The organism is Embleya sp. NPDC005575 (assembly GCF_040605455.1).
Classification (GTDB): Bacteria; Actinomycetota; Actinomycetes; order Streptomycetales; family Streptomycetaceae; genus Embleya.
Genome location: NZ_JBEXCV010000058.1, coordinates 1 through 49,277 on the forward strand (window position 1 = coordinate 1; position 49,277 = coordinate 49,277).

Consider the following 49,277-nt stretch of genomic DNA (forward strand, 5'->3'; position numbering starts at 1 on the left):
AGGGCCGCCCAGGCTGCGGCCGCCGGATTGGCGGGTGGCGCGGGCGGTGCCGGCGGGCGCGGCCCGAGCGCCTTGCGGGGCAGCGCGATCCCGGGCAACTTGCGGGGCGGCGTGGCCATTGGGTCTCCCAGGCTTGCGGTTGCGTCTTGGTCGGGGCGCATGCGCCCGCTGCTCGGGCCACCGGGCGGGTTGGGAACGGAGGTTGCCGTCGCGCGGGCAACGCCCCGGCCCACGGCGGCCGTTCGAGAAGATCGGTGCAGGCGATCCAACGGAGCGCCCACGTCGGGCCCGCCCCTCGCCCGGCTCGCCGTGTCCCCCACGGCGCGGACGGCCGCGGACCCGGTCCCTAGTCCGCGACCATCCGGACCGCGCCCGGGATGTACTCGCGTTGGCGGACCACGCGGTACCAGCCCTTGGGGAGGTCGATCGTGGCGTGTTCCTCGTGCACGATGCGGGTGGCCTCGTCCAGGTGCAGGTGGCCGATCAGCATCGGTTCCGGCGCCAGGTAGAGCGTGCCCTCGCCGACGACCGCGTGGGCGTGCCCGGTGGCCTCACCGAGGGCCAGCACCAGCCGGCCGCGCGCGTCCCGGGGCTTGGTCGGCAGCGTCTTGACGCCGGTCGGCACGGTCCGCTCACCGATCGGCTGCAACAGGATGTCGCCCTGACGAAACACGGCGAACCTCCATCGAATAGTCGAATGACGGTGGCTCAACCCCACCGCCGCATACGCTAGCCACCCCGACCGACAACCGGCTCCGACCCACGACACCCTCCGGATACCCGCCGTCCGCACCGCTCACCGGCTTCTCGACGCGCGAGCACCGCGAGAAGGCCGAGGTGGAACGAACGGCCGAGTCCGCCGAGTCCGCCGGTGCGGTGTGGGCGTCGAACGCCAGGCGGCAGCGCCCGATTCGCGCACCGAACCGTCGGCTCGACCCGAGCCCGAACCGAGTGCGCGACCGCGCCGCCGGAGCAACGCACCCGGCGACGCCCGGCAGGCACCCGGTGTCGAGGACCGGGCGACCCCGGCCCCCACTCCCATCGGAGTCCGACTCCCGGCACGCCACGCCCAAGAGCGCCGCGGCCCCATGCCGAAGCTCCCTCAGTAGCCCGCCGGTCGCACCAGTCCGGTCTCGTAGGCGTACACCGCGGCCTGGGTTCGGTCGCGCAGGCCCAGTTTGAGCAGGATGCGGCCGACGTGGGTCTTCACCGTCTGCTCGGCCACCACCAGGCGGGCGGCGATCTCCGCGTTGGACAGGCCCTGGGCGATCAGGGACAGCACCTCGGTCTCGCGTTCGGTGAGGTCGCCGACGCGCTCCTTGAGCGGGGCCCGCGGGGCGCCGGCCAGGCGGGAGAACTCGCCGATCAGGCGTTTGGTCAGGTTCGGCGCGAGCAACGCGTCGCCGGCCGCCACCACTCGTACCGCGTGCGCGAGTTCCTCGGCCGAGGCGTCCTTGAGCAGGAAGCCGGACGCGCCCGCGCGAAGCGCCTCGTACACGTATTCGTCCAGGTCGAACGTGGTCAGCACGAGCACCTTGGTCACCGCGTCGGCGGGGCCGGTGATCCGCCCGGTGGCCTCGATGCCGCCGAGCCGAGGCATCCGGATGTCCATCAGCACCACGTCGGGCGCGAGTTCGGCCACCTGCTCGACCGCGTCGAGGCCGTCCACGGCCTGCCCGACCACCTCGATGTCGGGCTCGGCGTTCAGCAGTACGGTGAAGCCCTGCCGGACCATCACCTGGTCGTCGGCGATCAACACCCGGATGGTCACGAATCGTCCCCCAACGGAAGCCTGGCCACTACCTCGTAACCGCCGCCGGGAATCGGCCCGTCGGCGAAATCGCCACCCAGCATGGCGACCCGCTCGCGCATCCCGAGCACCCCGTGCCCGCCACCCGGCCGGGTGGGCGCGTCGGCCGCCTCGGCCGCGGTGTTGGCGATCCGGATGGCCAGGCCGGTCGCCTGATATCCCAGCTCCACTCGAATCACGGCTCCCGGCGCGTGCCGCAACACGTTGCTGAGCGCCTCCTGCACGATTCGGAACGCGGACAACTCGACCCCGGGCGGCAGTGCCCGCCGCTCGCCGGTGATCCGGGTGTCGACCTCCACACCCGCGCCGCGCACGTTGTCGACCAACTCGTCCAGCCGGTCCAGGGTGGGCTGCGGGGCGTGCCGCACGGCCTCGGACAGCTCGTCCTCGGAGCGCAGCACGCCCAGCACCCGGCGCAGTTCGGCGAGTGCGTCGACCGCGTTCGCTCGGATGCCGATCAGGTTCTCCTTGAGCGCGTCCGAGGGGTTGTCCACCAGGTGCGGCGCGACCTGGGCCTGGATGGAGATCACCGACATGTGGTGGGCGACCACGTCGTGCAGTTCGCGGGCGATCCGGGTGCGTTCCTCCAGAAGCGTGCGCCGGGCCCGTTCCTCGGCGGTGAGTTCGGACTGGACCACCAACTCCCTCCGGGCCTGCCGCCGGCCGCGCAGTGAGGCGCCCACCACCGCCGCGATGGTCAGCATCACCCCGGCCGAATCCAGATCGAACCTGCGCATGGGGGAGAAGAACGTGACGTGCAGCAGCAGCCCGGTCAGCAGGCTGATCGCCAGCACCTCGACCGTGACGCGCGGCCGGGCCCGCAGCGCGACCAGGAACACCGACGCGGCGTGCAGCGCGATCCCGGTAACGGTCCACGGGTACATCTGCGGGGCGTGCGGGTTCGCCATCAGCGCGATGACGACCATGGCCACGGTCACCACCCACCACGCCTGCACCGGCCGGAACATCGCGGCCACGATTGCCGCCGCCTGGATCCCGCCGAACAGTACCCCGGCCCACTGGCCCAGGCCGTACTGCCAGACGAGCTGATTGATGTTGACCACGCCGGCCGGGACCGCCAGGAACACCAACAACACCGCGGACGCGGGCTGCCAGTCCCGCCAGCCGCGCGGCAGCGGGTCGGGTGTGGCCGTCCACAGGTCCGCGCGCAGCGTACGCGCCAAGGCGCGCACCGCCGTCCCGATCCGGTTCCCACCCTCCCCTTGCACAAGATCAACTCTAGGCACGCCGCACCTCCGCCGTCCGGGCAGGCTCCGAGCGCGCCCCCCGGCACCGACGCTAGGTGCCGTCCCCACCCGCCGACGTCCCACCCGGGGGCTCATCCGCCGGGTAGCTCCGAGGTACTACGGGTATCAGGCCGCCAACCCGCCACCGCGGGTATCGGGGCGCCGACCCGCACGCTCCACCCGGGCAGCCCGACCCACCCGCGCCGCCGGCGAGGTGGCCGGACCGGGTTGGCGTGCCCCCGCCGTCAGCTGCGCTCCTTGACCCCCGCCAACATGCCCTCGATCCGATCCGGCGGCCCGGGCCGGGAGAAGTACCAGCCCTGCCCGGCGTCACAGCCGATCGCCCGCAGCCGCTCCGCCTGGACCGCCGTCTCGATGCCCTCGGCGGTCACCGTCAGGCCGATCGCGTGCGCCAGTTCGACCAGCGAGGCGACGATCCGGCCGTCCACCGGATCGGAGTCGCCGGGTTGGCGCAGGCCCTCGACGAAGGAGCCGGCGATCTTCAGCTCGCAGACCGGCAGCCGGCGCAGATAGGCCAGGTTCGAGTAGCCGGTGCCGAAGTCGTCGATCGCGATCCGGATGCCCATCGCGGCCAGTTCGCGCAGCCGCTCCAGCGGACCACCGTCGGTCGACATGATCTGACTTTCGGTCAGCTCGAATTGCAGCCGACCCGGATCCAGGCCCGTCTCGGCCAGCACCCGCTCCACTTGGCGCACCAGACCCGGCTCGCGGCACTGGCGTTCGGCCAGGTTGACGCTGATGAAGGGCGCGCCGTCCGGCTCCAGATCCTGCCAGCGGCGAGCCTCGCGGCACGCCTGCTCCAGCACGTGCATGCCCAGCGGCACGATCAGCCCGGTTTCCTCGGCCAGCCCGATGAAGCGGTCCGGGCCGACCAGGCCGTTGCGCGGATGGCGCCAGCGCACCAGCGCCTCGACGCCGAGCACGCCGCCGTCGGCGAGCGAGACGAGCGGCTGGTAGTCGACGTAGAACTCGCCGTGGTGCAGCGCGGCGGGCATCTCCGCGGACAGCGTGTAGCGGGCCACCTCGCGGTCGTTGCGGTCGGTGTCGAACACCGTCCAGCGCCCGCGCCCGTCGGACTTGGCCCAGTAGAGCGTTATGTCGGCCGCGCGCAGCGTGTCCGCCGGACTGGTGCCGGCCACCGGTCGCTCGACGATGCCGATGCTCGCGGTGACCGTCAGGTCGTGGCCGCGGATCCGGAACGGCTCGCGCAGTGCGGCGAACACGCCGTCGGCCAGCGCCACCACCTGCCCGGTGCCGGTGGAGTGCTCGACCAGGATGACGAACTCGTCGCCGCCCATCCGGGCCATCAGGTGCCCGGCCTGGCCCGCGTACCGGCTCAGCCGCCGGGCGACCGCGACCAGCAACTGGTCGCCCACGTCGTGCCCGAGGCTGTCGTTGACCACCTTGAACCCGTCCAGGTCCAGATAGCACAGCCCGACCCGGTCACCGGGGCCCGGGTGTTCGAAGGCCGCGGTCAGCCGCTCGACGAACAGCGCGCGGTTGGGCAGTCCGGTGAGCTGGTCGTGCATCGCCTGGTGGCGTAGCCGGGTGTGCAGGCGATGCCGGTCGGTGACGTCCTCCAGCATGCAGACCTGGTACTCGGGGCTGCCCTTGGAGTCGCGGACCAGGGACAACGACAGATGTGTCCACAGCGTCTCGCCGTCGGCCTTCTCGAACTGCTTCTCGAGCGCGAAGTGGTCGCGTTCGCCGGTGATCAACTCGTCGTAGAGCTTCCACATGTGGTCGGTGTCGCCGTCGTGCATGAAGTCGCGGACCTGCCGCTTGCACATCTCCTCGACGCTGGCCGCGAACATCGTGGTCATCGCCTGGTTGACGTCGATCACGTTGCCGTCGACGTCGCCGATCCCGATGCCGATCGCGGCCTGGTCGAAAACCGCCCGAAAGCGCGCTTCACTCGTGTGCAGTGCGTGCTCGGCGCTGTCCCGCGCGACCAGGACGGCGGCGTGGATGGCCTCCTGCTCGTCCAGGGTCCGCCGGCGCAGCGCCTCCGCGTAGCCTGCCGCGAGGGCGCCCATCAGCGCGGCGATCCGCTCCAGGTACGCGTCGGGGTCCCGGCCGCGGCCGACCGCCTCGCGGCACAGGATGGGCCACCACGGGCCGACCAGGCCCAGCGTGCGCTCCAGCGTGCCGCTGCCGGTGAAGTGTTCGCCGACGAGGGACGCGCCCACCTCGCGCGCGGCGGCCGGGTCGAACGGCTCGGTGCGCAGCGCCTGCGCCAGGCGCGCGGCCTGCTCGCGCAGGTATTGCTCGATCTCGGCACCGCTCAACGGGACGAAGCTGGTGCCCTCGATGGTGCGGGCCCAGTCGCGGGCGAACCGGCTCAGCGATGCCCTGGCCCCGTCGGCCCGCGCGTCGTCCGTACCGCCGTTCACCCTGCGCTCCCCACGGTGGTCCGGGCGCACATGCCGGCCCCCCGGCACGCCTGGCCCCACGCTGTGCCCGGCGCCCACGATGGTCGATCCACCGCCCCACCTTTCCTCCTCGGGGGCGATCCGTCACCGTGCAATGTCGGTGCGGTCGCCGCTCGGACGAGCCGGCCACAATCCCCAGCGGCCGTGTGAACGAGCCACATCACCCGTTATCACCCGTTCGGACGAGCCGGTTGGTACCTCCGGTGTGTCCCGATGATCGCGTGATCATCGTCGACGGTATCCGCCGCGGCGCGGAAACGTCTTGCAGTTGGACGCGGCGCGAGGAGCATCACTCCGGAGAGGGACAGGTGGTGCGCGCGGGTCCGTACCGAATTGTGGCGTACGCCCTCGCACTCCGGCGCACGCAGGGCTCCCCACGCGACGACTGACGGACCATCAGGTTGCCGCCCCCGGGCAACGGTACGCTCTACCGGCTCTCGTCGGCGAGGTGGGGCGCCGTCGCCGCGGGTGAACCGTGGGCTCCCGGAGTGGACGATATGGTCCCGACGTTGGTCGAACTTGCGGTCGCGGACGCGTACGGAGCCGGTTTCGAGTACGCGGATCGACCGTTCGTCGTGCGAGGCAACACGCTCGCCGGTTATGTGCAGCATCCTCGTCATCGTGACGTGCCGCCCGGCCGATATACCGACGACACGCAGATGAGTATCGCGGTCGCCGAATGGTTGCTCGGCGACGATCAAGGGATACCGGCGCTCGCGGACCTTTTCGTGCGGGCGTACGAGCGCGACGCGCGCGCCGGATACGCGCGGGGATTTCGGGGCGTATTGGAGGAAGTCGCCGACGGCACGGAGTTGCCGGAGGTGTTGCGACCGGAGAGCGACATGAGCGGCGCGGCGGGCATGGACAGCACCCGCGCGGCGATCACCGCGCCGGCCGCGCACACCGGCACGGCCGCGCTGTCGAAGGCGTGCGTGGCGTACACCGGCGACGTGGACAGGGTGGCCACCATCGCGTTGGCGGTGGCGAGTTGCTCGGCGGAGTACACCCAGGACCTGTCGCCCGCGCTGCCGGCGGGGCCGGCGAACGGGCCGTAAGGGCGGGACCATCTCGCGGGCCTGGACGCGCGATTGACGGCCCGGTTCGGCTGAGCCGTCCCGATCGGCGGGGTTCGGTGCCGTCACGCCGGTGAAAGGCCGGTGAAAGATCCGGGCCGGGACGCCCGAAGGGGTGGATCGACGAAACACGAGAGGCCCCCCGGCGGACCGGGGGGCCTCTCGCTTGCCTGGAGCCCCAATACGGAATCGAACCGTAGACCTTCTCCTTACCATGGAGACGCTCTACCGACTGAGCTATTGGGGCCTGCGCGGCGAAAACTTACCGGATCCGCGTTCGGTTCGCCAACTTGATCCACGAGTGGGCCCGAGGCGCCTTCGCCGACCGGCGCTCACCACTCGCCGGGGCTCATCGTGAAGTGCGCGTACGGGACCGTCCACACCACCTCGCGGCCGGCCTCCGCGCGCTCGTCGTAGGCGGTGCCGTGGTCGCCGGTGACGATCGCGAAGCAGGGCCTGCGGCAGCTCATCGCGCGAAACAGCCGGCCGATGTGCCGGTCCACGTACTCCAGCGCGGCGGCGTGGGTGTCGAGGTTGTCGCCGTCGGCGGCGGTGGCGCCCGGGGTGTGGAACCAGTTCGGCCGGCCGATGGCGGCGACATCGACGAGCAGGAAGAGCCGGCGGTCCGGGTCGAGGCCGCCGACCACCAGTTCGGCACGGGCGACCTGGGCCTCGAACGAGATCGGTGAGGTGACGCCGAGTTCGGGGTCCCAGTGGCTCTCGGCGAACATCCCCGGCAGCACCGAGTCGAGCGCGCCCTGCTTGTCGAAGCAGCCGACACCGCCGATGCAGGCGGTGTGATAGCCCGCCTTGGTCAGCGCGCTGGGCAGGTCCGGGGTGTCGAACAGCCACGTGTGCGCGTTCGTGGACTCGGTGTCGCCGAGCCGGGCGGCGAACAGGCGCGGATGCGGGCCGGGGTCCGCCGGGGTGGGCAGGTAGCCCGCCAGGAACGCGGTGTGCGCGGCGAAAGCGAGGCTGGCCGGGGTGTATCGGCGCTGCCAGCCGCCCTCGGGCAGGACCCGGGAGAGGTTGGGCAGCCGGCCGGCCGCGGCGAGCTCGACGGCCACGTCGTACCGCAGCGCGTCGAGCGTGACGAGCAGTAGGTCCTGCTCGCCCACGACGGCGTTCATGTCGGGACCGGTCATATCGGACATGCCACCTTCTCCGCATCTGCTCGGGTGTTCGGGGCCGCCGCCGGTGGCCCGCACGCGGGCGGCGAATGGATCGCCCATGCCTACCAGAGGGAGGCGACTCTTCGAGGGATAACCCCCTCGCCGGTGTTCGGGTCGCGGTGTATGTTGTTCTCAACTTAAGAACATCTCATTCGGAGAACAACCGTCGAGTCGGGGTCGGGAACGTGAACCGCCGGGGCCGCGTCGGACGTGCATCGCAGTGAGCACATCGGAGGGAAGTGCGACATGGCCGACACCGCCACCACCGAACGCGACTGGCTCGCGTCCTACGACCCCCGGGCCTGGGATCCGATCGCGGTCACCGTCGACATCGTCGCGCTGACGATTCGCCAACTCGGCGGCGCCGGCCGGGCGGACACCGACCCGGACGGCACCGGCGCGGATCCGCCCAAGGCGCTGCACGTGTTGCTCGTGCGGCGCGGCGAAATGCCCTTCGCGGGCCGGCTCGCGCTGCCCGGCGGCTTCGTGCGGCCGGTGGTCGGCGCGGACGGCACCCGGCGCGAGGAGGACCTCGGCGAGGCCGCCGAACGCGAACTGGCCGAGGAGACCGGGCTTGCCGCCGGTGCCCGGCTCGACCGGGTCCACCTCGAACAACTGGGCACCTACGGTGCGCCCGGGCGCGACCCGCGGATGCGGATCGTCTCGGTCGCGCACCTGGCCTTCGCGCCGGACCTGCCGGACCCGACCGCCGGCGGCGACGCCGCTCACGCGTCGTGGGTGCCGGTCGCCGAGGTCGATCCGCACACGCTGGCCTTCGACCACGCGCGCATCCTCGCCGACGGCCTGGAGCGCGCCCGCGCCAAGCTCGAATACTCGCCACTGGCCACCGCGTTCGCGGGTGCGGAGTTCACCGTCACCGAACTGCGCGAGGTCTATCAGGCGGTGTGGGGACAGCCCATGCACGCCGGCAACTTCCATCGCAAGGTGCTGTCGGTGCCCGGCTTCGTCGAGGACACCGGCGCCACCACCGCGCGCGGCGGGGCTCGCGGCGGTCGCCGCGCCCGGCTGTACCGCGCGGGCCCCGCACGTCTGCTGCACCCGGCGCTGCTGCGCCCGGTCCCGGAGGAGGACTCCCGATGACAAGGACGCCCGGCACCACCTCGACCACCCCCACGACCTTCGTGGCCGCGCTCGACCTGCTGAGCGAGGCACCGGACCCGCAAGGCGTCTTCGGGCCCTACGACGGCACGCCGGAGGCCTGCCTGCGGGCCGGCAACCGCACCTACCGACAACTCGCCCGCCTGCTCCACCCGGACACCGCGCCCGCCGACCGACGGACCGAGGCCGCCCGCGCCTTCACCGCCCTGGGCGAGCTGTGGAACCGCTATCAGCAGGACATCACCGGCGTGACCGGCCGCCAGGTGGTGATCACCACCAAGCGCCGGGTCTACTCGGTCGGCGAGGAGCGCGCGAGCGGCGACATCGCCACGCTCTACAAGGTCGGCTACCGCGCCGAGGACGACGGCGAGGCGCGGGCGTTGCTCAAGCTGCCGCGTTCGGTGAGCGACAACGACCTGATGGAGCGCGAGGCCACCGCGCTGGAGCGGATCGCCCGCGAGGGTGATCCCGAGTACGCGAACTATGTGCCGCGGCTGATCGAGACCTTCCGGCACCGAGACGCCAAGAGCGGCGTCGAGCGGCGCGCCAACGTCCTCGAACGAGTGCGCGGCTTCCGCTCGTTGGCCGAGGTGCGCGAGGCGTACCCGGACGGCCTGGACGCGCGCGACGTGGCCTGGATGTGGCGCCGCCTGCTGGTCGCGATCGGATACGCGCACCGGGCCGGCGTCGTGCACGGCGCGATCACCCCCGACCACGTGCTGATCCACCCGCGCGAGCACGGTCTGGTCCTGGTCGACTGGTGCTACTCGGTGCTGCTCGACGGGCCGGGCGACGCCGACCGGCCGGAGGCGATCCTGCGCGCCAAGGCGGTCGAGCACGTGCCGGCGATGATCGACCGGCACGCGGACCTGTATCCGCCGGAGATCCCCGGCAAGCAGCCGCCGGAGACCGCCGCCGACGTGTACATGGCGACCCGATGCATGACCGCCCTGCTCGCTGCGGACGCGCCCAAGCCGCTGCTGCGCTTCGCCCGAGGTTGCTCGCTGCCCGCTCCCGCTCGCCGTCCGCACGACGCGTGGAAGCTGCTCGGCGAACTGGACGAACTGCTCGGCAAGCTCTACGGCCCGCGCCGCTTCCGACCGTTCGCGATGCCCACGCGCCGCGAGAGCAAGGACCCGGCGGCCGGCGCCGCCCGCACCGGCGACAGGCCGGTCGATTCCGTATAGCGCCGGGGGTCGGCCCGCCCGGCCGACCCCGCGCACAGATTTCAACGCCTTGATCGGGGAGTGAGCACCATGGGCAGTGGCAACTGGTCCACCAACGTCTACGACGCGGCACAGAGCTACAACGCGGCCGCCGGCCGCAGCGCGTTCCACTACGACCACGTCACCAAGCGGAGCACGCCGCACAGCGCCTGGAAGGCGCACGACGACCTGGACCCGCGCCTGGCGAGCGTGCGGGAGAGCCGGGACAGCGACGAGCACCCCACGTCGCTGGCCATCTCGGTGCTGTTCGACGTGACCGGTTCGATGTTGCGCGTCCCGCAGACCCTGCAGACCAAGCTGCCCGAGCTGTTCGGCCTGCTGCTGCGCAAGGGCTACGTGCAGGACCCGCAGATCATGTTCGGCGCGATCGGTGACGCGACCTGCGACCGAGTCCCGTTGCAGGTCGGCCAGTTCGAGTCGGACAACCGGATGGACGACCAGCTCGGCAAGATCCTCCTGGAGGGTGGCGGCGGCGGGCAAAAGCGCGAATCGTACGAACTGGCCCTGTACTTCATGGCCCGGCACACCTCGATCGACTGCCACGACAAGCGCGGCAAGCGCGGCTACCTGTTCGTGATCGGCGACGAGATGCCCTACCGCAGGGTGCGCCGCGCCGAGGTGAAGGAATTCATCGGCGACGACCTCGCCGAGGACATCCCGATCGAGCGGATCCTGGCCGAATTGCAGCGCATGTACGAGGTCTACTACATCCTCCCGGCCGGCTCGTCCTACGTGGGCGACGCCGAGGTGCTCGGCGAGTGGAAGGGCCTGCTGCGGCAGAACGTGATCGAACTCGACGACCCGGACGGCGTCTGCGAGACGATCGCGCTGACCATCGGCCTCGCCGAGGACGCGATCGACCTGGACGAGGGCCTGGAGCACCTGCGCGAGGTGGGCGCCACGGCGCAGGTCGCCAACGTCTCCAAGGCGCTCGCCTCCTACGCCCGCACCGGCGGCGGGGTGGCCGTGTCCGGCTCGCTGCCCGGGCTGGACGGCGCCGGCGACGCGGGCACCACGCGTCTGTGACACCACGTCATATCGCGGTCGTCGATCTGGGGTTCGGCGACGCGGGCAAGGGCACCACGGTGGACCGGCTGTGCGCGCGAGCGCGCGAGGAGGGGCAGCCGGTGCACGCCGTGGTGCGCTTCAACGGCGGTGCCCAGGCCGCGCACAACGTGGTCACCGACGACGGGCGGCACCACACGTTCGCCCAGTTCGGCTCGGGCACCTTCACCCCGGGCACCCGCACCCATCTGTCCCGGTTCATGCTGGTGGACCCGCTCGCGCTGGCCGCCGAGGCCGAGCACCTGCGCGTGCTCGGCGTGCCCGAGCCGCTCGCGCTGCTCACCGTGGACCGGGAAGCGCTGTTGACCACGCCGTACCACGCGGCGGCCAACCGGGCCCGGGAGCTGGCGCGCGGGGCGGACCGGCACGGGTCGTGCGGGATGGGGGTGGGCGAGACGGCGGCGTTCGCGCTGGCCCACCCCCAGGACGCGCCGCGGGTGGGGGACTGCGCCTCGCCGGGGCTGCTGCGCCGCCGGTTGACGGCCGTACGGGACGCGCTGAGCGCCGAATTCGGGACACCCCTGGGTCCGGACGTATCGGCGTGCGTGGCGGCCTTCCTGGGCTTCGGGCGGGCGGTGCGGATGGTGGATCGCGCGTACGCGCGCGAGCTGCTGCGCGGTGGTCCGGTGGTCTTCGAGGGCGCGCAAGGCGTGCTGCTGGACGAGTGGCACGGGTTCCATCCGTACACGACGTGGTCGACCACGACCTTCGCGAACGCCGAGACGCTGGCCGCGGAGGCGGGCGAGGCGCTGTATCGGCTCGGCGTGCTGCGCACCTACACGACGCGGCACGGCGCGGGGCCGCTGCCCACCGAGGACGCGGCGCTGACCGCCGCGCTGCCGGACCCGCACAACGGGACCGGGCGGTGGCAGGGCGCGTTCCGGGTCGGACACTTCGACGTGCCGGCGCATCGGTACGCGGTCGCGGTGTGCGGGGGAGTGCACGGGCTGGCGCTCACCCACGCGGACGTACTCGGACGGGCGGGCGCGGCGGTGGCCGGGTCGTACGAAGGCGTCGAGCCTTCGGTCGGCTCGGTGCCCGACCTCGCCCGTGCCGAGCGGCTGACCGGGCACATGTTCGCCGCGCGGCCGGTGTTGCGGCCGGCGCCGGCGCCCGCGCGGTGGCCGGAATTCGTCGCCGCCGAGCTGGGCGCCCCGGTGACCTTGCTCTCGTTCGGTCCGCGCACCGGTGACAAGTGTGAGCAGCCCGTACTAGGCTCCTATTACTCTCCGGTAACATAGCGGTCCGAAGGGCGCTCCGAGAGGTGCTTCGCGAGGTGTCGAGGGATCGAGGCCGGGTCGGTGGTCAGCGGCTTTACCAAGACCGCGTACTCTCGAAGCAGAAGTTGACGGACCGTCAGAACTGAATGTGCCCTGTGTCACGCGTGTGCCTTCTCGCGGGCGTGGCATCGTGGCGCGGAGATTGATGGATCTTGGGGCCGGAACCGTGGGCCTGTCGCCGCCCCCGTCGACGGGCATGACACCCTCGGACCGGCACCTGGGTGACCGGACGACCACAGGAGAACTGTTGTGAAAATCGTTGTCTGCGTGAAGTACGTACCCGACGCGACCGGGGACCGGGGCTTCAACGACGATGGCACCACCGATCGCGAGTCGGTCGACTCCTTGCTGTCGGAGCTGGACGAGTACGCGATCGAGCAGGCGCTCAAGATCGTGGAGTCCGGCGTCGAGGCCGAGATCACGTACCTGACGGTCGGTCCGGACGACGCGAAGGACGCGCTGCGCAAGGCGCTGGCGATGGGCGGCGACAACGCCATCCACGTCAACGACGACGACATCGCGGGCACCGACGCGCTGGGCACCTCGCTGATCCTGGCCAAGGCCATCGAGCGTGCCGGCTTCGACCTGGTCGTCTGCGGCATGGCCTCCACCGACGCCTCGATGGGCGTCGTGCCGGCGATGCTGGCCGAGCGCCTGGGCGTCCCGCAGGTCACCTACCTGGACGAGATCACGGTCGAAGGCACCACCGTCAAGGGCCGTCGCGAGGGCGACGTGGCCACCGAGCTGATCGAGGCCGCACTGCCCGCCGTCGTGTCGGTCACCGACCGCACCGGCGAGGCCCGCTACCCGTCCTTCAAGGGCATCATGGCGGCCAAGAAGAAGAACGTGGAGTCGCTGGACCTGGACGACCTGGGCATCGAGTCGGACCAGGTCGGCCTGTCCGCGGCGTGGTCGATCGTGGACACCGCGACCAAGCGTCCGCCGCGCGCCAAGGGCGAGGTCGTCGAGGACGAGGGCGAGGGCGGCGTGCAGCTGGCCGGGTTCCTCGCCGCCAAGAAGTTCATCTGAGTCGGTCAGCAGCACCGGACTGTTTCGACACGTTTGTGGCGGTCGCTCCTCGGGGCGGCCAAGCATCGCAACCCGGCCGGAGAAATCCGGGCTGTACCGGACAAGGAGAGAACCCCACATGGCCGAGATTCTCGTTCTCGTCGACCACGCCGACGGCGCGGTCCGCAAGCCGACCCTGGAGCTGCTGACCCTGGCTCGCCGCCTCGGTGAGCCGGCCGCGGTCTTCCTGGGCAAGGGCGCCGAGGGCGCCACCGAGACGCTGGGCAAGTACGGCGCGCAGAAGGTCTACGTCGTGGACGCCCCCGAGGTCGACGACTACCTCGTCGCCCCGTCCGTCGACGCGCTGACCCAGATCGCCGGGAGCAGCGAGCCGGGCGCCATCCTGGTCGCCTCCTCCGCCGACGGCCGCGAGATCGCGGCGCGCGTCGCGGTGCGCCTGGAGTCGGGCCTGATCACCGACGCGGTGGACATCGAGGCCGGCGCCGACGGCCCCGTCACCGAGCAGTCGGTGTTCGCCGCGACCTACCAGGTCAAGGCACACGTCACCAAGGGCACCCCGATCATCACGGTCAAGCCCAACGCCGCCACCCCGGAGGAGGCCCCGGCCACCCCCGCCGTGGAGGCCGTGACGGTGGACTTCATCGCCCTGGCCACCGGCACCAGGGTCGTCTCGCGCGCCCCGCGCGAGAAGTCCGACCGCCCCGAGCTGACCGAGGCCGACATCGTGGTCTCGGGTGGCCGCGGCGTCAACGGCGCGGAGAACTTCCACGTGATCGAGTCGGTCGCGGACGCGCTCGGCGCGGCCGTGGGCGCCTCCCGCGCGGCGGTCGACGCCGGTTGGTACCCGCACAGCCACCAGGTCGGCCAGACCGGCACCCAGGTCTCGCCGCAGCTGTACATCGCGGTGGGCATCTCCGGCGCGATCCAGCACCGCGCGGGCATGCAGACCTCGAAGACCATCGTCGCGATCAACAAGGACGAGGACGCGCCGATCTTCGACCTGGTCGACTACGGCGTGGTCGGCGACCTGTTCAAGGTGATGCCGCAGCTCGAGGCGGAGATCAACAAGCGCAAGTAGCGGTGGGTCGGCGCCGCCCCTTCGGGTGGTGTCGCCGACCGACGCCGCTCGCCGCGACCCCGCACCGGGAGAACCGGTCGCGGGGTCCCGGCGTTCCCCGCTGCGCCGTCCAAAACCGTGGGGGCGGGCATGTCGAGAGGTGAGCGGAGCGCCGCCGTTGCGGTGGTCGTGCCGTTGTTTCGGCTGGTCGATCCCGCGCGGGCCGGCGAACTATTGCCCCGCCTGCGCGGGCATGTCCTGCTCGCCCTGGGCGCCGAGCGCGCGCTCCCCTCCGTCCTGACCGATGCCGTACTCGCCGTTCGCGACACTCTGCCCGAAGTCCTCGCTGCGGCCAGGGCCGCCGCCTGACGCGAAGCCGACGGCGGCCGGGGCCGAGTCCGGGAGGACGAAGGCTACTTGCGGACGCCGCTCATGTCGGCGTTGCCGGCCGCCTTGGCGACCAGATCGGGGATGACGTCGGAGAGTTCCGTGGGGGTCCAGCGGGCACCCTTGTCGACCGTGGGGCCGTTGGCCCAGCCCTCGGCGACGCTGATCGAGCTGCCGGTGACGGAGAAGACCCGGCCGGTGATGCCGGCGGAGGCGGGGCTGCCGAGCCAGACCACGAGCGGCGAGATGTGCTCGGGGGCGAGTTGTTCGGCGAGCTTCGCGGTGGCGGCCTCGTCGGCGAAGCCGGCCAGATCCTCGGTCAACCGGGTCAGGGCGGTGGGGGCGATCGCGTTGACCGTGACGCCGTAGCGGCCCAGCTCCTGCGCCGCGATGATGGTGAAGCCCGCGATGCCGGCCTTGGCCGCGCCGTAGTTGGTCTGGCCGACGTTGCCGAAGATGCCGGAGGGCGAGCTGGTGTTGATGATCCGGGCGTCCACCTGCTCGCCCGCCTTGGCCAGGCCGCGCCAGTACGCCGCCGCGTGGTGCGCGGGGGCGAACGTGCCCTTGAGGTGGACCTTGATCACCGCGTCCCACTCGGCCTCGGACATGTTCGTCAACATCCGGTCGCGCAGGATGCCCGCGTTGTTGACCAGGACGTCGAGCCGGCCGTACGTCTCGATCGCCTGCCCGATCAGCGCCTCGGCGCCGGCGAAGTCGGAGATGTCGGAGGTGTTGGCCACCGCCTCGCCGCCCGCCGCGACGATCTCCGCCACCACGGCCTGGGCCGGACCCGCCGACGCGCCGGTGCCGTCGCGCGCGCCGCCGAGGTCGTTCACCACGACCTTGGCGCCCTCGGCCGCGAACGCCAGTGCGTGTGCCCGGCCGATGCCGTTGCCCGCACCGGTCACGACGACGACGCGTCCCTCGCAGATCCCGCTCATGTGGCCCCTCCCAATGCTTGTCGATCGCTTCCGACGACCGCTACGGGGGTCACAGTATGGTGAGACCGTTGCCGCGTACATCCTTTGCCCGATCACGCTGCGGGACGACGCGCACACGGCGTGCCGGGCGCGATGGGGAATCGAGCCGACCCTCGGGACGGCGTACGCGCGTTGGCGGTCACGGCGGGCGGCCGGCTGGGGTGGCGGGCTCGGCGGTCGGCAGTTGTGGTCGGCGGCGGGCGAACGGCGACGTGGGCCGTCGAATGCGGGAATGGCCCCCGTTCTCCTGGGAGATCGGGGACCATTCGGGTCGGCTGGGCGCTACGCGCGGCTACGACCACGCGCGCGGTGGACGAACAGCAGGATCACACCGAGGCCGATGGCGAGCGCACTGCCGCCGAGCAACGTCGCGGCGTTGGCCGTCATGCCGCCGTGGGCCAGATGCGCTCCGCCGGATTCCCCGATGTCACCGCCGTGGCCACCATCGTTACCGCCGCCCGCGCCGCCACCGTGGCCGCCCGAGCCACCGGCACCGCCTCCGTGCGGCTTGTTGTGCATGTCGGAGGGTGCCGCCGATCGGCCGGCGGAGGGGGAGGTCGAGGACGAGCCGGACGGGGACGCCGAGGTCGAGGGCGACGCGGAGCGGGACGCCGAGGTCGAGGGCGACGCGGAGCGGGCTGCCGACGGCCCGGCCGAGTGCGAAGCCGACGGTGAGGCCGACCGCGACGCCGAGGGGCCGGCGCTCCGGCTCGCCGACGGCGAAGCGGACGGACTCGCCGACCGGCTTGCCGGGGGCGAGGCCGACGGGCTGGTTGAAGGCGAGGTCGACGGCGAAGCGGAAGGCGACGCGGACGGTGAGGCAGAGGGCGACGCAAACGGCGACGCAAACGGCGACGCAAACGGCGACGCCGACGTGGGCCCGCCGCAGTTCGGCAAGTCACCGTCGAACGGGTACCGGTGGAACTCGGATCCGGACGACGACTCGTGGATCAGCGAACCGGCCGTGAAGAACCGCCCGTTCATCCCCGGGACGGACACGGTCGTGGTGCTCTCCGGGTTGCCCGCCAGCACGCTGCCCTGGAACTGGGCACCGCCCTTGATGGTCACCGACGTGGCCTTTGGGAAGTTCCACAGGAGCCGCTCGCGCAGCCCGGGCGGGATGCTCGCGCTGCCCATGAAGGTGCTGATCACCCGACTCGGCCCGGTCAGGTTGACCAGGACGGTGGCGCCCGGGGGAATCCCGACGAACGAGATGCCCTGATCCCCGCCGCCGGTGGGATCGGCGATGTCGAAGGCGACGTCGAACACCTGGAGCCGGGACGTACCGTCACCGGTGAACAACGTCTCGAAGCCCACGTTCGTGGCCGTGCCGGTGGCCGCGCGCGGCCGGCCGTCCGGGAACGCGTAGCAACTCGACGAGTCGGTCAGCTGGGGACGCAGACCGGTGTACGGAGCCGCGGCGGACCCGTCCTCGACCGCGGCGGGCGTCACGGTGCCGCCGGTGAAGGTGCCCGCATGGCGCACCACGCCGCTGACGGTTCCCTCCTCGGTGCTCAGGGTCTGTCCGGTCGCGACCGTGAGGTTGCCGCCGACGGTGAGGAAGTCCGTGCCGTTGTCGGGGGGCACCCGAGTGCCGACACCCACGATGCCGACGTTGTAGATGCTGGACCCCGAGGTCTTGTTCATGTCGAAGTCGCCGAGGGCGACCGACTTGCCTTCGGCTTCCGCGGCGGATCCGCGTACCGACCAATCGCCACCGACGAACATGGTGATGCCGTTGTCGCGACCCGCGATCGGGCCGTTGCCGGGTTCTTCATTCGTGTCCGGACAACGGCCGGGAACGCAGGGGCCGAGTCCGCCGGACAGCGGCTCGGCGAAGCCCATGACGGCGAACACGCAGACGAGGATCACACCGCCGAGGGTGACGACTCCGGACAACGCGAGACCCGTCGCGCGGATCCGGGCGTTCGATTTCCTGTGCATTCCCGAAGAATCGGATATAAGTCTACAAATCGTCACAAGACGCGCGGGAGGTTCCCTCGAATGCCTCCGCCGGCGCAGTCGCGTCGCACGTCGTCAACCGAGATGCGTACGGCCCGAGTACGCCGCAGGTATGGGATGTGATTCACGGCCCCGGATCGGAAACCGGGTGCGGAACACGATCGTTGGCGTGGCGAGACAAGGCGGGGAGGGCCCCGTGGTCGGGCCCGAACCGGTCCGGCGCGGGCGGGCCGCCGTGAGGGTCGTGGGTGCGATCCGCGCGAGGCCGGCAGGGTGTCCGTAGCCGCCCTCGCGGCATATCCGAGATCTTGGTGAATGGGAGTCTTCTGTGATCGTCGGTCTGGTCACCGCTGTCGCGGCCTCCGCGTGTTACGGCGTGGGGTCGGTGCTGCAAGCGGTCGGGTCGCGGCGATCCGCGCGCGAGGAGGAGGCCAAGCGGGCCGAGTGGGGCGGCGGCAGCGCGCAGGTGACCGGGTACGGCGGCCCGAGCCTGTCCTCCACCGCCAAGGCCGCGGTCACGTGGGAGTTCATCGTCGGGACCCTGCTCGACTTCGTCGGTTTCGCGCTCGGCGCGTTGGCAGCGCGGCTGCTGCCGCTGTTCCTGTCGCAGACCATCATCAGCGCGAACCTGGTGATCACCGCCGTCCTCGGGATCAAGCTGCTCGGGATCAAGCTGTACCGGGCCGACTGGACCTCGATCGGCGTGGTCTGCGGAGCGCTCGTCCTGCTCGGCGTCGCGGCCGGCCCGGAGGGCGACGGGCACAGTCCGCGCGCCACGCACTGGTGGGTGCTGATCGTCACGTTCGTGGTGATCGTCGGCGGCACCGTGCTGGTTCGCTTCCTGGGCGCCAACGGTGCGATCGTCGCGGGTCTGCTCTCCGGGCTCGGCTTCGGCGGACTCGGCATCGGCGTACGGATCCTGGACGGCGTCGACCCGTTCGACCTGGCCAAGCTGGCCGCCGACCCCGCGCTGTACGCGGTGCTGATCGGTGGCATCGGCGGGATGTACCTGCACACCATCGCGCTTCAGATCGGCTCGGTGAACGGCGCGACGGCGGCGCTCGTGGTCGGCGAGACGGTGGTGCCGGGTGCGGTGGGCGTGTTGTGGCTCGGCGACACCTCGCGGGACGGGCTGGCCTGGATGGCCGTACTGGGCTTCGTGCTCGCGGTGTCCGGCGCGGTGGCCGTCGCGTACTTCGGCAAGCACGAACCGCAGGAACCTTCCGCCGGATCGGATTCGGATTCGGGATCGGGTTCGGACGCGGATCCGGTTGCCGGCACCGGGGCCGCCGCGCGGGGTTGACCGGCCGCCCCACCGGCGCCTGATCGTCGCGGCGGCGTTCGGGTGCGTACCGATCGCCGCGCCCGAGCCACCGACTTCCGAGCCGCGCCCGACCCACCGACCGCCGCGCCGGGCCCGAGTGCCTGAGCACCGGCTGCCGAGGCGCGGGCGCTCAGCGGCGGGTGACCCGGACCCGGGAGACGCCGAGCAGGCCGGCCGGCGGCACCTCGGCGATGCTCTGCCCGGGGTCGACGGCCAGGCCCTCGGCGCGCAGCAGGTCCAGGAGCAGTCCGGCCATCGGCATCACCATGTGCCGCCCCCAGCAGCGCTCGGAGAGGTGGCCGAACGGGACGTACCCGGGCTGGTTGTCGGGGTCGAGCCGGTCCCAGCGCTCGGGGCGGAACTCGTCGGGGCGGTCCCAGATCGCCGGGTCTCGGTGGCTGAGCAGCGGCAGCAGCAGGACGTCGTCGGCCGGCGTGATCCTGGATTCCGCTCCACGGCGCCCGTGATTACCCGAGGGCGGGCGTGCGTAAGCGTCGGATCAAGCCAATCGAAAATCTCGGCGTATCGGCCCCGGTGTATGCGTAGGTTTCGGGGCCGCAGAGACGGTCGAGATCATCGGCCGGATTACTACATACGTATAGGAAGGTTCTTTACCGGCAATCAACCAAGTGCGGTGTTGGTCGCTTATCGGCAGGGCGGGCCGCCGTCTTCTCGTTTCCCGTCGATCCCGGGCCGATCATCCAGGGCCGCGAGCTCCGCGCCGACCGCCCGCAGGGTGGTCAGCAGAGGCGAGGGGCCGTGCCCGCGGCGGACCGCCGCCAGCAGACGGCGCCGCGGCGCGGGTGTGCCGAGCGGACGCAGCACCACGCCGGGCGGCAGCGCCGGCTGGGCCAGCCGAGGAATGATCGTCACGCCCAGACCGGCCGCCACCAGGGCGAGTTGGGCGCCGAAGTCGGTCGAGGTGTGCACCAGGCGGGGCTGGAACCCGGCCTGCTGACAGGCTGTCAGGAGCAGTCCGTGGCACGCCGTCCCGGGCGCGGTGATGATCCAGTCGGCATCGACGAGGTCGGCCCCGAGCGAGACCTCGGCGCGCTCGACCAGGGGGTGACCGGTCGGCAACGCGATCTCGAACGGCTCGTCGAGCAGCGGGTGCAGCTCGATCCGGGGGTGGTCGGGCGTGGGCAGATCCGGATGCGTCATCACGATCGCCACGTCCAACTCCCGTGCGGGCAGCAGCGGCAGCGCCTCCTCGGTCTCGTACTGGACCACCTCGAACCGCCACCCCGGGTGAGTCACCTTGAGTCGGGCCAGGGCCGGCGCGACCAGACCCGAGATACCGGACGGGAAGCCGGAGATCCGGGCTCGGCCGATCCGTCCGTCGCGCTGCGCCGCGAGATCGGCGCGGGCCTGCTCCAGGCGGGTCGCGATCGCGTCCGCGTGGCCGAGCAGCACATGCGCCGAGGCGGTCAGCCGTACTCCCCGGCCGTTCTTCTCCAACAGCACCGCGTCCGCCTCGCGGGCGAGCACGGCGAGCTGCTGCGAGACGGCGGACGGGGTCAGGTGCAGCGACTGCGCCGCGGCGGCGACGGTGCCGTGCTGGTCGAGCGCCCGCAGGATGTTCAGCCGCTTGAGTTCCATGCAGCAAAACTACCGATTGAGGTTCGAAAAATGTAGCTGGACTCGATGGATGGTTCGACCACACACTGCTTGTCATGACCCGTACCGATTCCCTGTGGGCCGCGCTCGTCAGCGTGATCTGGGGGGTGAACTTCGTCGCGATCGACGCGAGCCTCGGCGACTTCCCGCCCTTCCTGCTCGCCGCGTTGCGTTTCACCCTCGTCGCGTTTCCGGGCGTGCTGTTCATCAAGCGGCCGCAGGCGAGTTGGTGGCTGATCATCGGGGTCGGGCTCACGGTCAACGCCGGTCAGTTCGCGTTCCTGTTCAGCGCGATGCACGCGGGGATGCCGGCCGGCCTGTCCTCGGTGGTGATCCAGTGCCAGGCGATGTTCACCGTGCTGTTCGCGGTGCTGATGCTGCGGGAGGTCCCCGGCCGCACCCGGCTGATCTCGCTCGGGGTGGCCGCGGTCGGGATGGGCGTGATCGCGTTCGGCCGAGGCCAGGGCGCGTCTCTGTGGCCGTTCCTGCTCGTGGTCGGCGCCGGCGCGTCCTGGGGCTTCGGCAACATGCTCACCCGTAAGGCGGGCATCCCGGGTGGCGTGGGCCTGGTGGTGTGGTCCGCGCTGGCCGCGCCCCTCCCGCTGCTGGTGCTGTCGCTGACCGTCGAGGGCCCGGGCCGGGATCTGGACGCGCTGACGTCGGCCTCGTGGAGCGGCGTCGGCGGCCTGGCCTTCACCGTCGTGCTGTCCTCCTGGCTCGGCTACGGCCTGTGGTTCGCCCTCCTCGGCCGACGCTCGGCCTCGGCGGTCGCCCCGTACGGCCTGCTCGTCCCGATCGTCGGCATCTTCGCCGCCTGGGCGGTCCTCGGCGAACGCCCCGGCTGGATCGAGGCCATCGGCGCCGCAATCGTGTTGACCGGCATCGGGTTGGCAAGCCTCCCGCGCCTCCCGTCCACGACCGCGATTCCGACCCCCACGCCAAGCATCGACACAACCCTGCCGGCCCCGTCCAAGGTGTGAAGGGGTCAGCGCCGACACCATGAGCAGACCGCGCCCCGACTCGGCGTGCAAATCCTCGACGGGCTCGGGAAGCGCCACCTCGGCCTGACGGGCCAAGACCGTCACCCGGAACACTCCTGCGGCCAGGCGCGTGGTCACCGGTAAAGCGATGCCCGCGTCAGGCCGAGTGCCTTGTGCGTTCGCAGTTGATGCGGCTTCGGCGAGCGAGCATGTTGTTGTCGGGGTCGATGGCTACCCGAACGGCGGCATGGAGAATCGTCGGCCGTACCCAGTGGGCGGGTACGGCCGACGATGGTGTGTGGTTCAGAGGATGGCCGTACTTACCGGGTGATCCCGAAGCGTTCCAGGCCGAAGGCCTTGATGGCGTTCGTGCGGAACAGCTTGTCGCACTCGGCCTGGGTCAGGCCCGCCTTCGTGGCGATGTCGAGGGCGACCTTGTGGGTGTTCGGGAAGGTCGAGTCCGCGTGCGGGTAGTCGACCTCGAAGCAGATCTGGTCGATGCCGATCACGTCGCGGTTGCGCAGGCCGATCTCGTCGTCGAAGATGCAGCCGTAGATCCGGTCCTGGATGTACGAGCTGGGCTTTTGGGTCAGCGACGAGCCGAACGCGTTGTCGTCGCGCTCCTCCCACAGCTTGTCCGCGCGCTCCATCACGTACGGCATCCAGCCGACCTGGCCCTCGGCGTAGGCGATTTTCATCTTCGGGAAGCGGTCGAAGACGCCGGAGAAGATGTAGTCGACCATCGAGCCCATGGCGTTTTGGAAAGTCAGCACCGAGGAGACGATGAACGGCGCGTCCGGCGACGTGGACGGCATCTTCGAGGACGACCCGATGTGCATGCAGACGATGGTGTTCGTCTCCTCGCACGCCCGGAAGAACGGGTCCCAGAAGCGGTCCTTGTCGTGCACCGACGGCAGGCCCAGCGGGACCGGGTTCTCCGAGAAGGCGACCGCGAACGAGCCCTTCGCCGCGCACCGGCGCACCTCCGCGGCGGCCAGGTTCGCGTCCCACAGCGGGATGATCGTCATCGGCAGCAGGCGGCCCTTGCCGTCGCCCGCGCACCACTCGTCGATCATCCAGTCGTTGTAGGCCTGGACGCACAGCAGCGCGAGTTCCTTGTCCTCACGCTCGTAGAACGCCTGCCCGCAGAATCGCGGCAGGATGTTCGGGAAGCACAGCGACGCGTCGACATGATTGGCGTCCATGTCCTTGAGCCGCTCGGACTGGATCCACGCGCCCGGCCGGATGTCGTCGAAGGTGACCGGCGTCACGTCCAGCGTGTCGAAGCCGACCGCGGCCGAGAGCTTGGGGAACGGGTAGACCAGGTCGTCGTACAGCCACCAGTCGCACCACTCGCCGTCCTCGACGCCGCGCTCGTAGGAGAACACGCCGCCGATGAAGTTGAACTTCGCCTTGTCGCGCACCACGCGCGGGCCGCGGTCCTTGTACTTGGCGGGCAGTCGCGAGGTCCACAGGTCCGGGGGCTCCACCACGTGGTCGTCCACGGAGATGATGCGCGGGATCTCGAGCGTCATGACCTGCTCCTTATTGCGACTCATTGCGACTGCGTGGGCCTGACGGCGGTGGCCCCGCTTGCGGCGCGTGGACCCTGCGCTACCCAGGAAACCCGCTGACGGGTCGTCAGCCAAGCCCCTGTTGTTGCTAACGTTATGCCGACACGGCATAGGTGGGTTTCCATGGAACTGCGTGACCTGAGATGTTTCCTGGCCGTCGCCGAGGAACGGCACTTCGGCCGCGCCGCGGCACGGCTGTACCTGTCCCAACCGATGGTCAGCAAGGCGGTGCGCCGCCTGGAGCAGCAGCTCGGGGCCCGGCTGGTGGACCGATCCTCGCTGCCGGTGGCACTCACGCCGCTCGGCGAGGTGTTCCGCAGTCGCCTCGACGAGTCGCTGCGGGTGCTCGACGACGCGTGCGCCGAGGTGCGTCGTCGAGCCACCTGGGACGCCGGACAGGTGCGCGTGGGGTATACCTCGGGCCTGGGCCCCTCGCTCGTGTCGGCCGCGATCTCCGCGCTGCACATCCGCCACCCGGCGCTGCGCGTGCAGTGGACCAGCGAGCCGACGGCCCGTCAAGTGGCCGATGTGCGCGAGGGCGTCCTGGACGCGGGGCTGGGCTGGCTGCCGGATCTGGGCCCGGGCTTCGAGTCCGCCCGGGTCGGTACGTTCGCGTTCGTCGCGCTGCTCCCCCAAGAGCACGCGCTCGCCGGGCGGCTGTCGGTGAACCTGACCGAACTGGTCGGGTGCGGCGAGCCGATCGTGGTGTGGCCGCGCCAGCCGCATCCCAGGCTGTACACGCGCGTCACGGAGGCGCTGCGGCGCTCGGGCGCGACCGAGATCGTCGAGGCGTACGGCAGCGTGGACGACGTGATCGCGCGGGTGGTGGACCGCCAGGGGGTGGGCCTGTCGCCGCGCGGGTGGGCCCGGCAGCGCCCGGTCCGCGGGGTCGTCCAGGTGCCGCTGACGGGGGCGCCGGACGTCGCGGTGACCGCGTTCTGGCGGGCCGACCAGGACCACGAGGGGGTCGGCGTGCTGGTCCAGTTGCTGCGCGAGGTGGCGGCGGACAGCGACCTGGCCGACCAACTGTGAGCGAGCGTCCCACCGCACGCGCCCGAGCGCCCCTGGCCGCCCCGCGCCCGGCCACGGCGCTCGACCGCCCCGCGCCCGGCCGGCCGCAGCACCCGACGTGCCCCGCGCACCCGTGCCCGCCCACCCGCAGCATTGGCGAGGCCCCTCACCGTCCCCAGTGAAGGGCCTCCCCAGGTCAACGGCGCGGCCCCGCCGCCCGTTCCCACCGCGCCGATCTCATTGCAGCAGTCGTCCCAACCGACCCGGGATGTTCGGCAGCCCGGGAATCCCCGGAACACCCTGCTGCCCACCGGGCGGCTGGTTGGCCGCCGCCTGGGCCGGGATCAGGTTCGGGTCGATCGAGATCTCCGAGGACTGCATCAGCACCGTGCCGGCCCCGACGAAGTCGTACTGGTGCTCCTCGCCGGACGCACCGCCGAGGCCGGTCAGCCGGCGTGCCATGCCCAGTGCGCCGCGCATGTACTTGGTGTCGAAGTGGTGGCACGGCGTCGGACAGTCCGCCCAGCCGAGCAGCGCCTCGGGGTCCACCCGGATCGGCGGCTCGACGAAGTGCACCGCGCCGTTGGAGGCGGCGACGAACTTGCCGGTGCCGATCAGCGTGACGAACCCGGGCACGATCGACTGCTTCAGGTCCAGGCCGGGCTGGAAGGCGAGCAGGTTGGCGGCCCGGATGGTCAGGTTGCCCAGTTCCAGGTCGTACGAGTTGACGTCGAAGCCGCGGTCGGCGAGCAGCAACTGCCCCTTGCCCTGCGCGACGATCCAGTCCTGGATGTACAGCGGCGAGTTGAAGTTCGCGGTGACCAGCCGGTCGAGCGCGCCCACACCCAGTGCCTCGAACTTGATCCGCCCGTAGTAGGCGATCATCTTGCCCTTCTGCACGAACCACTCGCCGTCGAGGGCCACACAGAAGGCGTACGGATTGACGTTGTCGTCCTGCGGCAGCGTTCGCGCGTCGAACACCGCAGGGCCGGAACCGGGGGCGGTCACAGCTTCTCCTCGCTCGCCTGGACGTAGACCGTGCCGGTGCCGGACAACTCCAGCTGGAACGCCTCGCCGGAACCGCGCCCGATCACGTCGCGCCAACCCACGTTGGCACCGATCCGGTTGTCGATTTGACCTCGGTGCGCCACATACGCCTGCGGGTCCACGTGGATCGAGCGACCCGGCTGGACCGGCAGCTCGATCACGCCGCCGTGCGCGAGCACCCCGCACCAGCCGTGGCCGGTGAGCGTCGTGGTGAACAGCCCCTGGCCGGTCACCTGGCCGCGGATCATCCCGCGCACGCCGCCCTGCGAGCCCATGAACATGGTGCCCTGCTGCAACGAGTCCTCGAACACGAGCAGCCGGTCCGCCTCGACGTGCAGCGTGTCGCCGGTGATCTGGATCAGGTGCACGTGTCGGCCCGCGTGACCGAACATCACCGTACCGTCGCCCTCGGCCTTCATCAGCGGCACCGACTCGCCCGCGAGCCGCCGCCCGATCATCCCGCCGACGCCCTGCGCCCCGGTGGAGGTCGGCGTGAAGGACACCTCGCCGCGGTAGGCCAACATCGCACCGCGCAGGCAGTACAGCGTTTGCCCCGGTCGTACGGTGGCCTCGATCATCTTGGAGTTGACCTGGTCGAACGTCACGTCTGCCCCCCGATGGTCTGCCGCTCGGCGGGCTGTACGTAGACCAGCCCGTCGCCTTGGAAGCGCAACTGCACGCTCTCGCCGGATCCCTCGCCGATGAAGGTGCGCCAGTTGACGTCCTTGACGAACTCCTTGCGCAGTTGCCCGGTGTGCGCGACATACGCCCCCGGGTCCACCGACAGTGGCTCACCCTGCGACACCCGCAGCACGATGGCCGGCCCGTCGGAGGTGACCGCGACCGTGCCCTGGCCCGAAACGGTCGTGGTGAACAGGCCCTGGCCGCTGGTCGCGCCGCTCAGACCGGTGAACTCGGTCCCGGTGCGCAGACTCTGGTCGACGGCGAGCAGGTTGCTCGACTCGACGTGCAGCGTCTCGCCGGTCAGCCGGACGAGATTGATCTCGGTGGCCCGGTCGGCGAACCAGCAGGTGCCCTCACCGCTCACCTCCATGAGGGTCATGCCCTCACCCGTGAGTCGGCGGGTCACCATTCCGCGCAGCCCCTCACCCCCACCGGACAGTCGTTTGAAGGACATCCGTCCGTCATAGGCGATCATCGTCCCGTTTCGGGCCTTGACCGCCTCTCCGTTCATGCCCACCGCGAGAACTCGCGTGCCATGCATCACAAAGGTCGCCACGATCGGGAAGCTAGCAGCGCCCTACCGGTCTACGGAGGGTGGAAACCCCTCATCTTGCCGGGGTTTTACCAGCGGCGGGGCGGTCGGCGCCGGCGGCACCGCCGGCGCGGGAGGAAGCGGCGGCGTGGTCGGGACGACCGGCGGCAGCGGGAGGGCGTCGGCGCCCGAGCCGACCGGCTCCGCGCCGGCCGGTTCGCGGGGTGTCCGCTCGGCGGGCCCACCCTTGCCGGCGGCGCCGGCCGGGAAATTCTCGAAGAAGCGCAACATCTCGACCGGGAACGGCATCACCAGTGTCGAGTTCTTTTCCGCGGCCACCTCGACCACCGTCTGCAGCAGGCGCAGTTGCAGCGCGGCGGGCGAGCCGGACATCTCGTCGGCCGCCGCGGCCAGCTTCTTGGACGCCTGGAACTCGCCGTCCGCGGTGATGATCCGCGACCGCCGCTCGCGTTCCGCTTCCGCCTGACGCGACATCGAGCGCTTCATCGACTCGGGAAGTTGCACGTCCTTGAGCTCGACCCGGTCGATCTCGACGCCCCAGCCCACCGCCGGACTGTCGATCATCAACGCCAGGCCACGGTGCAGTTCCTCGCGGTTGGACAGCAGGTCGTCCAGATCGCTCTTGCCGATGATCGAGCGCAGTGAGGTCTGCGCGACCTGTTCGATCGCGAACACGTGGTTCTGCACCTCGACGATGGCCCGGGACGGATCGTGCACGCGGAAGTACACCACCGCGTCGACGCGGACCGTCACGTTGTCCCGGGTGATGCCCTCCTGGGCCGGGATCGGCATGGTGATGATCTGGACGTTGACCTTCCGCATCTTGTCGAAGAACGGGATGATCACGTGGAATCCGGGCTGCCGCACCCTCGGCTTGACCCGGCCGAGCCGGAACACCACCCCTCGCTCGTACTGCTGCACGACCCGAGCGCCCTTGGCGACGATTATCAGCGCGGCGACCACGATCCCGATGACCAGACCCATCGCGATATCCATGTCTCGATGCTAGGAACCCGACACCCGACGTGGGGCGGGGATCTCCCTACGTATCGGCCGATCCGCGTCAAGAATCGGTCATGTGACGGCCGATCAGGTGCGTGGGGCGGCGGTCCGTTCGGTGCGACCACGCCGTTGCGCCCGCGACCGGGGCCTCTTGCTAGCTTGAGAGGGCAGCCGGCGGGAACCCGGCGCACCGCCCGGCCGCAGATCGCCCCGCGAGGAGTGCACCACCATGACGATGTTCGCCTCGCCCGAGGACGCCCGGACCCGGCTCGGAGCCGTCGACTACCTGACCGACCCCGGCATCGCCACCGCCGTCTTCCTGGCCGACGCGTTGGGCAAGCCGCTGCTGATCGAGGGCCCGGCGGGGGTCGGCAAGACCGAGTTGGCCAAGGCGGTCGCGGCGGCCGCCTCCGCCGAGCTGATCCGATTGCAGTGCTACGAGGGTCTGGACGAGTCCCGCGCGCTGTACGAGTGGGACTACCGCAAGCAACTGCTGCGCATCCAGGCGGGCGTGGACGGGTGGGACGAGGCGCGGGCCGGGATCTTCGCCGAGGAGTTCCTGCTGGCCCGACCGCTGCTCACCGCGATCCGCCGGGACGAGCCGACCGTGCTGCTGATCGACGAGACGGACAAGGCGGACGTCGAGGTCGAGGGGCTGCTGCTCGAAGTGCTCTCCGACTTCCAGGTCACCATCCCCGAGCTGGGCACGATCACCGCTTCGCGGCGCCCGTTCGTGGTGCTCACCTCGAATGCGACGCGCGAGCTGAGCGAGGCCCTGAAGCGGCGGTGCCTGTACCTGTACATCGACTACCCGACGCCGGAGCGCGAGCGCGACATCGTGCTCACCCGCGTGCCCGGGATCCGCGAGCAACTCGCCGAGCAGGTGGTGCGCACCGTCGCGTCGCTGCGGGCCCTGGAGCTCAAGAAGGCGCCGTCGATCGCCGAGACCCTGGACTGGGCCCGGACGTTGATCGCGCTGGCGGCCGACGAGTTGGACGAGGAGACGATCGCGAGCACGCTCGGCGTCGTGCTCAAGCACGCCTCCGACCACACGCGGGCCGCGAAGGAACTCGGCCTGCCCGGCATCGGCGGCTGATCGCCGATGTCCCTCCTCGACCGACACACCGGCTTCGTCCGGGCGCTGCGACACGGCGGATTGCCGGTATCGCTCGCCGAAGGACTGGACGCGGTCCGCGCGTTGACCGTGCTCGACCTCGCGGACCGGGAGACGCTGCGGGCCGCCTACGCGGCGTCGTTGTGCAAGCGGCACACCCACCGGGCGGTCTTCGACACACTGTTCGAGCTGTGGTTTCCGGTGGGCGCGGCGGCGCGGGCCGACGCCGGTCCGGTCGATGCGACCGACGAGGAGCCGGACGGCGCGACCGAGGGCGGGGCAGCCGCGGACGCCGAGGCCTTCCGCGACCGGTTGCGCGAACTTCTGCTCGGCGAGGACGACATCGCCCTGCGCCGACTGGCGCGCGAGGCGGTCGGTCGGTTCGGCGCCTTCGACGGGCCCTCGGGGGCCTCGTGGTCCGCGCACATGGTCGGTCGGGCGCTCGACCCGCGGACGCTGATGGCGGGTCTGCTGCGCGCGGTTCTCGGCGGGCAACTCCCGGGCGGGGTGGCCGAACGCAACGCACGGCGGATGATCCAGACCCGGGTGGACCGGCTGAACGAGCACATCCTTTCCGACGTGCGCCGCCGGCTCGCCGAGGAACGCGGCATCGAGCGGGTCGCCGAGACCGCGGTCAAGCCGGCCGTGGAGAACCTCGACATCCTGCGCGCGAGCCGGACCGACCTGATCGCGCTGCGCCGGGAGATCCAACCGCTCGCGCAGCGCCTGGCCACCCGGCTGACGATCCGGCAACGGGCGGGCCGGCACGGCCGCCTGGACTTTCGCCGCACGGTTCGCGCGTCGTTGTCCACGGGCGGCGTGCCGTTGACCACCCATCACCGCCCGCGCCGGCCGCACAAGCCCGAGCTGGTGGTGTTGTGCGACGCGAGCGAGTCGGTCTCCTCGTTCGCCCACTTCACCCTGATGCTCGCCTACGCACTGCGCGAACAGTTCGCCCGGGTGCGGGCGTTCGCGTTCATCGACACGGTGGACGAGGTGACCCGGTTCTTCGAGCAGCCGGGCGGCGACGTCACCGAGGCGATGCGCCGGCTGACCGCGGAGGCGAATCTGGTGCGGCTGAGCGGACACAGCGACTACGGACACGCGTTCAACGTCTTCGCGATGCGCTACGCCGACGTGATCGGCCCGAAGTCCTCGCTGCTGATCCTGGGCGACGCGCGGAACAACTACCAGGACCCGGCCCTGGCGGCCCTCGCGGCGATGGTGACGCCGGCCCGGCACGCGTGGTGGCTCAATCCCGAGCCGGAGCGGGACTGGGACACGGGGGATTCGATCGCCGGCGTGTACGGCCGGCGGATTTCCATGATCGAGTGCCGCAACCTGACTCAACTGGGGCAGTTCATCGGCGAGTTGGCCTGATCGCAAGCGGCTCACCGCGGACTCGACGGCGGCCGGAGTGGTTGGCGGAGGCGGTCGACCGAAACGGTCCGTACATTCGGGGGAGGACATGAAGGAGGGCGTCGCCGCGTTCCTGGCCAAGCGGGCACCGGAGTGGACCGGCCGCTGACCCGCTACACCTCCACGTCGGCGGCTCGACCACCGGTCATCCGCAGCAATTCCGCGTACGTGGTCGGGTACATGTGGTTGTGGTCGCCGGCGCCGGCCCAGACCACGTCGTGTCTGGCCAGCCAGGTGTCGACCAGGGTGCGGATCCGGTGCGGGTGGCCGACCGGGGCCACCCCGCCCACCTCCTGGCCGGTCGCGGAAAGCACGAAGGCCGGGTCGGCGCGGCGCATCTTGCGGATGCCGAGGAGGCGGGAGACCACCCGGGTGTCGACCCGATGCGCCCCACTGGTGATCACCAGCAGCGGTTGGCCGTCGGCGGAGAACACCAGGCTGTTGGCGATCGCGCCGACGTCGCAGCCCAATACCTCGGCGGCGGCTGCCGCGGTCGGCACCGTCTCGGTGAATTCCCGGATCTCTCCCGTGGCATCGAGTGCGCGCAGCGCCTCGGCGACCTTGTCGACCGGCGTGTTCATGGGGTGAGCGTAATACTCCCGCGGTGCTACCTTGACCGGCCATGACAGCAAATCGTCGGGTGCTCTTGATCAGTGGATCGCTTCGGGCGGAGTCCACCAACTCCGCGCTGGTCCGGACCGCACGCGAGGTCGCACCCTCCGGCGTGGACGCGGTCGTGTTCGACGGGCTCGGTCGGCTGCCGCATTTCAACCCGGACGAGGACCACGAGCCGCTGCCCCCGGCCGTCGTGGAACTGCGGGCCGCGATCGACGCCGCCGACGCGGTGCTGTTCTCCACCCCCGAATACGCCGGCGCGCTGCCCGGGTCGCTCAAGAACCTGCTCGACTGGACCGTCGGCGGCGTGGAGACCAGCGAGAAGCCGGTGGCCTGGATCAACGCCTCCGCCAACCCGGGCGGCGCGGCCAGGGCACACGAGTCGTTGCGTGTCGTGCTCGGCTACACCGGAGCCGACGTCGTCGAATCGGCCTGTGTACGCGTGGGTGTGGCCCGCGACGCGGTGGGCCCGGACGGCCTGATCGCCGACCCCGAGGTGCGCGAGGGCATCACCGCCGTCCTGACCGCGCTCACCGAAGCGACCCGCGTCACCCACCCCTGACCACGGCCGTCCCACCCGGCCGGAGCCGGCCGCCCGGGTGTGGTCCGTCGGTGTACGGCGTGCCGTCGAGGCTCGCCGGTCCTGGCGACCGTGTTTCCCGTACTGATCGCGCTCGCCGCCTTCGGGCTGCGGCCGGCCGCCGGGTCGGCACCGGTACCGGACCCGGCGGCCGGCGCGTTGCGGGTGGTCACGTACAACATCCGGATGGGCTTCGGCGTGGACGGTCGCTTCGATCCGGACCGTACGGCGAACACGATCCGGGCCCTGAAGCCGGACTACCCCGCGGACAACCCGAAGAAGGAGATCGACCAGATCCTGGTCGACCCCCGATTGCGGGTCGCAGCCGTCGACTCCCCACCGTCGCAGGCATCCGACCACCTCCCGATCGCGGTGACCCTCGTCTACTGACGTGCCTCCGGCCGACTCGACGCCCTGAAGCGCCAAGCGCCCGGCGAGCCGCATCATTCGGCCCGCCCGGCGTTCGAGGACACCGGCCGGAGGCCGGCCCGGGCCGCGAGGCCCGGGGTCACCCGCGCGGCGGCCTTGCTGTTGCCGAATGTGGGCACCGTCCTTCGGATGGCCACCGTCACGCGTGGCTCCGGAGGAGGGGTGTGCGACGGTGGCCGAGCGCGATGAGCCGGACCCGCATCGCTGGCAGGCGCTCGCGGTCTGTCTGATCGCGGGGTTCATCACCCTGCTGGACGTGTCGATCGTCAACGTCGCGCTGCCGTCCATCCGGGAGGGCCTCGGCGCGAGTGTGAGCGACATCCAGTGGGTGCTGTCCGGCTACGCGCTGACCTTCGGACTCGCCCTGGTACCGGCCGGCCGGATCGGCGACGCGCGTGGTCGCCGGATGATGTTCATGACCGGCCTGGCCCTGTTCACCGGCGCCAGCGCGTTGTGCGGCGCGGCGCAGACGTCCCTGTGGCTGGTGTTGGCCCGGCTGCTTCAGGGCATCGCGGGCGGCATCCTCACGCCGCAGGTGTCCGCGCTGATCCAGCAGATGTTCTCCGGCCACGAACGCGGCCGCGCGTTCGGCATGTTCGGCACGGTGATCGGCATCTCCACGGCCGTCGGCCCACTGCTCGGCGGCCTGATCATCAAGGTGTTCGGCGCCGACGAGGGCTGGCGCTGGGTGTTCTACGTCAACCTTCCGATCGGCATCGTCGCCTTCGTGCTGGCCCGGCGGTTGTTGCCCGGTCCCGACCACGAGAGCCGGGCCTGCCTGCGCGATCTGGATCCGATCGGGGTGCTCCTGCTCGGCTCCGGCGTGGTGTTGCTGCTGCTGCCACTGGTCGAGGCGCGCCAGTGGCAGGGCCCCGCCAAGTGGCTGCTGCTGCCGGCCGCGGCGGTGTTCTTCGGCGCCTTCGTACTGTGGGAGATCCGCCAGGGCCGGCGCGGTCGCAAACCGGTGGTCGACCTGGCGCTGTTCACGTTCCACTCGTACACACTCGGCCTGTTGGTGATGCTGTTCTACTTCGCCGGATTCACCTCGATCTTCTTCGTCTTCACCCTCTACCTCCAGTCCGGGTTGGGCTACAGCGCGCTGCTCGCGGGCCTGGCGATCACCCCGTTCGCGCTCGGCTCGGCGGTGGGCGCGTCGATCGGCGGGCGACTGGTGAACCGGCTCGGCCACGCGCTGGTGACCGGTGGCCTGCTGATGGTCGTAGTGGGTCTGATCGGTGCGAACCTGGCGGTGTACGAGGTGCCGGGGCACCGGGTCGGCTGGGTACTGGTGGCGCCGCTGCTGTTCGCGGGTCTGGGCAGCGGAATGGTGATCTCGCCCAACCAGACGCTGACCCTGGCCGAGGTGCCGCCCGTGCAAGGCGGCGCCGCGGGCGGGGTGCTGCAGACCGGGCAGCGGATCGGCTCGGCGATGGGGATCGCGGCGGTCGGGTCGGTCTTCTTCTCTCGGCTGGCCGCCGACCAGGGCCGGGACTGGGCCGGGCCGCTGCGCCACGGGCTGATGGTCTCGGTGGGCTTCGTGCTCGCGGCATTCGTGGTCGCCTTCCTGGACCTGCGCAAGGGCCGCGCCCTGATGCCCCGGTAGCACCGCGCCTTCGGGGAGGCGTCCGCGCGACCCGGTAGCGTCCGGGCATGACTTTCGACATCCACGCGGCGCTGCCCGCCGCGCTCGCGGACCGGGCCGGAGCCTGGGAGTTCATCCGCGCGCTCGCCGCCGACCGGGCCAAGGCGATCGGGGCCGCGGACGGATACGACCCGGCGGAACTGGACGCGAGTGCCGCCCGACTGGGCGTGCGGTTGCCGACCGCGCTTCGGGAGCTGTACGACCTCCTGGGTCGGCGCGACGACCTGACGAGCAATCACGACGTGCTGCTGGCGCCGGACAAGCTCTACGTCGAGGACGGTGTGTTGGTCTTCCGCGAGGAGAACCAGGGCGTGGCGTGGTGGGGTGTGCGGCCCGATGGTGAGGATCCCGCGGTGCTCGCGAGGTACGACACGGCCGAGCCCTGGTCGGCCTGGCTGCCGCGATTGTCGGTCGCGGCGATGGAGATCGTGCTGTCCGAGATCCTGCTGTTCGACGACGAACTCGTCGAGGCGATCGAACTCGCTCCCGAGGAGGTCGACCAACTTCCGGAGGAGATGCGGGAGTTGGCTTTCCCCGGGTATCCCGAGTGCGAGGAGTCCGGGAACCGGGTGCGCTGGTTCACGAGTCCCGATCTGCTGGCCCGTTACGACGGGGGGATGGTCGTGTTCCGAGCGCGCACGGAAGAGGACATGGAGTACTTCTTCGACGTGGTCTGCGGCGAGGACGAGGACGAGCCGGACGCTTGAACCGGCGGCCCGAGACGCGGACGCACCCGGCGCCTTGGACGCGCCGAGGCCCGGCGCCCCCGCACGGGACGTCGAGCCTCGGCCGTATCCTCCGGTCCGGATCAGGATTGGCTGTTGCGGAACGGCTCCTTCGGCTTGCCCAGGTTCGGCTTGCCGAGCACGTCCTTGGCCGACAGCGCGTAGATGCCGTGGTTGGTCAGCACCCACACGACGTTGCGGTCCCACTCGACGTAGACGCCGTGCGTCTGGTTGCCCATCGCCCACTCCGGGAAGGCGCCGTCCTCGGTCGGCCAGTCCCTGGTCTTGGTGCCGAACGCCTTGGGTACGAAGTACGCCTCGATCTCCGGTCGGGCCGGGTTCTTGACGTCGAAGACCTGGGCGCCCGCGTTGTAGAAGCCGTACACGAGTGTGCCGTCGTCGTGCCGGCCCGGGTTGGTGTAGTAGCCGGTGCGCTTGGGCCCGAAGCTGCCCCGGCGCTGGCAGTAGTCGGTGATCCCGGCCGACCTCGGCGGCGTGGGCCGGGGCAACCGGCCGACGATCCGCGGATTGGCCACGTCCCGCGCGTCGATCTGGTAGATCGGCTTGTACGGCTCGTAGCAGTCCTCGGTCAGCGGGTAGCCGGAGAGGTAGATCATCCCGGTCTTCTCGTACTGCGACACGTCGATGTTGTCGCCCTCGGTGCCCGCCACCGACGGCGGCAGGTCCACGTGGCCCACCTGACGCATCCTCGCCGGGTCCGAGATGTCGAGGATGGTCATGCCCAGGCCGCCCTGGACCGCGAAGCCGTACCGGCCGCCCTGCTCGACCGACTTGGGGACGAACAGCGACATCCGCGCGCCCAGCCAGCTGGTGCGGTTGCCGCAGCGCGGGTTCCTCGCGTACGCGTCGTCCTCGCCGGTGACCTGACCGGGCAGGTGCCAGGTGTCCAGCAGCTTCGGCCCGGTCGGGTCGGACATGTCGTAGGACTGGTAGCCGGCCGAGTGCAGGTTGGTCGGGTACTCGGTATTGGCGAAGGTGTCGTTCGGCGCGACGGCGATGAACATGTACTTGCCGCCGTCCCAGTACGGCACGTCCAGCGAACCGGAACCCTGCTGGGCTTTGGTCGGGTCGCTGTTCAGCGGGTTCGGCTGGGTCGAGTCGGTGCTGACGGTCGAGATCAGCCGCCAATCGGCCTTCCTGGGTCCGTCCAGGCGATAGACCTTGAAGCCCTTGAGCCCGGGCTTTCCGCGCAGCTTGGCCACGCCCTCCGGGTTGCCGTACTTGTCGTGGCCCGGCTCGTCGGTCAGTTCGCTGATCTGCCGCTTGTCCTCGAAGGACTGCACCATCACGTAGGCGTTCAGCCGCTTGTTCCACTGGATCGTGGACGCGCCCCAGTAATCGCCCGCCGCCCAGGTGCCGTTGGCCTTGAGCTCGTCGCCGCCCACGTCCTCGCGGGACATCCTCTCCACCACCGTGACGTGTGTGACGTCGGTGATGTCGTAGACGCGACCCTCGGAACGGTCGTACTGGAACATGTACCGGCGCCCGCCGAAGTCGACGATGTTCTGCCACGTGTGGAAGAAGTCCGGGGTGAAGTCGTAGCCCTCGTAGGCGGCTTCGACGTTCATGTTCTTCACGTACTGCCTGCCGTCGTAGTCGGCGCGGCGCCCCGGGAAGGGGTGCGGGTTCTCCTCGTCGAGCGGGGTGGACGCGGGAGCCAGGAACGAGCCGTCGAGTTGCATGCCGTACGCGTTCGGGTCGGCCGGCTGCGGTCGGCGCTCCTGGCATACGAACGGAATGTTCGGGTCCTGCGCGGTACCCGCGGCGTTCGCGGTGTGCGGCGCGGAGCCGGCGGCGGTGCGGCCGGGGTCGCCCAGGTAGGTGCTGCCGGTGACGGCGACCAGGGCGGCCAGCGCGACCGCGCCGGACCTGCCGTATCCGCGGGATCTGCCGGCCCTGCTGCCGAGGGTGGGTGTGCGGCGCATCTGACGAACCTTCCGACACGGGACAATGACGGGGAAGTGCGCTTGCGTGGGGCGGTGTCGCGCGGGAGCGGGCCGAGACGGGTTCGGCCCGCCGCCGATCCGGCGGGGCAATACGGCGAGCGCGCCGTGATGGCCGGCCGAACCGCCCTCGTCACCTCTTCGCAGGCGAAGTGCACCTTCTGCGAAGGGACCCGACCGTGACCCCGGATGCTCCGGTGTCACCGCGCGTTGGTCGAGGACCGCGGTGTCGACGGACCGATCCGCTCCGCCGCGCGGAACGGGTCGGCGTCGTGGCCGAACAACAACGGCGTGCCCAACTCGACCCGGCACCCGTACCCGGTGCCGTGCCTGCGACATCGGGTGGATGGCTCGTCAAGAAGCGGTCGCCACGTGCATGATGGCTGCGCCGGCGCATGTCCATCCAATGCCGATCCGGTGCCATTGCATCACCAAACAGGTATGCGTGCCCGTGCGGTACGCAGCACCGAACCGGTACGGGGAGCCTGCGTGGACCTACTCGACGGACGCCTGAAGTTCCGGCATCTGACCCTGATCACGGCGATCGCCGCGCACGGGGGAGTCAGCCGCGCGGCCGAGGCACTGCACCTGACCCAGCCCGCCGCGACCCGCACTCTGCGCGAGTTGGAGACGATGGTCGGCGTCCCGCTGTTCGAGCGTGGCCCGCACGGGATGAGTCCCACGCTCTACGGCGACGCCCTGGTCGCCCATGCGCGGGTGATCCTGGCCGAGGTGCGCCGGGCGGGCGACCACATCGCGAGCCTGCGCGAGGGACAGACCGGTACGGTCACCGTCGGCACGCTGCTCGCGGGCACCAGCGTGCTGCTGCCGCGCGCGGTGTCCGCGCTCAAGCGGGACCGACCCGGAATCACCGTGATCGTCCGCGAGGCCACCTACGACGTGCTGTATCCGCAACTGCTCGCCGGCGAGATCGATGTCGTGGTCGGCCGGCTCGGCCGGGCCGAGGACGCCGGGCGGGTACGGCAGACAGCGCTGTATCGCGAGCCGATCCGACTGGTGGTCCGGCGCGACCACCCGCTCATGGAAACCGCGCGCGTGCTCGCCGACACGATCGCGCACCCGTGGATCCTGCCGCTCGAACAGACGGCTCTGCGCAGCGAGTTGGCCCAGCTGTTCACGCGCAGCGGGCTACCGCTGCCGGCCGACCGGGTCGAGTGCACCTCGATCCTGACCGTGCGGGCGCTGTTGCTGGCCACCGACATGATCGCCGCGCTGCCCGAACTCGTGGTCACCGGTGACGAGCGGCTCGCGGTGCTGCCGGTGCCGCTGGAGTCGGTGCGCCGCACGGTGGGCACCACGCTGATGGCGGACCGGACGCCGACGCCGGCGGTGAGCGCGTTCCTCGCCTGTATCGGCGATCAGGCGGTGGCGCTGCGGGCCGCGCTCGGCGAGGAGGCGGCACTCGACCCGGACTGAGCGTCACGGCCGCGCCACCGGACATCGTGTTCGAGCGTATGTCGGCCGGTGTGCAGCGGGCCGCGGGTCGCGGCGCAACGGTACAGGTCGGTCGATTCCGGGATATTCGCCGGCGGAACGGGTAGCCGGCACCCCGATCAAGGTGCGACAGTTCGAATAACGCGGCGACGGTGCCCAGACCCGTGCCGGCTCTTACCGGATCGCGCCGCGTGTGTCCATGGTGCTCGACCCCCTCACGGGGGGCGCAGCCTGCCCCCGCAACAGGGGGGCTTGTCGGATCGTCCTTCGGACGGGCGGTCAATAGCGTCGAGATGGCGCCAAGCCACCGCGCTCAGCCGACCACCCTTCTCCCAGATACCGGGACGTCCCATGACCTTGACCGCACCCACTCTGGACAATCCGGAGATATCTCCGCCACCACGTCGGGGCAGCGACTTCGCGCCGCTGCTCGCCGACCTCAAGGCGGCCGGACTGCTGGAGCGGCGCACCGCCTGGTACGCCCGGATGATCGGCCTGAACCTGCTCTTCCTGCTCGGTTCCTGGGCCGCGGTCGTGTGGGTGGGCGACTCGTGGTGGCAGCTCGCCATGGCCGTTCCGGTCGCGCTGTTCACCACGCGCGCCTCCTTCGTCGGCCACGACGCCGGCCACCAGCAGATCGCCCGCACCGCCCGCACCCACCGCGCGCTCGCGCTGCTGCACGGCAATCTGCTGATGGGAATGAGCTGCGGGTGGTGGAACGCGAAGCACAACAAGCACCACGCCAACCCGAACCATCTGGAGAAGGACCCCGACGTCGCGGTCGGCGTGCTGGTCTGGGATGCCGACCAGACCGGCGGTCGCACCGGCCTGATGGGCTGGCTGACCCGGCACCAGGCCCGGCTGTTCTTTCCGCTGCTGCTGCTCGAAGGGCTCAACCTCAAGGTCAACGGCCTGATGGCGCTCAAGGAGCGGACCCCGCGCGAGCGCCTGGTGGAGGGCTCGGTCCTGGCCGTGCACTACGCCGTGTACGTCTCGGTGCTGCTGATCGCGATGTCCCCGGTCAAGGCGCTGGTCTTCGTCCTGGTCACGCACGCGCTGCTCGGCCTGCACCTGGGCATGGCGTTCGCGCCCAACCACAAGGGCATGCCGGCGCCCGAGTCCGGCGTGAAGTGGGACCACCTGCGGCGTCAGGTGCTGACCTCGCGCAACGTCGAGGGCGGCCCGGTCACCGACTGGATGCTCGGCGGGCTGAACTACCAGATCGAACACCACCTGGTGCCGAACCTGCCGCGGGTGAACCTGCGAAAGGCGCAGCCGATCGTGCGCGCGCACTGCGCCCGGCTCGGCGTGCCCTACCTGGAGACGAGCCTGGTGCGGTCCTACCGGCAGGCGCTGGGCCACATGCACGACGTGGGTGCCTCGCTGCGCGCCGAGCGGACCGGGCGCGCGGGCTAGGAGCTCCGTCGGCAAACTGGCGGAGAAAGATGCCCGAAGACGATTGATGTGTTCTACATCTATCTCTAGGGTGGGGCCGACCATCCCCTTCCCCACCCAGGAGCGCGTCCCGTGGCCGGCCCCGCCTCAACCCCGCAGGACCCGCGACAACGTTTCCTGGTACCGGTCCTGGGCTCCTGTGGCATTGTCGCCGCGCTCATGCAGACCGTGGTGGTACCGCTGCTCCCGGACCTGCCCGCGCTGACCGGCAGCTCGGCGTCGACGGTCAGCTGGACGGTCACCGCGACCCTGCTCAGCGGCTCGGTGTGCACGCCGCTGCTCGGTCGGGCGGGCGACATGTTCGGCAAGAAGCGCATGCTGGTCGTGGCGATGAGCGTGCTCTCGATCGGCTCGGTGATGTGCGCGCTGACCTCGGACATCGGCGTACTGATCGTCGGCCGCACCCTCCAGGGCATGGCCACCGCCGTGGTCCCGCTGGGGATCAGCATCCTGCGCGACGAATTGCCGCCGGCCAAGGTCGGCGGCGGCGTCGCGATGATGAGTTCGACACTGGGCATCGGCGCGGCCGTCGGCCTGCCACTGGCGGGCCTGGTCGTGGACCACGCCGACTGGCACGCGATGTTCTGGGGCGCCACCGCGCTCGCGCTGCTGGTCCTGGGGCTGGTCCTGCTGGTCGTCCGCGAATCGCCGGTACGCAGTCCCGGCCGGTTCGACGTGGTCGGCTCGCTCGGCCTGGCCGCGTTCCTGGTCTGCCTGCTGCTCGCGGTGTCCAAGGGCACCGCCTGGGGCTGGACGAGCGCCCGCACACTGAGCCTGCTGGGTGCCGCCGTGCTGATCCTGCTCGCGTGGGGGATGCACCAGTGGCGGGTGGGCACCCCGCTGGTGGACCTGCGGGTGACCGCGCGACCGGCGGTGCTGCTGCCCAACATCGCCGCGCTGTTCATCGGCTTCTCGTTCTACGCGAACAGCCTCTCCACCGCCCAACTGGTGCAGACGCCGAAGGAGAGCGGCTACGGACTGGGCGTCTCGGTCGCGATCGGCGGCCTGTGCCTGCTGCCCGGCGGGGTGATGATGGTCGTGCTCTCGCCGATCTCCACCCGACTGACCGCCACCCGAGGACCCAGGTTCTGCCTCGGTGTCGGTGCGATCCTGCTCGGCCTGGGCTATGTGGTGCGGATCTTCACGAGCCACGAGTTGTGGACCATCATCATGGGCGCGACCGTCGTCGCCTCCGGCACGGCGATGTGCTACTCGGCGCTGCCGATGCTGGTCATCCGGGCCATCCCCGCCGCGCAGACCGCCGCAGCCAACGGCATCAACGCGCTGATGCGCACGATCGGCCAGGCCGTGTGCAGCGCGGTGGTGGCAGCCGTGCTCACGTCGTACACGATGTCCGTCGGCGGCCACGTGCTGCCCACCCTGCACGCCTACATGGTCGTCTTCGTGATCGCCGGCATCGTGGCCGGCTGCGCGCTGGTCGCGTGCCTGTGCATTCCCGAGCCCGCAGGCCCGACGGCCGTGCCGGTCCCGCCCGAATCGGCGGGCTCCGACCGGGCCGTCGAGCCCCGATCCATCGCGGCTACGCCGGACCCAACCGGTCGAACATGATCAGCCCGTCCTCGAAGACGGTCAGGTTGGCCACCTTCGCGTCCTTCGCCCGGATCGCCGCAGTGAATGCCTGCTCGTAGGCGAACATCGGGACGTCCTTGGCCAGTTCGCGCTGCACTACCGCGTAGGCGGCCCGCCGGGTGGAGGTGTCGGTGGTGGCCCGGGCCTGGTCCAGCGCCTGGTCCACGGCCGGGTTCTTCCACTGCATGTGGTTGTCCTGGCCCTTGGAGTGCAGGAAGTTGTACAACACCGGCTCCGGGTCGTCGAAGGACAACACGAACTCGCCCGCGTCGAACTGCCGCTGGATCTGCACCTTCTGGAGGTACTGGGTGCCCTCCAGAAACTCGGTCTTCATGGTGATGTTCTTCATCTCTGCCGTCTGCGCGAGCCAGTACTCGGCGGTCAGATGCGAGCCCGGGCTGTTGTAGGTGCTGTACGTGAAGGCCAGCGGCTTGCCCTCGGCGGCGAGCGCGTCCAGCAGTTGCTGGGCCTCGACCCGGTTGTTCGACGGCAGGGTCGCCTCCGGCGCGGCGAATTCCGGCGCGGCGAATTCCGAACCCGGGCGCAGGAAGGTGCTCAGCGGTTTGCCGGTGCCGTCGGTGACCACCTTCGCACGCGCCACCGGATCCATGATCAGCGCGAACGCGCGCCGCGCGCGCGGATCGTCGAACGGCGGCCGACTGGTGTTGAACAGCGTCATGAACCCGCCGCTCTTGCCCTCGGTGAGCACTGGCAGACCGGCCTTTTGTGCGTCGCCGAGCAGCTTGGCCTGGGCCGTGGTCAGCACCTGCGCCTGATTGGCGGCCAGCATGGCCAGTCGCTGCGACTGGTCGACCACCGGCTTGAGGGTCAGCTCCTTCAGCGGCGGCCGGCCGCCCACCTGCCAGTACTTGGGATTGCGCTCCAGGACCATCTGCTGGTCGCGCACCCAGCTCTTGAGTCGGTATGGCCCGGCGCCCACCGGCTTGGCGCCGAAGCCCTTGGGATCGGCCCGGATCGCGGTGGGCGACCCGATGAACGCGAGATTGTGCGCGATCACCTTGTCGAAGTGCGCGTTCGGCGCCGGCAGCGTGACCCTGACGGTCCGGCTGTCGGTGGCGGTTATGCCGAGCCCGGCGACCACGCGCGCCTGCAGCGACTTGTTCGCCGGATCGGCGTGCCGCTCCCAGTTGAACTTGACCGCCTCGGCGTCCAGCGCGGTGCCGTCGGAGAACTTCAGGTCCGGCCGCAGCCGCAGCGTCCAGACCCGACCGCCCTCCGCCGCGGTCGCGCTCTCGGCGAGTTGCGGTTGGGCCCGGCCGGTCTTCGGGTCGATCCACAGCAGCACGTCGAACACGGCCGCGGCCTGGGTGCCGCCGGTGATCTGGGAAAGGCTCGCCACGATCGGGTCCAGGCTGCGCGCCTCCTGAGTGACCAGGACGGTCATCGCGCCGCGCGCCGAGCCGCCGGCGCCGTCGTCGGAGCCGCATGCGGAAGTGGTCAGGATCAGTCCGGTCAACGCGGCGAACAGGGCCGCCTGCCGGGTGGGCACGGATCGCACGGTGGTCGCTCCTCGCATGGGCCCACCTGGGTCGGGCAGACCCTGGGTCTCCATGGATGCTGCGTCCGGGGGGTCAACGGGGATCAACCTAGAGTCCCTCCTGACTCACCGTCAACAACCGTTCCATGCAGAGTGATGGCCGAGCGAGTGCGGCCGAGGCGGGGCGCCGGCTGCGGGCCGGTCGGGTGATTGATGCGATTTCCGTGGCGAATCGGGCATAGGACGCTGTGTTTGTCGATGCCATGAGGCCGGAACGCACGCCAGGAGACCGCATGACGACCGCCGCACTGTCGCCGGAACTGCTCGCCGAGCTGCGCCGCCCGCGCGCGTATCCAGCGGTGTCCCTGACGCTGCCCACGCACCGGCACCGCCCGGAGAACCAGCAGGACCACATCCGGTTGCGGAACGTGCTGGCCGAGGCGGAGAAGCGGCTCGCGGCGGACCCGGAGGTGGGCCGGGAGGCCCGGATCAAGACCGTCGACCGGCTCAAGGCCGCGGCGGCCGAGCTGGACCCCGAGCACTTCCTGGACGGCTTGGTCCTGTACGCCTCGGCCGACGAGCACTACGCCTTCACCGTGCAGGCGCCGGTGAGTGAGCGGGTGGTGCTCGCGACCACCTACCTCACCCGCAACCTGGTGGCCGCGGCCGAACGGCTCACCCCCTACTGGGCGCTCGTGCTCAGTGAGCACGAGGTGCACCTGTGGCACGGCCGCGGCGACGAGGCGCACGAGGTCCGCGACGGCGGCTTCCCGATCACCTCGGCCGGTCCGGAGCGGGACGGACCTCCCACGCGCGAGGGCGGCGGGCTGGGCGTGAGCGAGGACTTCCGGCGGTTGCTGAACGAGGCCGACGAGCAGTTGGCGCGGGCGCTCGCCGGACGCGAGGACAAGGTCGTCCCGGTCGGACTGCGACCGCAGGTCAAGGCGTTCCGGGAGAGCACCCGCAACGGCGCGCACCTGGCCCGGACCGAGCTGGAGGTCGGCGGCGTGAACGAGGCGACGCCCGGTCAGTTCGCCGAGATCCTCGCGCCGGCGCGGACCGCGCTGGCCGCGGAGGCGACCGCCGCAGCGCTGCGGGCGCTGGACGACGCGCGCAGTGGCAAGCGGTACTCCGGCGGCATCCAGGAGGTGTGGACGCCCGCCCGGGCCGGCCGCGGCGCGCTGCTGGTGGTCGAGGAGGGGCTGCGGGTGACCGGTCGACTGGTGACGGTCGATCGCACCGGCGAGATCGTGCTCCAGGTGCTCACCGGGCCGCACGCCGAGGACGCGGTACTGGCCGGCCGAGCCGAGGACGACATCGTGGACACCGTGGTCGAGGCGACCCTGGAGGCGGACGGCAAGGTGGTCTTCGTGCCCGACGACACGCTCAAGGAGGCCGGCGGCATCGCGCTGGCGCTGCGCTACTAGTGCCGCGCTGCGGCCGGCCGGCAACACGAGGAGTGTGCGGCGGTGACCCTTGGGGGTCGCCGCCGCACTCGGTCGATACGGGTCGTGCCGGGGTCGGGTCGACGGCGCGGACGACCGGTCAGTGCAGGTCGCGCTCCAGCGCCTCGAGGTCGTCCTCGTATGCGGTACTGGTCTCGAACCGGTAGATGATGCTGCGCGGATCCGCGTCGTCGAACGGGGCGTCCAGCCATTCGCCCGGCTCGGTCGGTTCGATCGCCGACACCCACAGGGTGGAATCGCCCGGTTCCAGGCCGAGTTCCTCGGCGCGCTGGGCGATCTCGTCCGGGTCGTACACGTCGAAGAGCACCGCGACCGCGCTCGACGCGCTGTCCGCCCCGGTGTCGCGGGGGGACGCCGGCGGTTCCGCGTCGCCGGCCTCCGCGTCGGCCCGGCGGGCGTGGTCGACGAGCGTGATCAAGTCCTTGATTGCGTAGTCCCGGCGGATCAGCACGGTGACCGCCTCCGGGTTGGTGGGCCCCTCGTACTCGGTTTCCTCGGTGCTGCCGGGCACTTCGAACGGGGTGACCTCGTCGTAGGCGTCGTACAACAATTCGTCGTATGCCTCGGCGGCGGCCGCGAGCGCGTCGTACGCGGCGAACACGGCCGGGTCGCTCTCGCCCTGGCGGGCTTCGACGGCGGCCAGATGGTCGTCGATCGCCGATTTGAGAACGTCCGCGGCGGCACGGACCTGCTCTGGCGTGGGCTGCGCAACACCGGTCATGGGGTGACGTTATCCGCAAGACCCCCACGCGCGCACAATGGTTCACTGATGGCGGAGTCGGAGAGTTACCAAAAGGCCGGTCACCGCGCCTTCGCGCGGCCGCCGGGGAACGGAAACATGGCGGAATACGAGTTTCGGCAACTGGACATCCCGCGCGGCACCTCCCGGACCGACGCGTGTCGCATCCTGACCGAGCAAGCTGAGTACGGCTACTGGGAGCTGGACCGGTTGCTCCTGCGTGGCGACGGCAGCCGACGAGTGGTCCTGCGGCGCCGGATCATTCGACAGGTGCGGACCATGTGACGGACCGTCACGCCACGAGGACCACCCGCCCCTGTCCTCCCAGGGGCGAGCAGTCCTCGAGTTCGTTTGGCCGTGCAGGCCGTGCTCAGTCCTGCGCGGGCCGCGAGCGGCGGTACAACACGAAGCCGCCGAGCAGCAGTGCGGCGCCGATCGGGGCCACGGTGAGTGCGTTCGAACCGGTCTGAGCGAGCGAGCCGGTGCTCGTGGACCCACCGGTGGTGTCGCCGGTGGCCCCAGCCGAGCTGCCGCCGGTGCTGCCGCCCGTGGTGCCGCCCGTCGTGCCACCGCTGGTGCCACCGGTGGTCGGCGGCTTCATGGTGGGGGGCTTGGTGGCCGGCGGGTGCGTGGTGGGCGGGTGCGTGGTGGGGGGCTTGGTGGTCGGCGGCTTGGTGGCCGGCGGCTTGATCTGCGGAGGGTGCGTGGGGTTCGACGCGTTCACGCAGTGGTTGCCGAACGCCGGGTTCAGGGCGCCGATCACGTTCACCGTGTTCCCGCACACGTTCACCGGAACGTGGATCGGGATCTGGATGTTGTTGCCCGAGGCCACGCCGGGCGAGCCGACGGCTGCGCCATCGGCCGCACTGCCGGCGTTGGCCACACCTACCGCCGCGGACGCGAGGGCGCCCGTGGTGGTGATGACGACCAACAGCCCCTTCTTAGCGAACTGGTGCATGTAAGTACCCCTGTGTCTCTCTCGCGAGGGGCGGGGGACGATGACCCCGCACGGACGTCAACGAGAGCCGGCACAGGAGGTCACCGATTCAGGGACGATTCGCTCGTACGGCTGAGTTTCGGGATTCCTTACAACCAGGTATTGATCGTCTTTGGCTGCTTTTCATCCCAGTCGAGCGCTTGGCCGGCCGGTGGCGATCGTCGGCCGAGGCGTGCCGGTGGGGCGCCCGCGAGCCACCCGCGGGTGTGCTCCGAGCGCGGGTCACCGCACAGCGGGACGGCCCCGAGACCGTGAGGTCTCGGGGCCGTCCGCACGCCAACGAGCGTGTGGCCTGGATCAGGCGTTGATGCAGGTGTTGCCGAACGTGGGGTTCAGCACGCCGATGATGTCGACGGTGTTGCCGCACAGGTTGACCGGGATGTGGATCGGAACCTGGATGTTGTTGCCCGAGAGCACACCGGGGGAGCCGACGGCCGCACCCTGCGCCTCGGAGTCCGCCATGGCGCCACTGGCGCCGGCGAGTACAAGTCCACCGCCGGCCGCGACGATGAACGCGACCTTGCCCATCTTCTTCATGATTCTTTCGTCCTCCTTGTCGACACCACGACGCGCTTGCGCGCCGCACAAGGGGAAACGACGGGATCGGGCGGAGGCTACGCGTGGACCGAGGTATTCACTCGTTCGGGCTTGCCCCCGGGAATGCCGGGCTTCGGGGGCCGAGCCGGCGCGCAGCCGGGGGTGCCGGGACCGTGCGACCGTGCCCGGACCCGACCGCGCGCCGTGCACTCATGCGTTGTCGAGAAAGTGATCCAGCACCCGTACGCCGAACTTGAGGCCGTCCACCGGAACCCGCTCGTCGACGCCGTGGAACATGCCCGCGAAGTCGAGGTCGGCCGGCAGCTTCAGCGGCGCGAAGCCGAAGCAGCGAATGCCCAGATCGGCGAAGGACTTCGCGTCCGTGCCGCCGGACAGGCAGTACGGCACCGCCCGCGCGGCCGGGTCGTGCGCCCGCAGTGCGGCCGACATGGCCTCGACCAGCGCACCGTCGAAGCCGGTCTCCAGGGCCTGGTCGGTGTGCACCGTCTCGCGCCGCACCCGCGGGCCCAGGACCGCGTCCAGTTCGGCGTGGAACTCGTCCTCGAAGCCCGGCAGGAATCGGCCGTCCAGGTGCGCGGTGGCCTGGCCGGGAATCACGTTGACCTTGTATCCGGCGTTGAGCATGGTCGGCTGCGCGGTGTTGCGGATGGTCGCGCCGATGATGCTCGCGATCGGGCCGAGCCGCTCGATCGTGGACTCGATGTCGTCCGGGTCGAGTTCGATGCCCAGCGCGTCCGAGATCTCGTCCAGGAACGCCCGCACCGTCTTGGTGACCCGGATCGGGAACTTGTGCCGACCCACCCGGGCGACCGCCTCGGCCAGTTCGGTGATCGCGTTGTCCTTGGCGATCATCGACCCGTGGCCGGCGGTGCCGTCCACGATCAGCCGCATCCAGTCCATGCCCTTCTGGGCGGTCTCGACCAGGTACAGCCGCAGATCGTCGTTGACCGTGAAGGAGAACCCACCGACCTCGCCGATGCCCTCGCTGACCCCCTCGAACAGGTCGGCGTGGTTGTTCACCAGGTGCCGTGCCCCGAAGAGGCCGCCGGCCTCCTCGTCGGCCACGAAGGCGAGCACGATGTCGCGCGAGGGCAGCCGGCCGGTGCGCACCCGGTCGCGCAGCACCGCGAGCACCATCGCGTCCATGTCCTTCATGTCGACCGCGCCGCGGCCCCACACGCAGTCGTCCGCGACCTCGCCCGCGAACGGATCGTAGGTCCAGTCCGCGGCGTTGGCGGGCACCACGTCCAGGTGGCCGTGGATCAGCAGCCCCGGCCGGGACCGGTCGGTGCCCTCGATCCGGACCACGGTGCTGGCCCGGCCGCGCTCGGATTCGTAGATCTTCGGTTCGAGGCCGACCTCGGCGAGCTTCTCGGCGACGTACTCCGCGGCGGCGCGTTCCCCCGGACCCGAGCCGTCACCGTAGTTGCTCGTGTCGATCCGAATCAGGTCGCGGCACAGGTCGACGACCTCGTCCTCCGCGGTGGTGGTGGGCTGGGGACGGACAGCCTCCGTCATGACGGGCTCCTCGGGAAAGGCGGAACGGCACGTGTGTACGGGTGTACCACCATCCTGCACCCGCGTGCGGAGTCGGCAGGGCCCGAGCTGCCTTCTGACGACCAGTCAGTTGAGCGGGACGGCGACGATCCCGGACGGGCACGCGGGGAGGCCCGGGGCGAGGGGCCCGACGAAAGGCTCCATGGCGTCCTCGGCAACGTCCTCGGCACGAACGTAGGGAGATGCCTCTGACCGGGCGGAACGGGCCGCTGCTACCTTCCGGATCAGGCCGAACAAGCCGAACACCGAACAAGCGGAACAACTCGAACAAGACGCGGCAAGCCGCGAGTCGGACCATCGGGAGGGACGTCGCATGAACGGCACCGCGTGGGGCCTGACCGGTCCCGAATTCCTCAAGCTCTACGGCGGCGTCCTCGCCGGCCTGATCGTCCTCGCGATCGTGTTCCGGATCGTGATGGCCTGGGCGATCCGCGGTCAGGCGAGCCGGGCACCGCTCGGCGCCTACGACGCGGCCTACCTCGCGGGCGGACCCGTCCGGGTCGCCGAGACCGCGGTGGCCTCGCTGATCACCGAGGGATACGTGCACGTGCAGCGCGCCGGTCAGGTCACCGCCGCCACCGGATCGCGGCCGACCGAGCCGGTCGCGGCGGCCGTGATGGACTGCGTGCGCACCACCCGGGGCACCCGGCTCGCGCTGCTGCGGGCCTGGACGCGCAGCACCATGCTCGCCGAGATCGAGGGCAGCCTGATCGAGCGCGGACTCGTGCACTCCCGGTTGGCCCGGCGGATCGGCAAGGTGCCGCCGCGGCTGATGCTCGTGCTCGGGCTGGTCGGCATCGTCCGTTTCGTCAACGGCCTCGCACACGGCCGGCCGATCGGATTCCTGGTCCCGCTGATCGTGCTCACCTTCATCCTCACGGGCGTGGTCAGCACGCCGTTTCGGGCCACCCGCGCGGGCCGCAGGGCACTGCGCGAGCTGACCACGCAGCTGCGTGCGGACCGCCGCTCCGGCGCCCTGCTCGGCGCCGGCGCGCTGGCGGGCCTGTTCACGGTGGCCTGCCTGGGCATGGCCGCGCACCCGGACCCGGAGGCCAGGACCGCACTGGTGGCCTACGGCGGCAGCACCGGTGGTGGCGGCGGTGGCGGAGACGGCGGCGGGAGCAGCTGCAGCGGGGGAAGCAGCTGCGGTGGCGGTGGCGGTGGCGGCTGCGGTGGTGGTGGCGGCTGCGGCGGCTGAATCGCACGATCCGCACCCCTCGTGCGCCGCGCGGCTGCGAATCCTCCACCCGAGGACGCGGAACCGGCACGGCGTACGCGATGGATGGGACCCCGACAAAGGTGATCGGCCCGGCGGGATCGGGGACGGCGAAGCCGACCCGACCGCCGGGCCGATCCGTTCCCGCCCGCGGCGCGCGATGCGCCCGGGCACTACGCCGTGATCGGGTCTGACATCGCCGGCCGAACGGCCGCCGCGGTACGTGGTCACGCTCGACGACGCGGCGGCGATCGCACCGCAGCGGGTGCTCGCGCCGATGAACCACGAACATCCCGTGTGCACTCCCGAAGTCGTCGCCGCACAGCGCCGGTTGCCCGAACCGAACCGGGATCGCCCGATCGCGGTCGCGGGACGGCGGCCGGCCCTGACTCCCTCGCGGACCCCTCGGAAGATGAGGGCTTCCCCTGAAGTGCCGGGAGGGGCGCATGTGGTCTGCTGGGGCGTGGACGAGGAGCCGCTCCGGTCGGCCGTCGCGGGGGTGCGGCCGGGTGGAGTGGTGATCGCACGTCCGCAGCGGCGAAGAGTCGGTTTCGCCGGCTCGTCGCGAACGAACGCCCCGACCGGGATCGCCCGGTCGGGGCGTTC

The 49,277-nt window shown here is 70.9% G+C and carries 44 protein-coding genes, 1 tRNA gene and 1 pseudogene; 23 read left to right on the forward strand and 23 right to left on the reverse strand.

Annotated elements, in window-relative coordinates; translation table 11 throughout:
- Window positions 1-346: 346 nt before the first annotated feature.
- The 4 genes from ABZS54_RS20600 to ABZS54_RS20615 form a co-directional block, all read right to left on the reverse strand.
- Window positions 347-673 carry a hypothetical protein gene (locus ABZS54_RS20600; protein WP_020551261.1) on the reverse strand — a complete coding sequence of 109 codons (327 nt, stop codon included), beginning with the start codon at window positions 671-673 and terminating at the stop codon, window positions 347-349.
- Between the two features lie 429 nt (window positions 674-1,102).
- Window positions 1,103-1,771 carry a response regulator transcription factor gene (locus tag ABZS54_RS20605; RefSeq protein ID WP_355537720.1) on the reverse strand — a complete coding sequence of 223 codons (669 nt, stop codon included), beginning with the start codon at window positions 1,769-1,771 and terminating at the stop codon, window positions 1,103-1,105.
- Complete coding sequence (locus ABZS54_RS20610; protein WP_355537723.1) at window positions 1,768-3,039, reverse strand: sensor histidine kinase; 1,272 nt, start codon at window positions 3,037-3,039, stop codon at window positions 1,768-1,770. Before ABZS54_RS20610 ends, ABZS54_RS20605 begins: the two co-directional genes overlap by 4 nt.
- 263 nt (window positions 3,040-3,302) lie before the next feature.
- Complete coding sequence (locus ABZS54_RS20615; RefSeq protein WP_355537726.1) at window positions 3,303-5,471, reverse strand: EAL domain-containing protein; 2,169 nt, start codon at window positions 5,469-5,471, stop codon at window positions 3,303-3,305.
- 548 nt (window positions 5,472-6,019) lie between these two features.
- Here ABZS54_RS20615 and ABZS54_RS20620 point away from each other — a divergent pair.
- Window positions 6,020-6,565, forward strand: coding sequence for an ADP-ribosylglycohydrolase family protein (locus tag ABZS54_RS20620; protein WP_355537729.1), 546 nt, complete (start codon window positions 6,020-6,022; stop codon window positions 6,563-6,565).
- 189 nt (window positions 6,566-6,754) lie between these two features.
- On the opposite strand, the gene ABZS54_RS20625 is transcribed toward ABZS54_RS20620, so the two are convergent.
- Window positions 6,755-6,830 (reverse strand) — tRNA-Thr (locus ABZS54_RS20625).
- 85 nt (window positions 6,831-6,915) lie between these two features.
- Complete coding sequence (locus tag ABZS54_RS20630; protein WP_355537841.1) at window positions 6,916-7,713, reverse strand: STM4013/SEN3800 family hydrolase; 798 nt, start codon at window positions 7,711-7,713, stop codon at window positions 6,916-6,918.
- A gap of 288 nt (window positions 7,714-8,001) precedes the next feature.
- Here ABZS54_RS20630 and ABZS54_RS20635 point away from each other — a divergent pair, with 288 nt between their 5' ends.
- The 7 genes from ABZS54_RS20635 to ABZS54_RS20665 all read left to right on the forward strand — a co-directional run bounded on the left by ABZS54_RS20635 (window position 8,002) and on the right by ABZS54_RS20665 (window position 14,900).
- Window positions 8,002-8,856 (forward strand): NUDIX domain-containing protein, encoded by an 855-nt coding sequence (locus ABZS54_RS20635; protein ID WP_355537731.1) that lies wholly within the window; start codon window positions 8,002-8,004, stop codon window positions 8,854-8,856.
- Window positions 8,853-10,061, forward strand: a complete 1,209-nt coding sequence (locus ABZS54_RS20640; protein ID WP_355537734.1) for a lipopolysaccharide kinase InaA family protein — start codon at window positions 8,853-8,855, stop codon at window positions 10,059-10,061. The genes ABZS54_RS20635 and ABZS54_RS20640 overlap by 4 nt, the downstream gene beginning before the upstream one ends.
- A gap of 69 nt (window positions 10,062-10,130) precedes the next feature.
- On the forward strand, window positions 10,131-11,126 hold the full coding sequence (locus tag ABZS54_RS20645; protein ID WP_355537737.1) for a hypothetical protein: 996 nt from the start codon (window positions 10,131-10,133) through the stop codon (window positions 11,124-11,126).
- Window positions 11,123-12,406, forward strand: a complete 1,284-nt coding sequence (locus tag ABZS54_RS20650) for an adenylosuccinate synthetase (protein WP_355537740.1) — start codon at window positions 11,123-11,125, stop codon at window positions 12,404-12,406. The genes ABZS54_RS20645 and ABZS54_RS20650 overlap by 4 nt, the downstream gene beginning before the upstream one ends.
- Window positions 12,407-12,712: 306 nt before the next feature.
- Window positions 12,713-13,474: an electron transfer flavoprotein subunit beta/FixA family protein gene (locus tag ABZS54_RS20655; protein WP_355537743.1), complete on the forward strand. Its 762-nt coding sequence runs from the start codon at window positions 12,713-12,715 to the stop codon at window positions 13,472-13,474.
- Window positions 13,475-13,592: 118 nt separating this feature from the next.
- Window positions 13,593-14,552 (forward strand): electron transfer flavoprotein subunit alpha/FixB family protein, encoded by a 960-nt coding sequence (locus tag ABZS54_RS20660; protein ID WP_355537746.1) that lies wholly within the window; start codon window positions 13,593-13,595, stop codon window positions 14,550-14,552.
- Window positions 14,553-14,681: 129 nt separating this feature from the next.
- Window positions 14,682-14,900, forward strand: a complete 219-nt coding sequence (locus ABZS54_RS20665) for a hypothetical protein (protein WP_355537749.1) — start codon at window positions 14,682-14,684, stop codon at window positions 14,898-14,900.
- Between the two features lie 44 nt (window positions 14,901-14,944).
- On the opposite strand, the gene ABZS54_RS20670 is transcribed toward ABZS54_RS20665, so the two are convergent.
- Complete coding sequence (locus ABZS54_RS20670) at window positions 14,945-15,859, reverse strand: SDR family oxidoreductase (protein WP_355537752.1); 915 nt, start codon at window positions 15,857-15,859, stop codon at window positions 14,945-14,947.
- Window positions 15,860-16,180: 321 nt separating this feature from the next.
- Window positions 16,181-17,878, reverse strand: coding sequence for a choice-of-anchor A family protein (locus ABZS54_RS20675; RefSeq protein ID WP_355537755.1), 1,698 nt, complete (start codon window positions 17,876-17,878; stop codon window positions 16,181-16,183).
- A 310-nt stretch (window positions 17,879-18,188) separates the two neighbouring features.
- Here ABZS54_RS20675 and ABZS54_RS20680 point away from each other — a divergent pair, with 310 nt between their 5' ends.
- The gene (locus ABZS54_RS20680) at window positions 18,189-19,163 is read left to right on the forward strand and encodes a hypothetical protein (RefSeq protein ID WP_355537758.1); all 975 of its coding nucleotides are present in this window, start codon (window positions 18,189-18,191) and stop codon (window positions 19,161-19,163) included.
- 151 nt (window positions 19,164-19,314) lie between these two features.
- Here ABZS54_RS20680 and ABZS54_RS20685 read toward each other — a convergent pair.
- Window positions 19,315-19,632, reverse strand: a pseudogene (locus ABZS54_RS20685) (cytochrome P450); the annotation flags it as partial.
- A 197-nt stretch (window positions 19,633-19,829) separates the two neighbouring features.
- Window positions 19,830-20,783 (reverse strand): LysR family transcriptional regulator, encoded by a 954-nt coding sequence (locus ABZS54_RS20690; protein ID WP_355537761.1) that lies wholly within the window; start codon window positions 20,781-20,783, stop codon window positions 19,830-19,832.
- Window positions 20,784-20,857: 74 nt separating this feature from the next.
- Here ABZS54_RS20690 and ABZS54_RS20695 point away from each other — a divergent pair, with 74 nt between their 5' ends.
- Window positions 20,858-21,781 carry an EamA family transporter gene (locus ABZS54_RS20695; RefSeq protein ID WP_355537764.1) on the forward strand — a complete coding sequence of 308 codons (924 nt, stop codon included), beginning with the start codon at window positions 20,858-20,860 and terminating at the stop codon, window positions 21,779-21,781.
- Window positions 21,782-22,101: 320 nt separating this feature from the next.
- Here ABZS54_RS20695 and ABZS54_RS20700 read toward each other — a convergent pair whose 3' ends face one another.
- Window positions 22,102-23,316 (reverse strand): amidohydrolase family protein, encoded by a 1,215-nt coding sequence (locus ABZS54_RS20700; protein WP_355537767.1) that lies wholly within the window; start codon window positions 23,314-23,316, stop codon window positions 22,102-22,104.
- 162 nt (window positions 23,317-23,478) lie between these two features.
- Here ABZS54_RS20700 and ABZS54_RS20705 point away from each other — a divergent pair, with 162 nt between their 5' ends.
- On the forward strand, window positions 23,479-24,387 hold the full coding sequence (locus ABZS54_RS20705; RefSeq protein ID WP_355537770.1) for a LysR family transcriptional regulator: 909 nt from the start codon (window positions 23,479-23,481) through the stop codon (window positions 24,385-24,387).
- 216 nt (window positions 24,388-24,603) lie between these two features.
- Here the strand turns inward: ABZS54_RS20705 and ABZS54_RS20710 are convergent, their stop codons facing one another.
- The 4 genes from ABZS54_RS20710 to ABZS54_RS20725 are packed head-to-tail and all read right to left on the reverse strand — an operon-like array spanning window position 24,604 to window position 27,646.
- The gene (locus tag ABZS54_RS20710; RefSeq protein ID WP_355537773.1) at window positions 24,604-25,374 is read right to left on the reverse strand and encodes an AIM24 family protein; all 771 of its coding nucleotides are present in this window, start codon (window positions 25,372-25,374) and stop codon (window positions 24,604-24,606) included.
- Complete coding sequence (locus ABZS54_RS20715; RefSeq protein WP_355537776.1) at window positions 25,371-26,018, reverse strand: AIM24 family protein; 648 nt, start codon at window positions 26,016-26,018, stop codon at window positions 25,371-25,373. Before ABZS54_RS20715 ends, ABZS54_RS20710 begins: the two co-directional genes overlap by 4 nt.
- A complete protein-coding gene (locus ABZS54_RS20720; protein WP_355537779.1) occupies window positions 26,015-26,653 on the reverse strand; it encodes an AIM24 family protein in 639 nt (212 codons plus the stop codon). The genes ABZS54_RS20715 and ABZS54_RS20720 overlap by 4 nt, the downstream gene beginning before the upstream one ends.
- A 21-nt stretch (window positions 26,654-26,674) precedes the next feature.
- Window positions 26,675-27,646 (reverse strand): slipin family protein, encoded by a 972-nt coding sequence (locus ABZS54_RS20725; protein ID WP_355537782.1) that lies wholly within the window; start codon window positions 27,644-27,646, stop codon window positions 26,675-26,677.
- A gap of 235 nt (window positions 27,647-27,881) precedes the next feature.
- Here ABZS54_RS20725 and ABZS54_RS20730 point away from each other — a divergent pair, with 235 nt between their 5' ends.
- Both ABZS54_RS20730 and ABZS54_RS20735 read left to right on the forward strand, forming a co-directional pair.
- Complete coding sequence (locus tag ABZS54_RS20730; RefSeq protein WP_355537785.1) at window positions 27,882-28,748, forward strand: MoxR family ATPase; 867 nt, start codon at window positions 27,882-27,884, stop codon at window positions 28,746-28,748.
- Between the two features lie 6 nt (window positions 28,749-28,754).
- Window positions 28,755-30,146 (forward strand): VWA domain-containing protein, encoded by a 1,392-nt coding sequence (locus ABZS54_RS20735; protein ID WP_355537788.1) that lies wholly within the window; start codon window positions 28,755-28,757, stop codon window positions 30,144-30,146.
- Between the two features lie 152 nt (window positions 30,147-30,298).
- Here ABZS54_RS20735 and ABZS54_RS20740 read toward each other — a convergent pair whose 3' ends face one another.
- Window positions 30,299-30,766, reverse strand: a complete 468-nt coding sequence (locus tag ABZS54_RS20740; RefSeq protein ID WP_355537791.1) for a YbaK/EbsC family protein — start codon at window positions 30,764-30,766, stop codon at window positions 30,299-30,301.
- Between the two features lie 41 nt (window positions 30,767-30,807).
- On the opposite strand from ABZS54_RS20740, the gene ABZS54_RS20745 reads away from it, so the two are divergent.
- Both ABZS54_RS20745 and ABZS54_RS20750 read left to right on the forward strand, forming a co-directional pair.
- The gene (locus ABZS54_RS20745; RefSeq protein ID WP_355537794.1) at window positions 30,808-31,362 is read left to right on the forward strand and encodes an NADPH-dependent FMN reductase; all 555 of its coding nucleotides are present in this window, start codon (window positions 30,808-30,810) and stop codon (window positions 31,360-31,362) included.
- Window positions 31,363-31,452: 90 nt separating this feature from the next.
- A complete protein-coding gene (locus ABZS54_RS20750) occupies window positions 31,453-31,770 on the forward strand; it encodes a hypothetical protein (RefSeq protein WP_355537797.1) in 318 nt (105 codons plus the stop codon).
- 53 nt (window positions 31,771-31,823) lie between these two features.
- Here ABZS54_RS20750 and ABZS54_RS20755 read toward each other — a convergent pair whose 3' ends face one another.
- Complete coding sequence (locus tag ABZS54_RS20755; protein ID WP_355537800.1) at window positions 31,824-31,952, reverse strand: hypothetical protein; 129 nt, start codon at window positions 31,950-31,952, stop codon at window positions 31,824-31,826.
- 29 nt (window positions 31,953-31,981) lie between these two features.
- Here ABZS54_RS20755 and ABZS54_RS20760 point away from each other — a divergent pair, with 29 nt between their 5' ends.
- Both ABZS54_RS20760 and ABZS54_RS20765 read left to right on the forward strand, forming a co-directional pair.
- Window positions 31,982-33,412, forward strand: coding sequence for an MFS transporter (locus tag ABZS54_RS20760; RefSeq protein WP_355537803.1), 1,431 nt, complete (start codon window positions 31,982-31,984; stop codon window positions 33,410-33,412).
- Between the two features lie 47 nt (window positions 33,413-33,459).
- On the forward strand, window positions 33,460-34,158 hold the full coding sequence (locus tag ABZS54_RS20765) for an SMI1/KNR4 family protein (RefSeq protein ID WP_355537806.1): 699 nt from the start codon (window positions 33,460-33,462) through the stop codon (window positions 34,156-34,158).
- A gap of 101 nt (window positions 34,159-34,259) precedes the next feature.
- On the opposite strand, the gene ABZS54_RS20770 is transcribed toward ABZS54_RS20765, so the two are convergent.
- On the reverse strand, window positions 34,260-36,122 hold the full coding sequence (locus ABZS54_RS20770) for a hypothetical protein (protein ID WP_355537809.1): 1,863 nt from the start codon (window positions 36,120-36,122) through the stop codon (window positions 34,260-34,262).
- Between the two features lie 507 nt (window positions 36,123-36,629).
- Between ABZS54_RS20770 and ABZS54_RS20775 the strand changes: the two genes are divergently transcribed.
- The 3 genes from ABZS54_RS20775 (at window position 36,630) to ABZS54_RS20785 (ending at window position 40,619) form a co-directional block, all read left to right on the forward strand.
- Window positions 36,630-37,577 carry a LysR substrate-binding domain-containing protein gene (locus ABZS54_RS20775; protein WP_355537811.1) on the forward strand — a complete coding sequence of 316 codons (948 nt, stop codon included), beginning with the start codon at window positions 36,630-36,632 and terminating at the stop codon, window positions 37,575-37,577.
- A 369-nt stretch (window positions 37,578-37,946) separates the two neighbouring features.
- On the forward strand, window positions 37,947-39,011 hold the full coding sequence (locus tag ABZS54_RS20780) for an acyl-CoA desaturase (protein WP_355537814.1): 1,065 nt from the start codon (window positions 37,947-37,949) through the stop codon (window positions 39,009-39,011).
- A gap of 111 nt (window positions 39,012-39,122) precedes the next feature.
- Entirely contained in the window at window positions 39,123-40,619 is a 1,497-nt protein-coding gene (locus ABZS54_RS20785) for an MFS transporter (protein ID WP_355537817.1), read from the forward strand.
- Here the strand turns inward: ABZS54_RS20785 and ABZS54_RS20790 are convergent.
- Window positions 40,591-42,159, reverse strand: coding sequence for an ABC transporter substrate-binding protein (locus ABZS54_RS20790; RefSeq protein ID WP_355537820.1), 1,569 nt, complete (start codon window positions 42,157-42,159; stop codon window positions 40,591-40,593). The two genes, ABZS54_RS20785 and ABZS54_RS20790, sit on opposite strands and share 29 nt — an antisense overlap.
- A 272-nt stretch (window positions 42,160-42,431) precedes the next feature.
- On the opposite strand from ABZS54_RS20790, the gene ABZS54_RS20795 reads away from it, so the two are divergent.
- Window positions 42,432-43,565, forward strand: a complete 1,134-nt coding sequence (locus ABZS54_RS20795; protein WP_355537823.1) for a chemotaxis protein — start codon at window positions 42,432-42,434, stop codon at window positions 43,563-43,565.
- A 118-nt stretch (window positions 43,566-43,683) separates the two neighbouring features.
- Here the strand turns inward: ABZS54_RS20795 and ABZS54_RS20800 are convergent, their stop codons facing one another.
- Window positions 43,684-44,325 (reverse strand): hypothetical protein, encoded by a 642-nt coding sequence (locus ABZS54_RS20800; protein ID WP_355537826.1) that lies wholly within the window; start codon window positions 44,323-44,325, stop codon window positions 43,684-43,686.
- A 117-nt stretch (window positions 44,326-44,442) separates the two neighbouring features.
- On the opposite strand from ABZS54_RS20800, the gene ABZS54_RS20805 reads away from it, so the two are divergent.
- Window positions 44,443-44,628, forward strand: a complete 186-nt coding sequence (locus ABZS54_RS20805; protein WP_020551221.1) for a DUF5703 family protein — start codon at window positions 44,443-44,445, stop codon at window positions 44,626-44,628.
- Between the two features lie 85 nt (window positions 44,629-44,713).
- On the opposite strand, the gene ABZS54_RS20810 is transcribed toward ABZS54_RS20805, so the two are convergent.
- The 3 genes from ABZS54_RS20810 to ABZS54_RS20820 form a co-directional block, all read right to left on the reverse strand.
- Window positions 44,714-45,301 carry a chaplin gene (locus ABZS54_RS20810; RefSeq protein WP_355537829.1) on the reverse strand — a complete coding sequence of 196 codons (588 nt, stop codon included), beginning with the start codon at window positions 45,299-45,301 and terminating at the stop codon, window positions 44,714-44,716.
- A gap of 336 nt (window positions 45,302-45,637) precedes the next feature.
- Complete coding sequence (locus ABZS54_RS20815; protein ID WP_355537832.1) at window positions 45,638-45,877, reverse strand: chaplin; 240 nt, start codon at window positions 45,875-45,877, stop codon at window positions 45,638-45,640.
- A 210-nt stretch (window positions 45,878-46,087) separates the two neighbouring features.
- On the reverse strand, window positions 46,088-47,416 hold the full coding sequence (locus ABZS54_RS20820; RefSeq protein WP_355537835.1) for a M20/M25/M40 family metallo-hydrolase: 1,329 nt from the start codon (window positions 47,414-47,416) through the stop codon (window positions 46,088-46,090).
- A 352-nt stretch (window positions 47,417-47,768) separates the two neighbouring features.
- On the opposite strand from ABZS54_RS20820, the gene ABZS54_RS20825 reads away from it, so the two are divergent.
- Window positions 47,769-48,653: a TIGR04222 domain-containing membrane protein gene (locus ABZS54_RS20825; RefSeq protein WP_355537838.1), complete on the forward strand. Its 885-nt coding sequence runs from the start codon at window positions 47,769-47,771 to the stop codon at window positions 48,651-48,653.
- The last annotated feature ends 624 nt before the right edge of the window (window positions 48,654-49,277 follow it).

Bases quoted from the DNA above. Each gene is read 5' to 3' on its own strand.
- ABZS54_RS20630 (WP_355537841.1), bottom strand. From the start codon at position 7,713: ATGAACGCCGTCGTGGGCGAGCAGGACCTACTGCTCGTCACGCTCGAC.
- ABZS54_RS20635 (WP_355537731.1), top strand. From the start codon at position 8,002: ATGGCCGACACCGCCACCACCGAACGCGACTGGCTCGCGTCCTACGAC.
- ABZS54_RS20640 (WP_355537734.1), top strand. From the start codon at position 8,853: ATGACAAGGACGCCCGGCACCACCTCGACCACCCCCACGACCTTCGTG.
- ABZS54_RS20645 (WP_355537737.1), top strand. From the start codon at position 10,131: ATGGGCAGTGGCAACTGGTCCACCAACGTCTACGACGCGGCACAGAGC.
- ABZS54_RS20660 (WP_355537746.1), top strand. From the start codon at position 13,593: ATGGCCGAGATTCTCGTTCTCGTCGACCACGCCGACGGCGCGGTCCGC.
- ABZS54_RS20665 (WP_355537749.1), top strand. From the start codon at position 14,682: ATGTCGAGAGGTGAGCGGAGCGCCGCCGTTGCGGTGGTCGTGCCGTTG.
- ABZS54_RS20670 (WP_355537752.1), bottom strand. From the start codon at position 15,859: ATGAGCGGGATCTGCGAGGGACGCGTCGTCGTCGTGACCGGTGCGGGC.
- ABZS54_RS20690 (WP_355537761.1), bottom strand. From the start codon at position 20,783: ATGGAACTCAAGCGGCTGAACATCCTGCGGGCGCTCGACCAGCACGGC.
- ABZS54_RS20695 (WP_355537764.1), top strand. From the start codon at position 20,858: ATGACCCGTACCGATTCCCTGTGGGCCGCGCTCGTCAGCGTGATCTGG.
- ABZS54_RS20700 (WP_355537767.1), bottom strand. From the start codon at position 23,316: ATGACGCTCGAGATCCCGCGCATCATCTCCGTGGACGACCACGTGGTG.
- ABZS54_RS20705 (WP_355537770.1), top strand. From the start codon at position 23,479: ATGGAACTGCGTGACCTGAGATGTTTCCTGGCCGTCGCCGAGGAACGG.
- ABZS54_RS20725 (WP_355537782.1), bottom strand. From the start codon at position 27,646: ATGGATATCGCGATGGGTCTGGTCATCGGGATCGTGGTCGCCGCGCTG.
- ABZS54_RS20730 (WP_355537785.1), top strand. From the start codon at position 27,882: ATGACGATGTTCGCCTCGCCCGAGGACGCCCGGACCCGGCTCGGAGCC.
- ABZS54_RS20735 (WP_355537788.1), top strand. From the start codon at position 28,755: ATGTCCCTCCTCGACCGACACACCGGCTTCGTCCGGGCGCTGCGACAC.
- ABZS54_RS20740 (WP_355537791.1), bottom strand. From the start codon at position 30,766: ATGAACACGCCGGTCGACAAGGTCGCCGAGGCGCTGCGCGCACTCGAT.
- ABZS54_RS20745 (WP_355537794.1), top strand. From the start codon at position 30,808: ATGACAGCAAATCGTCGGGTGCTCTTGATCAGTGGATCGCTTCGGGCG.
- ABZS54_RS20765 (WP_355537806.1), top strand. From the start codon at position 33,460: ATGACTTTCGACATCCACGCGGCGCTGCCCGCCGCGCTCGCGGACCGG.
- ABZS54_RS20770 (WP_355537809.1), bottom strand. From the start codon at position 36,122: ATGCGCCGCACACCCACCCTCGGCAGCAGGGCCGGCAGATCCCGCGGA.
- ABZS54_RS20780 (WP_355537814.1), top strand. From the start codon at position 37,947: ATGACCTTGACCGCACCCACTCTGGACAATCCGGAGATATCTCCGCCA.
- ABZS54_RS20795 (WP_355537823.1), top strand. From the start codon at position 42,432: ATGACGACCGCCGCACTGTCGCCGGAACTGCTCGCCGAGCTGCGCCGC.
- ABZS54_RS20800 (WP_355537826.1), bottom strand. From the start codon at position 44,325: ATGACCGGTGTTGCGCAGCCCACGCCAGAGCAGGTCCGTGCCGCCGCG.
- ABZS54_RS20805 (WP_020551221.1), top strand. From the start codon at position 44,443: ATGGCGGAATACGAGTTTCGGCAACTGGACATCCCGCGCGGCACCTCC.
- ABZS54_RS20810 (WP_355537829.1), bottom strand. From the start codon at position 45,301: ATGCACCAGTTCGCTAAGAAGGGGCTGTTGGTCGTCATCACCACCACG.
- ABZS54_RS20815 (WP_355537832.1), bottom strand. From the start codon at position 45,877: ATGAAGAAGATGGGCAAGGTCGCGTTCATCGTCGCGGCCGGCGGTGGA.
- ABZS54_RS20820 (WP_355537835.1), bottom strand. From the start codon at position 47,416: ATGACGGAGGCTGTCCGTCCCCAGCCCACCACCACCGCGGAGGACGAG.
- ABZS54_RS20825 (WP_355537838.1), top strand. From the start codon at position 47,769: ATGAACGGCACCGCGTGGGGCCTGACCGGTCCCGAATTCCTCAAGCTC.